This is a genomic window from Streptomyces lothianensis, assembly GCF_047779955.1.
In the GTDB taxonomy this organism is placed as follows: Bacteria; Actinomycetota; Actinomycetes; order Streptomycetales; family Streptomycetaceae; genus Streptomyces.
This window is the reverse complement of record NZ_JBLMKT010000072.1, coordinates 1-56,992: the sequence shown is the minus strand read 5'-3', so window position 1 is coordinate 56,992 and position 56,992 is coordinate 1. Positions and strand designations below refer to the sequence as shown.

General features: G+C 71.6%; 46 protein-coding genes (1 of these 46 cut by a window edge). 23 read left to right on the top strand and 23 right to left on the bottom strand.

Annotated features, from left to right (window positions below; translation table 11 throughout):
• The 3 genes from ACLF6P_RS24965 to ACLF6P_RS24955 all read left to right on the top strand — a co-directional run.
• Positions 1-192, top strand: partial view of an HAD family hydrolase gene (locus ACLF6P_RS24965; RefSeq protein ID WP_415953306.1) — the 3' end only. Its footprint begins 543 nt before the window's first position; 192 of the gene's 735 nt are visible here — the last part of the coding sequence; its start codon lies beyond the left edge, outside the window; it ends in the stop codon at positions 190-192.
• Positions 189-2,600 (top strand): glycoside hydrolase family 65 protein, encoded by a 2,412-nt coding sequence (locus ACLF6P_RS24960; protein ID WP_415953123.1) that lies wholly within the window; start codon positions 189-191, stop codon positions 2,598-2,600. Before ACLF6P_RS24965 ends, ACLF6P_RS24960 begins: the two co-directional genes overlap by 4 nt.
• A 193-nt stretch (positions 2,601-2,793) precedes the next feature.
• Positions 2,794-4,530, top strand: a complete 1,737-nt coding sequence (locus ACLF6P_RS24955; RefSeq protein ID WP_415953121.1) for a sensor histidine kinase — start codon at positions 2,794-2,796, stop codon at positions 4,528-4,530.
• A 153-nt stretch (positions 4,531-4,683) separates the two neighbouring features.
• Here ACLF6P_RS24955 and ACLF6P_RS24950 read toward each other — a convergent pair whose 3' ends face one another.
• On the bottom strand, positions 4,684-5,424 hold the full coding sequence (locus tag ACLF6P_RS24950; RefSeq protein WP_415953120.1) for a helix-turn-helix domain-containing protein: 741 nt from the start codon (positions 5,422-5,424) through the stop codon (positions 4,684-4,686).
• Positions 5,425-5,447: 23 nt separating this feature from the next.
• A complete protein-coding gene (locus tag ACLF6P_RS24945) occupies positions 5,448-6,524 on the bottom strand; it encodes a zinc-dependent alcohol dehydrogenase family protein (RefSeq protein WP_415953118.1) in 1,077 nt (358 codons plus the stop codon).
• Positions 6,525-6,749: 225 nt separating this feature from the next.
• Between ACLF6P_RS24945 and ACLF6P_RS24940 the strand changes: the two genes are divergently transcribed.
• The 3 genes from ACLF6P_RS24940 (at position 6,750) to ACLF6P_RS24930 (ending at position 9,270) form a co-directional block, all read left to right on the top strand.
• Entirely contained in the window at positions 6,750-7,214 is a 465-nt protein-coding gene (locus tag ACLF6P_RS24940; protein ID WP_415953116.1) for a Crp/Fnr family transcriptional regulator, read from the top strand.
• Between the two features lie 977 nt (positions 7,215-8,191).
• The gene (locus tag ACLF6P_RS24935; RefSeq protein ID WP_415953114.1) at positions 8,192-8,380 is read left to right on the top strand and encodes a universal stress protein; all 189 of its coding nucleotides are present in this window, start codon (positions 8,192-8,194) and stop codon (positions 8,378-8,380) included.
• Complete coding sequence (locus ACLF6P_RS24930; protein WP_415953112.1) at positions 8,377-9,270, top strand: CBS domain-containing protein; 894 nt, start codon at positions 8,377-8,379, stop codon at positions 9,268-9,270. Before ACLF6P_RS24935 ends, ACLF6P_RS24930 begins: the two co-directional genes overlap by 4 nt.
• Positions 9,271-9,345: 75 nt before the next feature.
• On the opposite strand, the gene thpR is transcribed toward ACLF6P_RS24930, so the two are convergent.
• The 6 genes from thpR to xylB all read right to left on the bottom strand — a co-directional run bounded on the left by thpR (position 9,346) and on the right by xylB (position 16,655).
• Positions 9,346-10,023 (bottom strand): RNA 2',3'-cyclic phosphodiesterase, encoded by a 678-nt coding sequence (gene thpR, locus ACLF6P_RS24925; protein ID WP_415953110.1) that lies wholly within the window; start codon positions 10,021-10,023, stop codon positions 9,346-9,348.
• A 169-nt stretch (positions 10,024-10,192) separates the two neighbouring features.
• Positions 10,193-11,716 (bottom strand): acetaldehyde dehydrogenase ExaC, encoded by a 1,524-nt coding sequence (gene exaC / locus ACLF6P_RS24920; RefSeq protein ID WP_415953108.1) that lies wholly within the window; start codon positions 11,714-11,716, stop codon positions 10,193-10,195.
• Positions 11,717-11,771: 55 nt separating this feature from the next.
• Positions 11,772-13,052, bottom strand: a complete 1,281-nt coding sequence (locus ACLF6P_RS24915; protein ID WP_415953106.1) for a GAF domain-containing protein — start codon at positions 13,050-13,052, stop codon at positions 11,772-11,774.
• A gap of 93 nt (positions 13,053-13,145) precedes the next feature.
• Positions 13,146-13,769: an N-acetylmuramoyl-L-alanine amidase gene (locus tag ACLF6P_RS24910; protein WP_415953105.1), complete on the bottom strand. Its 624-nt coding sequence runs from the start codon at positions 13,767-13,769 to the stop codon at positions 13,146-13,148.
• Between the two features lie 40 nt (positions 13,770-13,809).
• Positions 13,810-15,036, bottom strand: a complete 1,227-nt coding sequence (locus ACLF6P_RS24905; RefSeq protein WP_415953103.1) for an ROK family transcriptional regulator — start codon at positions 15,034-15,036, stop codon at positions 13,810-13,812.
• 11 nt (positions 15,037-15,047) lie between these two features.
• Positions 15,048-16,655 (bottom strand): xylulokinase, encoded by a 1,608-nt coding sequence (gene xylB / locus ACLF6P_RS24900; RefSeq protein WP_415953101.1) that lies wholly within the window; start codon positions 16,653-16,655, stop codon positions 15,048-15,050.
• Between the two features lie 216 nt (positions 16,656-16,871).
• Between xylB and xylA the strand changes: the two genes are divergently transcribed.
• Positions 16,872-18,038, top strand: a complete 1,167-nt coding sequence (gene xylA / locus ACLF6P_RS24895; RefSeq protein ID WP_415953099.1) for a xylose isomerase — start codon at positions 16,872-16,874, stop codon at positions 18,036-18,038.
• A 108-nt stretch (positions 18,039-18,146) separates the two neighbouring features.
• Here xylA and ACLF6P_RS24890 read toward each other — a convergent pair whose 3' ends face one another.
• Together ACLF6P_RS24890 and ACLF6P_RS24885 are read right to left on the bottom strand one after the other, a co-directional pair.
• The gene (locus ACLF6P_RS24890; RefSeq protein ID WP_415953304.1) at positions 18,147-19,439 is read right to left on the bottom strand and encodes an SWIM zinc finger family protein; all 1,293 of its coding nucleotides are present in this window, start codon (positions 19,437-19,439) and stop codon (positions 18,147-18,149) included.
• A gap of 23 nt (positions 19,440-19,462) precedes the next feature.
• Positions 19,463-22,282, bottom strand: a complete 2,820-nt coding sequence (locus ACLF6P_RS24885) for a DEAD/DEAH box helicase (protein ID WP_415953097.1) — start codon at positions 22,280-22,282, stop codon at positions 19,463-19,465.
• 351 nt (positions 22,283-22,633) lie between these two features.
• On the opposite strand from ACLF6P_RS24885, the gene ACLF6P_RS24880 reads away from it, so the two are divergent.
• Together ACLF6P_RS24880 and ACLF6P_RS24875 are read left to right on the top strand one after the other, a co-directional pair.
• Positions 22,634-23,782 (top strand): fatty acid desaturase family protein, encoded by a 1,149-nt coding sequence (locus ACLF6P_RS24880; protein ID WP_415953095.1) that lies wholly within the window; start codon positions 22,634-22,636, stop codon positions 23,780-23,782.
• Between the two features lie 116 nt (positions 23,783-23,898).
• Positions 23,899-24,081: a hypothetical protein gene (locus ACLF6P_RS24875; protein WP_415953093.1), complete on the top strand. Its 183-nt coding sequence runs from the start codon at positions 23,899-23,901 to the stop codon at positions 24,079-24,081.
• A 139-nt stretch (positions 24,082-24,220) separates the two neighbouring features.
• Here ACLF6P_RS24875 and ACLF6P_RS24870 read toward each other — a convergent pair whose 3' ends face one another.
• Both ACLF6P_RS24870 and ACLF6P_RS24865 read right to left on the bottom strand, forming a co-directional pair.
• Positions 24,221-25,357: a hypothetical protein gene (locus ACLF6P_RS24870; protein ID WP_415953091.1), complete on the bottom strand. Its 1,137-nt coding sequence runs from the start codon at positions 25,355-25,357 to the stop codon at positions 24,221-24,223.
• 183 nt (positions 25,358-25,540) lie between these two features.
• Complete coding sequence (locus ACLF6P_RS24865) at positions 25,541-26,140, bottom strand: class I SAM-dependent methyltransferase (RefSeq protein WP_415953089.1); 600 nt, start codon at positions 26,138-26,140, stop codon at positions 25,541-25,543.
• Between the two features lie 237 nt (positions 26,141-26,377).
• On the opposite strand from ACLF6P_RS24865, the gene ACLF6P_RS24860 reads away from it, so the two are divergent.
• The 5 genes from ACLF6P_RS24860 (at position 26,378) to ACLF6P_RS24840 (ending at position 31,577) form a co-directional block, all read left to right on the top strand.
• Positions 26,378-27,151 carry an MHYT domain-containing protein gene (locus tag ACLF6P_RS24860; protein WP_415953087.1) on the top strand — a complete coding sequence of 258 codons (774 nt, stop codon included), beginning with the start codon at positions 26,378-26,380 and terminating at the stop codon, positions 27,149-27,151.
• A 70-nt stretch (positions 27,152-27,221) separates the two neighbouring features.
• A complete protein-coding gene (locus ACLF6P_RS24855; RefSeq protein WP_415953085.1) occupies positions 27,222-30,059 on the top strand; it encodes a sensor histidine kinase in 2,838 nt (945 codons plus the stop codon).
• Positions 30,056-30,499 (top strand): roadblock/LC7 domain-containing protein, encoded by a 444-nt coding sequence (locus tag ACLF6P_RS24850; RefSeq protein ID WP_415953083.1) that lies wholly within the window; start codon positions 30,056-30,058, stop codon positions 30,497-30,499. Before ACLF6P_RS24855 ends, ACLF6P_RS24850 begins: the two co-directional genes overlap by 4 nt.
• 15 nt (positions 30,500-30,514) lie before the next feature.
• On the top strand, positions 30,515-30,931 hold the full coding sequence (locus tag ACLF6P_RS24845; protein WP_415953081.1) for a DUF742 domain-containing protein: 417 nt from the start codon (positions 30,515-30,517) through the stop codon (positions 30,929-30,931).
• The gene (locus ACLF6P_RS24840; RefSeq protein WP_415953080.1) at positions 30,912-31,577 is read left to right on the top strand and encodes a GTP-binding protein; all 666 of its coding nucleotides are present in this window, start codon (positions 30,912-30,914) and stop codon (positions 31,575-31,577) included. The genes ACLF6P_RS24845 and ACLF6P_RS24840 overlap by 20 nt, the downstream gene beginning before the upstream one ends.
• Positions 31,578-31,636: 59 nt before the next feature.
• On the opposite strand, the gene ACLF6P_RS24835 is transcribed toward ACLF6P_RS24840, so the two are convergent.
• A complete protein-coding gene (locus ACLF6P_RS24835; protein WP_415953078.1) occupies positions 31,637-32,065 on the bottom strand; it encodes a PPOX class F420-dependent oxidoreductase in 429 nt (142 codons plus the stop codon).
• 76 nt (positions 32,066-32,141) lie between these two features.
• Here ACLF6P_RS24835 and ACLF6P_RS24830 point away from each other — a divergent pair, with 76 nt between their 5' ends.
• Together ACLF6P_RS24830 and ACLF6P_RS24825 are read left to right on the top strand one after the other, a co-directional pair.
• Positions 32,142-32,534 carry a roadblock/LC7 domain-containing protein gene (locus ACLF6P_RS24830; RefSeq protein ID WP_415953302.1) on the top strand — a complete coding sequence of 131 codons (393 nt, stop codon included), beginning with the start codon at positions 32,142-32,144 and terminating at the stop codon, positions 32,532-32,534.
• 97 nt (positions 32,535-32,631) lie between these two features.
• Positions 32,632-33,573 (top strand): DUF6397 family protein, encoded by a 942-nt coding sequence (locus ACLF6P_RS24825; RefSeq protein ID WP_415953076.1) that lies wholly within the window; start codon positions 32,632-32,634, stop codon positions 33,571-33,573.
• Here ACLF6P_RS24825 and ACLF6P_RS24820 read toward each other — a convergent pair.
• Together ACLF6P_RS24820 and ACLF6P_RS24815 are read right to left on the bottom strand one after the other, a co-directional pair.
• A complete protein-coding gene (locus ACLF6P_RS24820) occupies positions 33,492-34,376 on the bottom strand; it encodes an acyl-CoA thioesterase (protein ID WP_415953074.1) in 885 nt (294 codons plus the stop codon). The two genes, ACLF6P_RS24825 and ACLF6P_RS24820, sit on opposite strands and share 82 nt — an antisense overlap.
• 40 nt (positions 34,377-34,416) lie before the next feature.
• Entirely contained in the window at positions 34,417-36,990 is a 2,574-nt protein-coding gene (locus tag ACLF6P_RS24815; protein WP_415953073.1) for a DEAD/DEAH box helicase, read from the bottom strand.
• A gap of 106 nt (positions 36,991-37,096) precedes the next feature.
• Between ACLF6P_RS24815 and ACLF6P_RS24810 the strand changes: the two genes are divergently transcribed.
• Positions 37,097-37,888: a metal-dependent hydrolase gene (locus tag ACLF6P_RS24810; protein ID WP_415953072.1), complete on the top strand. Its 792-nt coding sequence runs from the start codon at positions 37,097-37,099 to the stop codon at positions 37,886-37,888.
• Positions 37,889-38,055: 167 nt separating this feature from the next.
• Here the strand turns inward: ACLF6P_RS24810 and ACLF6P_RS24805 are convergent, their stop codons facing one another.
• From ACLF6P_RS24805 to ACLF6P_RS24785, 5 genes are all read right to left on the bottom strand, one after another.
• Positions 38,056-39,837 carry an ABC transporter ATP-binding protein gene (locus tag ACLF6P_RS24805; protein WP_415953070.1) on the bottom strand — a complete coding sequence of 594 codons (1,782 nt, stop codon included), beginning with the start codon at positions 39,835-39,837 and terminating at the stop codon, positions 38,056-38,058.
• A complete protein-coding gene (locus ACLF6P_RS24800) occupies positions 39,834-41,639 on the bottom strand; it encodes an ABC transporter transmembrane domain-containing protein (protein WP_415953068.1) in 1,806 nt (601 codons plus the stop codon). Before ACLF6P_RS24800 ends, ACLF6P_RS24805 begins: the two co-directional genes overlap by 4 nt.
• Positions 41,640-41,896: 257 nt before the next feature.
• On the bottom strand, positions 41,897-43,354 hold the full coding sequence (locus ACLF6P_RS24795; RefSeq protein WP_415953066.1) for a Gfo/Idh/MocA family protein: 1,458 nt from the start codon (positions 43,352-43,354) through the stop codon (positions 41,897-41,899).
• Positions 43,355-43,700: 346 nt separating this feature from the next.
• A complete protein-coding gene (locus ACLF6P_RS24790; RefSeq protein ID WP_415953064.1) occupies positions 43,701-46,634 on the bottom strand; it encodes an FAD-binding and (Fe-S)-binding domain-containing protein in 2,934 nt (977 codons plus the stop codon).
• Between the two features lie 152 nt (positions 46,635-46,786).
• Positions 46,787-47,236: a MarR family winged helix-turn-helix transcriptional regulator gene (locus ACLF6P_RS24785; protein WP_415953062.1), complete on the bottom strand. Its 450-nt coding sequence runs from the start codon at positions 47,234-47,236 to the stop codon at positions 46,787-46,789.
• 95 nt (positions 47,237-47,331) lie between these two features.
• On the opposite strand from ACLF6P_RS24785, the gene ACLF6P_RS24780 reads away from it, so the two are divergent.
• Both ACLF6P_RS24780 and mltG read left to right on the top strand, forming a co-directional pair.
• Entirely contained in the window at positions 47,332-49,191 is a 1,860-nt protein-coding gene (locus ACLF6P_RS24780) for an ABC transporter ATP-binding protein (RefSeq protein WP_415953060.1), read from the top strand.
• A 93-nt stretch (positions 49,192-49,284) separates the two neighbouring features.
• Positions 49,285-50,196 (top strand): endolytic transglycosylase MltG, encoded by a 912-nt coding sequence (gene mltG / locus ACLF6P_RS24775; protein ID WP_415953059.1) that lies wholly within the window; start codon positions 49,285-49,287, stop codon positions 50,194-50,196.
• A 13-nt stretch (positions 50,197-50,209) separates the two neighbouring features.
• On the opposite strand, the gene ACLF6P_RS24770 is transcribed toward mltG, so the two are convergent.
• Positions 50,210-51,301 (bottom strand): NAD(P)-binding domain-containing protein, encoded by a 1,092-nt coding sequence (locus ACLF6P_RS24770; RefSeq protein ID WP_415953057.1) that lies wholly within the window; start codon positions 51,299-51,301, stop codon positions 50,210-50,212.
• A gap of 99 nt (positions 51,302-51,400) precedes the next feature.
• Here ACLF6P_RS24770 and ACLF6P_RS24765 point away from each other — a divergent pair, with 99 nt between their 5' ends.
• Positions 51,401-51,553, top strand: a complete 153-nt coding sequence (locus ACLF6P_RS24765) for a hypothetical protein (protein WP_415953055.1) — start codon at positions 51,401-51,403, stop codon at positions 51,551-51,553.
• Between the two features lie 243 nt (positions 51,554-51,796).
• On the opposite strand, the gene ACLF6P_RS24760 is transcribed toward ACLF6P_RS24765, so the two are convergent.
• A complete protein-coding gene (locus ACLF6P_RS24760) occupies positions 51,797-52,252 on the bottom strand; it encodes a nucleoside deaminase (RefSeq protein ID WP_415953053.1) in 456 nt (151 codons plus the stop codon).
• Positions 52,253-52,344: 92 nt separating this feature from the next.
• Positions 52,345-52,770 (bottom strand): secondary thiamine-phosphate synthase enzyme YjbQ, encoded by a 426-nt coding sequence (locus ACLF6P_RS24755; RefSeq protein WP_415953052.1) that lies wholly within the window; start codon positions 52,768-52,770, stop codon positions 52,345-52,347.
• A 251-nt stretch (positions 52,771-53,021) separates the two neighbouring features.
• Here ACLF6P_RS24755 and ACLF6P_RS24750 point away from each other — a divergent pair, with 251 nt between their 5' ends.
• Genes ACLF6P_RS24750 through ACLF6P_RS24740 form a run of 3 tightly spaced genes read left to right on the top strand, consistent with a single transcriptional unit; the run spans position 53,022 to position 56,941 of the window.
• Positions 53,022-53,882, top strand: coding sequence for an ABC transporter ATP-binding protein (locus ACLF6P_RS24750; RefSeq protein WP_415953050.1), 861 nt, complete (start codon positions 53,022-53,024; stop codon positions 53,880-53,882).
• Complete coding sequence (locus ACLF6P_RS24745; RefSeq protein WP_415953048.1) at positions 53,879-54,871, top strand: ABC transporter substrate-binding protein; 993 nt, start codon at positions 53,879-53,881, stop codon at positions 54,869-54,871. Before ACLF6P_RS24750 ends, ACLF6P_RS24745 begins: the two co-directional genes overlap by 4 nt.
• A 3-nt stretch (positions 54,872-54,874) precedes the next feature.
• A complete protein-coding gene (locus ACLF6P_RS24740; protein ID WP_415953046.1) occupies positions 54,875-56,941 on the top strand; it encodes an iron ABC transporter permease in 2,067 nt (688 codons plus the stop codon).
• Positions 56,942-56,992 lie beyond the last annotated feature (51 nt).

The window sequence follows — 56,992 nt, the reverse complement described above, 5'->3', positions numbered from 1 at the left end:
GACGACACCGCCGTCGTCGAGGACGCCGAGGCAGGCGTCCGTGCCGCACGCCGCGGTGGCTTCGCCCTCGTCCTGGGCCTCGACCGCACACCGGACGGCCGCGCCGCGCCCCGCCTCCGCGAACAAGGCGCCGACCTGGTCCTCTCCGACCTGATCACCGTGGTCCGCCGGGTCTGGGGGGTGCGTGTATGAGGTCGGGCCCGAGCTGGAGCTGGCGGTACGACGGGTACGTCCCCGGGCGCGAGCGGCTGCTCGAATCGCTCTGCACGCTCGGCAACGGCCGCTTCGCCACCCGCGGCAGCGCCCCCGAGTGCACGGCCGACGCCACTCACTATCCGGGCACCTATCTCGCCGGCTGCTACGACCGGCGCACCTCCGCCGTGGCGGGCGTCCAGGTGACCAACGAGGACCTCGTCAACCTGCCGAACTGGACGCTGCTGCGCTACCGCTGCCTGCCCGACGACCGCCCGCCCGGCGACTGGCTCACCCCCGACTCCACCGAGTTGCACCACCATGACGTGCACCTCGACCTGCGTACGGGAGTGCTCACCCGGACCCTGTACTTCCGGCTCGGCGAAGGGCGCAGTCTGCGGGTGAGCCACGTCCGGCTGGTGCACATGGCCGACCCGCGCCTCGCCGCCCAGTGCACCACCCTGCGTGTCTACGGCTGGACCGGGGCCGTCGAAGTGCGGTCCGTCCTCGACGGCGCGGTGACCAACGCCGGTGTCGAGCGTTACCGCAACCTGGAGGGACACCACCTGACCCGGCACCGGACCGGGTTCGCCCCCGGCGGTGTCGCCTGGCTCTCCTGCCGTACGGCCGAATCGGACATCCGGATCGCACTGGCTGTCCGTACGGCCACCGAACCGGCGTTCGCCGCCGACGAGAGCTCCACGCAGTCCACGACCGCACAGTCCACGATCGTTCAGACCTACCGCCTTCCGGTCGAACCGCGCCGCTCCGTCCGCATCGTGAAGACGCTGGCCCTGCACGCCTCCACCGACAGGCCCGAAGCCGATCCGCTGACCACCGCCCTGGACTCCATCGCGCAGGCGGGACCGTTCCCGGTGCTGCGGGCGGCACACGAGGCGGCCTGGCAACGCCTGTGGCAGCAGGGTGAGTTGTACGTGCCGGGGGCCGTCGGCAACATCCTGCGGCTGCACCTCTTCCATGTGCTGCAGACGCTGTCCCCGCACACTGCCGCGCTCGACGTGGGCGTACCGGCCCGTGGGCTGCACGGCGAGGCGTACCGGGGCCATGTCTTCTGGGACGAGTTGTTCGTCCTGCCCTACCTCGGTCTCCACTTCCCCGAGGTGGCCAAATCCCTGCTCCTGTACCGGAGCCGACGTCTGCCCGCCGCCCGCGAGGCGGCCCGGCGCAGCGGTCACAGCGGCGCCATGTACCCGTGGCAGAGCGCGAGTTCGGGCCGGGAGGAGACCCAGGAGCGGCACCTCAACCCCCGCTCCGGTCGCTGGCTGCCCGACCATTCACGGCTCCAGCACCATGTGGGCACCGCGGTCGCGTACAACGTATGGAAGTACGCGCAGGCTTCCGGCGACCGGGAGTTCCTGCACTCCGCGGGAGCCGAGATGCTCCTCGAGATCGCCCGCTTCTGGGCCGGAGCCGCTGTCTTCGACCGCACCCTCGGCCGCTACCGGATCCGCGGAGTCGTCGGACCGGACGAGTACCACGACGCCTATCCGGACGCCGCGGAGCCCGGCATCGACGACAACGCCTACACCAACGTGTCCGCTGCCTGGGTCCTGGCCCGCGGCCTCGACCTGCTCGGCGACCTGCCCGCGGCCCGGCGGGCCGAACTGGGTGAGCGCCTTTCGCTGACCGACCGGGAACTCTCCCGGTGGGAGGAGGTCTCCAGACGCCTCCACGTGCCGTTCCACCGGGGCGTGGTGAGCCAGTTCGAGGGCTACGGAGACCTCCAGGAGCTCGACTGGGAGGCGTACCGGGCGCGATACGACGACATCCGGCGCCTCGACCGGATCCTGGAGGCCGAGGGCGACACGGTCAACCGGTACCAGGCGTCCAAGCAGGCCGACGTCCTGATGCTCGGCTACCTCTTCCGGCCTGCCGAACTGCGCGACCTGTTCGGCAGGCTCGGCTACCGCCTCGACGACGAGATCTGGCGCGCCACCGTCTCGTACCATCTGCGGCGCACCAGCCACGGCTCCACCCTCAGCAGCCTCGTCCACGGCTGGGTACTGGCCCGGTTGCAAGGCCCCGAGGCCTGGCACCACTGCGAGCAGGCGCTGCTCTCCGACGTCGCCGACATCCAGGGCGGAACGACCGGTGAGGGGATCCACCTGGGCGCCATGGCAGGCACCGTCGACCTGGTAGAGCGCGGGATCACGGGCCTGGAGGCCGGTCCCGACGGACTGTGGGTCACCCCGGTGCCGCTGACGGAGATCCCCCGCTCCACCTTCACCCTGCGCCTCCTCGGCCACCGCGGAGTCCGCGTCCGCATGCTGCCGGGCCGCCTGTCCGTGCGCGTGCCCGCGTCCGCGAGGGACGCCCTGACCGTCGTGCTGCCGGAGGAACGGCGGTATGCGGTGGAGCCGGGGCAGGAGCGCTGGTTCCGGCTGTGAGCCGGGCGGCGGGCTCCGCGCCCGCCTGCTCCATCGCGGGATTCGGCACCGCACGGCTCATCCGTACGGCCTTCAGAGGACCGGTTCACAAGGAGCGGACCATGCTTCGGCGCTATCGTTGAAGCGGGCGACCGGACGCGGTGGGCGCGGCCGAACCCGCCGGAGGTCTCGATTGAACCCGCCGGAGAATGCGATGGGGCAAGCCGACATCGGCGGCCCCGGTGACGGGCGGCTGCCGAAGCTGAAGCTCGACGAGCTGCTCGAGGAACTCCAGATCCGCATCGCTGAAGTCCGCGGCACGCGCGACCGGCTCAACGGGCTCCTCGAAGCCGTCATGTCCGTCGGCCGGGCGCTCGACCTTCCACAGGTGCTGCGGGAGGTCGTGGAGGCGGCGGTCGCTCTCGTCGACGCCGAGTACGGTGCCCTGGGGGTCGTCGGTGAGGACGGGAAGCTCTCCGAGTTCGTCCCGATCGGCATCGACGACGATGTACGAGCGCGGATCGGCGATCTGCCCTCGGGCCGCGGCCTGCTGGGCGAACTGATCCGCAATCCGCGGCCGCTGCGGCTGGAAGAGCTGTCGGAGCACCCCGCGTCACACGGTTTCCCGCCCCATCACCCGCCGATGCACTCCTTCCTCGGAGTACCGATCCGGGTCCGGGACGAGGTGTTCGGCAACCTCTACCTCACCGAGAAGCGGGGTGGAGCGGCTTTCGACGCCGAGGACGAGGCCATGGTGACGACGCTGGCCGTCGCGGCCGGCATCGCCGTGGAGAACGCGCGGCTGTACGAGGAGAGCCGACGCCGTCAGCTGTGGCTGACCGCCAGCTCCGACCTCACCAGCGCCCTGCTGTCCGGCACACCCGAGGCCGAGGTGCTCGACGGCCTCCTCGAGAGGGCCGTGGACATCCTGGACGCGGACCTGGGCGCCTTCTACCTGGTCGGAGCGCAGCAGGAGCTGCGCGGTTCGCTGGCACGCGGTGTCGGTGCCGAGCGGCATCGCGGTGTCGTACTGCCGAGTACCGAGGGCACTCTGGCAGCGGAGGCGCTCCGTGAGGACGGTCTGGTGGCCGTGGTCGATGTGGAAGGGGACGAGCGGTTCACGGTCCAGCCCGAGCGATGGCGGGGCTTCGGTCCGGCGGTGGCCGTCACGGTCGGTACCAAGGAGCGTCTGACCGGTGTACTGACCCTCGCCAGAACCCGCGGACGCGCTCCGTTCACCCGCGTCGAGAGCGACGAGCTGCCCGCCTTCGCGGCCCAGGCCGCCCTGGCCCTCGAACTGGCCGAGCGAAGGCGGGACGCCGAGCAGGTCAGCCAGCTGGAGGACCGGGACCGGATCGCCCGGGACCTGCACGACCTGGCGATCCAGCGCCTGTTCGCCACCGGCATGACGTTGCAGAGCGCCCGGCGGTTCGTCGAGCATCCGGAGGCGACGGCCCGCCTGACCCGTGCCATCGACGAACTGGACGCCACGATCAAGATCATTCGCTCGACCATCTTCGGCCTGCGGGAGCACGCGTCCCCCGCGGAGGCGGCGAAGCTGCGGAGCCGGATCGTCAAGGCGGTGGACGCTGTCGCGCCGACGCTCGGATTCGCGCCCTCGCTCCGGATGGAGGGTCTGCTCGACACGGATGTGCCGGCCGACGTGCGCGAGGAGGTCACCGCGGTCGTCGGCGAGGCGCTCAGCAACGTCGCCCGGCACGCCCGCGCCCACCGGGCGGACGTGGCGGTCGTCGCCGACGACGGAGTCCTGACGGTGACGGTCGGCGACGACGGAGTGGGCATCGCGGCGGAAGGCACTCGGAGCGGACTGCGGAACCTGACCGAGCGCGCCGAACGCCTGGGAGGATCCCTGTCGGTCGGCGGCCTGGCGGCACCGGCCCATGGCACGGTGCTGGAGTGGCGTGTTCCGCTGCGGCCCGATGTGACGTGAAGACCTGTCCGGCCGACGGGCGCCGTGGCCCGCGTGGCCCGCGTGGCCCGCGTGGCCCGTCGGTCCGCCGGTCTGTCGGTCCGCCGGACTCGTCGCGTCCCGTCGGTCCGCCGGACTCGGCAGCGGCCCGCTACGCGACTCGGCAGCCGGACGCTACGCGTCGGGTGCCACTCGCCGCCCGCTGATGCGGACCGGAGTAAGCGTCATCCAATGGGTGCGCGGGCCGCCGGCCCAAGGCTCGGAGCGGGCCGCGGAGCGTAGGTGACGGATCCGGTCCGGGTCGGTGACCGCCTGCAGCGCGCCGACGACCAGCACACTCCAGCCCGTGGCGGTCACGTCGTCGATGCTGTCGATCTCGAACGCCACCTCCGTGCCCACGGCCTTCGTGGCGACCGTGTCCGCGCCGGTGCGGAAGGCGATGTCGCCGCCCGCCACGAAATAGTTCACGGGAAACACCGCGGGCCCCTCCGCGGTGAAGGTGGCCAGGCGCCCCACGCCGTACGTGTCGAGCAGCCGTCGGCATTCGGCTTCGCTCAGCGGTACGAGCGCGCTGTCGCGCCGGGCCGGGGCCCGGCCGGGGACGCGGTCGGTGCCGGCGCCGGACAGGGCGTCGACCGTGATGCCGAGAGCGTCGGACAGCCGCACGAGCGTTCCGATGGCAGGGCGCGCCGCATGCTCCTCGACGTAGGCGATGTAGTTGCTGTCGGCGCCGCAGCGCCGGGCCAGCTCCTCACGGCTCAGCCCGAGCGCTTCACGGCGGGCGGCCACCCGGCGGCCGAGGTCGGTGCGTCCGGCATTCCCGCCGGTCGTGGTCCCGCCGCCGGTCGTGGTCCCGTCGCCGTCCACGGCCGTCTCGCCGGACGGGTGTGGTGCGGAAGACGGCGTCCTCTTCATGGCGCTCACTCCCTTCACAGTGCTCACTGCCCCTGCGGCGGCACGGCCAGGGTGTCGTGCGGCGGACTGCCGAGCACGACCTTGAGCGCGCCGGTGTCGCCGGCTCGGGAGAAGACGTCGTAGGCCTCCTCCATCTGGTCCAGTTCGAAGCTGTGCGTGACCAGCTCGGCTCCGGGCAGGCGGCCCGCGGCCAGCTGGCGCAGCAGCATGGGTGTGGAGTACGTGTCGACGAGTCCTGTCGTGATGGTGACATCCTTGATCCACAGGTCCTCGAGGTGGAGGAGGGAGGGCTTGCCGTGCACGCCGACGTTCGCCACCCGGCCGCCCGGCCGGACCACGCGCGTGCACATCTCGAACGCCTCGGGCACACCGACGGCCTCGATGACCACGTCCGCCCCGAGCCCGTCGGTGAGGTCCGCGACCAGGTTCTCGGGCTCCTCCCGCGCACCGACGGTGGCGTCGGCGCCGAGCTCACGTGCGGCGGCCAGACGGGTCTCGGCGAGGTCGACGGCGATGATCCGTGAGGGGCTGTAGAGCCGCGCCGTGGCGACGGTGGCGAGGCCGATGGGTCCCGCGCCGACCACGACGACCGTGTCGCCCGGGCGCACGTTGCCGTTCAGCACGCCGACCTCGTACGCGGTCGGGAAGATGTCGGCCAGCAGCACGGCGGCGTGGTCGGACAGGGAGTTGGGCAGCGGGTGGACGGACAGGTCGGCGAAGGGAACGCGGACGTATTCGGCCTGGGTCCCGTCGATGGTGTGGCCCAGCACCCAGCCACCGCCACCGCGGCACTGGCCGTAGTGCCCCTCTCGGCAGAAGCGGCAGCGGCCGCAGGCGGAGATACAGGAGATCAGGGCGCGGTCGCCGGGTCGGACGGTGCGGACATCGCCACCTGTCTCGACGACGGTGCCGAGGGCCTCGTGGCCGAGCACCCGGCCGGGGGAGACATCGGGTACGTCACCCCTGACGATGTGCAGATCGGTGCCGCAGACGGTGACGGCGTCGACGCGGACGATCACGTCGCCGGCGTCCTTGATCGATGGGTCCGGGACCTCCTGCCAGGAGATCTTCCCGGGCTCCTGGAAGACGAGTGCCTTCATGGCGCGTCCTTCTTTCCGGTCCTGGTGGTGCGGGACACCATCAGGCTCGGGCAGCGCGCCGCCGGCGCGCTTGGGCCGGTCGGTCCCCACCTGGTACCGGACAGCACCCCCCGGCAGCGGGCAGCGGGCGGCGGTGGGAACCTGGGACGAGACCACGTACCCGGCGGCGCATACCAACCGCCGAGTCCGGCGGCCGGCATCGACCGCCGTGTGAGGAGGGCCGTCATGATCACCACTCCGGCACCGCGGATGGCCCAGGTCCTCTCGGCCGGTCACCGGGACGAGCTGATGGCCGTCGCGCGGCAGGTGAGCTTCCCGAAGGGCACCCGCCTGTTCAACGAGGGCGGCAGAGCCGATCGCTTCTGGGTGCTCAGGTCCGGAACGGTCGCCCTCGACCAGAGCGTCCCCGGGCGCCGGGCGGCGGTGATCGAGACACTCGGCGTCGATGAACTCATCGGCTGGTCCTGGCTGTTGTCGCCCCATGTGTGGCACCTGGGCGCCACGGCGGCGAGCCCGGTGCACGCGTGGGAGTTCGATGCGGAGACGGTCCGGAAGATGTGCCGGGACGACACGGCGCTGGCGGAGGAGATCACCCGCTGGGTCGGACAGGTCCTCGCCCACCGACTGCACGCCACCCGCACCCGCCTGCTCGATCTGTACGCGCCCTACGGAAGCGGGACGTCCGTCTGAGACCAAGGGGCCGGACGGCCGTGGAACCGGGCGCATACGAGCGAGGAAGAACCCATCCGCTTCTCGCGGATCCTGATTGCGTGGTGCACGGGTTGTGATCCCGCTTCTCCGCGTCCTCACGGGCCCTTCCTCATATCCAGGAGAACACTTTCCGCCCTCCTGCACCAGTCCGGCCTGCCATGAGATTCGGTCGGGCAGACAGGTGGTGCCCGGACGGTCACGTCGGCGGGGTCGGCCGGTCCCCGACTCCGACGGGCCGACCGGCCCCGGGCGGTTGACCCTCTCGGCACTGGGAGCGGCGCGCCGGCGGCCGCACGGTGAAAGAACGAGACGGACCACCGGGCGAGGCCCGGCGTTCAGGGAAGGTGAGGACCATGCAGCAGACCCGGGTCAGCCCCCGCCCCAGGCCGCCGCGCCGGCCCCGCCCGCTTGACCTGCGCTCCCCGTCCGGCCGCCCCCTCCGCTCCTGAGCCGGCCGGCACCGCCATGAATCGTACGGGCGAGACCACGGGACGATGCCGGGTCCGCACATCCGAGGTGCGGCTGTGGACCGAGAACCGCAGCACGGCGGGCGATGCACTGCCCCGGCATCCGAGGACCGCCCTCGCGCCGGTGGCCGCCCTGCGTACCCGTCGCCCGGTGCGGACCGTTCAGGTTTCCGAGGCCTTCCTCTGACCGCGGAACCCGAGCCGAGCCCACGACCTGCGCATGCACCGTCCATGCGCAGCCATGGCAGGACCCGCGGGAGGAGAGCAGCTGGGGGAGATCCTGCACCACGCCCGGTCGGCTTGATCGGCGAGGCCGACCTCGCCCGGCATCTGCAGGAGACGACGGTGGGCCACATCGTCGAGGAGATCTGCGCCCGAGCACGCGACAGAGGAGGTTGAGCACGAGACAGAGGAGCTTGAGCACGAGACAGAGGGGAGCCAGCCGCATCCGACGGCCGGTTCCCACCTCGGCACACAACCGGAGGAGACATGACGCCCATCGGACAACGGCCGGTCGTCTTCGGTGTCGACAGTGCACAACAGGACGCGGCGCTGCATTGGGCGCTCGACGAGGCCGCACGGCGCGGCGCACCGCTCCACCTGGTCCACGCAGGACCAACCGATGCCCCCACAACACCATCCGATCCGATGCGAGGCGAGTCGAGGAGCAGACCATGAACGGGAGCGAGAGGTTCTCGGCAGGAGCAGAGCCGCGCCGCACGGCCCTGGGCCGGACGTCGAGGCCCGGTGAAACACAGGGCGACCAACTGACGCGCTACATCGCAGCGGTGGCCTCGGTGTCCGCGAAGCATGTTGCCGTTCCCCCGCCGCCCGCCCAGGCAGCCGAGCCCATGCAGGCCGCCCCGGCGGAATCCGCCGCGGCGCCCGCGGAGCCCGCCGCGGGCACCTCGGAGACCGGCGGGGGCCCGCAGCCTCTGCTGGTCCGCGAGGTCATGGACGTCCCGGCCGCGTCCGTGCCCGAAGACATGCCGTTCCTCGACATCGCCCGGACACTCGCCCGGGATCACATCGGCTGCCTGCCGGTGGTGGACGCAGAGGACCATGTGCTCGGCGTAGTGTCCGAGTCCGACCTGCTGGCCAAGGCGGCCATCGAGGCATCCGGCCACCACCCCGGAGTGCTCGCACGGTTGCGGGAGCGGCGGCTCCACGACAAGGCCCGAGGCGAGACCGCCGAAAGCCTGATGACGTCCCCTGCGGTCACGGTCTTCCCCCGGCAGACGGTCGCGCAAGCCGCATGGCTGGTGTGCCTCTCCCGGCTCAAGCGCCTTCCGGTCACGGACCACTTTGGGCGCCTGGTCGGAGTGGTGCACAGGAACGCGCTGCTCGCAGCCCTGATACGGGACGACGCCCAGATCCGCGAGGAGATCGTCACCAAGATCCTCACCGCGTACTTCCCGGCAGACCGCGACACCGTGAAGGTCACCGTGCGCAACGGTGTGGTCGAACTTGACGGAAAGATGCGGCAGTCCGACGTCCCGTTGCTCCTGGCACGTATCAAGGACATCGACGACGTGACCGAGGTGCGCTACCACCTCGCAGGAGCCTGAGGGCGCGCGGGACGAGCGCGAGCCGACGCCCTTCGTATGCGGCTGGTCGACCCGTGTGCGGCTGGTCGACCGGATTCAGGGCGCGTGCGGCCGAACCGGCGGCACGGCGGGACCCATACCGTCTGAATGCTCCCGCACTGCGGTCCGTGGCGGGCGGGGACCGGGTCGCCCCGGACCGGTGACGAGGGCCCATGCGTCGATGTCCTGATAGCGCCGCGGGCCCGAGTGGCCTCTTACCGTGCTGCCGACCAGATGGAGGCGTTCGGCCTGCCAAGGACGTCCGGTGAACCCGTCGAGGCGGGCGGCCGCCGCGGTGACGGAGGCCTTGTCGTTCCGGCGGGCACGGGCCAGCGTGAGGTGGGGACGCAGCGGACGTTCGGCGAAGGCTACGTCGCAGTCCCTGACCCTCACCCGTACCGCATCGGCCAGCGCGTGCAGCCGGTCGAGATCACCCTCGACGCCGCTCCACAGCACTCGCTCGTCGAAGTGCCCGCCCCCGAACAGTGCCAGTTCGGGAGCGGGGTGAGCGGCCGCCAGGTCGGCGAGGGGGGCACGGAGCCGCTGCACGGCCTGCACCGGCAGTTCGCCCAGGAAGGCCAGCGTGATGTGCCAGTCCTCGATGCGGTTCCAGCGCAGACCGGGATACGCGGAGCAGACCGGGCGCAGCGCATGCGCCAGCTCGTGCTTTGCGTCGTCGGGCGGCGCGAGGGCGATGAACACGTGCTGGGTGGCGGTCTGCGGCGCTTCGGTCACGGGTGTCTTCCTACCTCATGCGTCCGCAGGTTCCGCGCGTGCGTGGACACTGCCGCCACCGGTGATCACTCCCCGGTGCCCTCGTGCCCTCGTGCCCTCGTGCCCTCGTGCCCTCGTGCCCGCAGGCCCCGCGGACGCAGCGGAGCCGCCGGGCAGCCGATTCGAGACCCTAGAAGAACCCGAGCCTGTCCGGGCTGTACGACACCAGGACGTTCTTCGTCTGCTGGTAGTGGTCCAGCATCATCTTGTGGTTCTCCCGGCCGATCCCGGACTGCTTGTAGCCGCCGAAGGCCGCGTGCGCCGGGTACGCGTGGTAGTTGTTCACCCATACCCGGCCCGCCTGGATGGAACGGCCCGCGCGGTAGGCGGTGTTGCTGTCGCGGGTCCACACGCCCGCGCCGAGGCCGTACAGTGTGTCGTTGGCGATGCTGATGGCCTCGTCGTAGTCGCCGAAGGGCGTGACCGAGACGACCGGGCCGAAGATCTCCTCCTGGAAGATCCGCATCCGGTTGTCGCCCTCGAAGACGGTGGGCTGGACGTAGTAGCCGCCCGCCATGTCGCCGTCGTACTCGATGCGCTGACCGCCCGTCAGGACCTTCGCGCCCTCGCGCCGGCCGATGTCCAGATAGGAGAGGATCTTCTCCAGCTGATCGTTGGAGGCCTGGGCACCGATCATCGTGTCCGTGTCGAGCGGGTGCCCGGTCCTGATCTGCTCGGTGCGGGCGAGGGCCGCGTCCAGGAACTCGCTGTAGTGGCCGCGCTGGATGAGCGCGCGCGAGGGGCAGGTGCAGACCTCGCCCTGGTTGAGCGCGAACATCGTGAAACCTTCCAGTGCCTTGTCGCGGAAGGCGTCGTCGATCGCGAAGACATCGTCGAAGAAGATGTTCGGTGACTTCCCGCCCAGCTCCAGCGTGACCGGTTTGATGTTCTCGGAGGCGTACTGCATGATCAGCCGCCCCGTCGTGGTCTCGCCGGTGAAGGCGACCTTGGCGACGCGCGGGCTGGAGGCCAGGGGCTTTCCGGCCTCGGCGCCGAAGCCGTTGACGATGTTGAGGACACCCGGCGGCAGGAGATCGGCGATGAACGAGAGCCAGTAGTGGACGGAGGCCGGGGTCTGCTCGGCCGGCTTGAGGACGACCGCGTTGCCCGCCGCGAGCGCCGGGGCGAGCTTCCAGACGGCCATCAGGATCGGGAAGTTCCAGGGGATGATCTGCCCCACGACGCCCAGCGGCTCGTGGAAGTGGTAGGCGATGGTGTCGTCGTCGATCTCGCTGAGCGAGCCCTCCTGCGCACGGATCGCCCCGGCGAAGTAGCGCAGATGGTCGACGGCGAGGGGGATGTCGGCGGCCAGTGTCTCGCGTACCGGCTTGCCGTTCTCCCAGGACTCGGCGACGGCGAGCCTCTCCAGGTTCTGCTCGGTCCGGTCGGCGATCCTGCCCAGGAGGTTGGCGCGTTCGGTGGTGGAGGTGCGGCCCCACGCGGGTGCCGCGGCGTGCGCGGCGTCGAGGGCGCGCTCGACGTCCTCGGCGGTGCCCCGCGCAACCTCGGTGAAGGGTTGTCCGTTGACCGGGCTGGGGTTCTCGAAGTACTGGCCGCGGGCGGGTTTCACGTACTCCCCGCCGATGAAGTGCTCGTAGCGCGCTGCGTAGTCGACGATCGAGCCCTCGCTGCCCGGTGCGGCATAACGGGTCATCTCGGTGGCCTCCCGGTTGCCGGCCGCCCGCGGTCGGGCGGCACTGCCGGGGAGACTAGGGGCCGGGAGGTTGCAACCACGTTGCGGCGGACCGCTCCTGGCCGAGCGCCTGCACCTCGGCCCGGGCGCGCGCCCGCGCCGCCGCGGATCCCGTCCGCGCCAGCGCCTGCCAGATGTCGAGGTCCTCGCCGCCCCAGGGGCTGCGCACCCAGTCGGTCAGCAGCTGCGGATCCGCCCGCTCCACCAGCGCGGCGCGCAGCCCGCGATCGAGGCGTTCGCGCAGCCGTACGATCTCGGGGGCGCCGGACGCAGGCAGCAGCGGGCCGTCGTACGCGCCCATCGCACCGGACACGGCGCCCGCGGCGAGCCTGCGCTCCACCAGCAGGAAGTCCGCCTCGACCGGGGCGGCCAGGCGGTACGGCCTGGAGCGCAGCAGTTCGGGGCCCAGGACGCTGCGCAGCCGGGAGAGCTCCGCGCGCAGTGTGACGGGGGACATGCACTCCTCCTCGTACAGCGAGAGCAGTAGCTGGTCGCCGGTGCGGCCCTCCGGATGGCGGGCCAGGAGCACCAGGAGCTCGCTGTGCCGGCGGCTCAGCCGGATCTTGCGGCCGGAGGCCACCAGGAGTGCCTCGTCACGGCCGAGGGCGTGCAGGTGGAGTGCTTCGGCCTGCTGCCGTGCGTGTTCCAGGGCGAGCTGGGACTCGGCGGTGCGGGCGACCGCCTGCACGAAGGCGAGGCTGTGCGGATGGGCCAGCGGATCGCCGCCGGTGATGTCGACGGCGCCGAGCAGCCGGCCGGTGCGCGGATCGTGGACGGGCGCGGCGGCACAGGTCCACGGCTGTACGGGCCGGCTGAAGTGCTCGGCCGCGAAGACCTGCACAGGACGGTCCACTGCGACCGCCGTGCCCGGCGCGTTGGTGCCCATCGAGGACTCGGCCCAGCGGGCGCCCGGCACGAAGTTCATCCGCCCGGCCCGCCGGCGGGTCAGGCTGTGGCCCTCGACCCAGAGCAGCCGGCCGCGTGCGTCGCAGACGGCCAGGAGGTGCTCACCGTCCGCGGCATACGTGGACACCAGCTCCCGCAGCAGCGGCATCACCCTGGCCAGCGGGTGCTCCGCCCGGTACGCCGCCAGGTCCCCTTCGCTCAGTTCCACTTCGGCCGTGCACTCGGGGCTCACTCGTGCGCGCAGCGAACGCCGCCAGGAGTCCGCCACCACCGGGCGCACCGGGTGCTGCACCGTCCCGGCGTTCGTGAACGCCGCATGCGCACGCCGTACGGCGCGTGTGCGCTCGGCCGGGTCGGCGCCCGGCTCCAGGGCCACCCAGGGATCGCTCAACTCGGCCTCCACGGTGTACCGGTCCGCCTGCCGCCATCCTCGCTCCGGGCGGGCGGTCCGACAACAGGCCGCGGGCGGCGGACCCGACGGGAATCAGCGGGGGCCGGGCGACGGCACCTTTCGCACCAGCCGCATGTACCGGTCCCAGTCCCACAGCGGACCGGGATCCGTGTGCGTGGCGCCCGGCACCTCGTTGTGCCCGATGATGTGCTCACGGTCGACCGGGATTTCGTGGACCGCGCACAGATGCGCGGTCAGCGCCGCGGAGGACTCGTACAGCGCGTCCGTGAACCACTCCGGCTCATCCACCCAGCCCTCGTGCTCGATGCCGATGCTGCGCTCGTTGTACGCCCAGCTGCCCGCGTGCCAGGCGATGTCCCGGTCCCGTACGGACTGCGCCACACGGCCGTCCGCGGAGCGCACCAGATAGTGCGCGGACACGTCCTGGAGCGGGTTCTGGAAGATCCCGAGCGTACCGAAGTACGTCGTCTGCGTGACATGGATGACCACATGCGTGACCGGGTGCGAGGCGGGGCGGTCGGCGCCCGTCCGGTTGGTTCTGCTCGCGGGCACCCAGTCCGCGCCCGGATAGTCGGCGCGCGGTATCGGGCGTGCCGAGGTGGTGCCGCCGGCGAGCAGCGCGGTGGGCAGGGCGAGCGCGGCGCCCTGAAGCAGGCGCCGCCGCCCGGGCAGGGCGCGGGCCGGGTCCGTGGTCACTCCTGGCTCCTGTCGTCGAACTCCGTTGCGCCGCACTATGTCAGCGCGCCGGAGCCGCGAGCGAGGCCGGGTCGTCGAGGACCGCCCGCACCACCGAATGCGCGGCACCGAGCAGCGGGCCCTGTGAGCCGAGCCGCGAGACCGTGACCGAGCCGCCCTGCGGGCGTGCGGGATCCGCCGTGCGGCGGGCGAGTTCGCGCTCCAGGGACGGCAGGAGCCACGGCGAGAGACGGGACAGGGCGCCGCCGAGGACCACGGTCTGCGGGTCGAGCAGATTGACCGCTCCGGAGAGCGCGATCCCGAGCGCCGAACCCGCCCCGCGCAGCGCCCGCCGGGCCTGTTTGTCACCGTCCTCGGCGCGGGCCGCGAGCAGGCCGATGCCCTGTTCGCCCGGGGGGATCCCGGCCGCGCGCAGCACCGCCTCCTCGCCCGCGTACTGCTCCAGGCAGCCCCGCCCCCCGCACGGGCAGACAGGCCCCTCCGGACGCACCGGCACATGGCCCAGCTCACCCGCGAACCCGTGCGTGCCGCGCAGCAACCGGCCGCCGACCACGACCGCGGCGCCGATGCCGATCTCCGCCGAGACGTGCACGAAGTCGAGCGGCGCGGGATCGCCGCCGATCCACAGCTCGGCGAGCGCACCGAGATTCGCCTCGTTGTCGACGCTCAGCGGCAGCCCGTCGAGCAGGAACGGGCCGAGATCCAGCTCGCTCCAGCCCAGGTTGGGGGCGCGCACCACGCTGTACGAATCACGGGCGACCAGACCCGGCACGGCCACCGCGAGACCCGCCGGGCGCAGGCCCGCGCCACGGCTGGTCGCGGTGACCTCCCGTACGAGACGGGCGAGTTCCTTGAGCACCGGCTCCGGCGGGCGGCCCCGGTTGTCGCTCTCCAGCGTGGCCCGGGCACGCACCTTGCCGTGCAGGTCGACCGCGCAGACCGCGAGATGGTCGACGCCGATCTCCGCGCCGATCCCTACCGGACCGCGCTCGCCCACGGTCAGCGCGCTTCCGGGGCGGCCCACGGTGCCGGGGCGTTCCGGCCCGAGTTCGACGAGGAGTTCCGCCCGTATCAGCTCGTCCACCAGCGTGGACACCGCGGCCCGGGTCAGCCCGACCCGGCTCGCGACGGCGGCGCGCGAGAGGGGGCCGTGCGCGGTGATGGCCTGGAGTACCAGGGAGAGATTGCGGCGGCGGATGCCCTGCTGCGTATGGGGCAGGAACGCCGGATCGCCGAAGCCGCCGCTGCCGGGGAGCTCAGGGGTCATGGTGGGGCTCCTCAGGAGGTGTGACGTGGGTCGGGGGACGTGGGTGCGGGGGAGCCGGGCGAGGTGGGGGAGGCCGGTCTGCCGGCCGAGGCAGAGGGGCGGGGCGAGGTGCGGGCGGCAGGTGCGCCGGGCAAGGCAGGCGTACGTGGTACAGGTCCCGGATCCGAACCGGCGCCCCGCGGCTCCACCGCCGTCAACAGTGGCCGCGCGGCGCCCAGCACGTCCGCGATCCGCGCGAGCGTCTCCTCGTCCCGTACGACCGGATCGAGCACCGGACCCGCGGACGTGCCCCAGCGCCGGGCCACCGCCGCCGGATCCTCGCCGGTCAGCAGTCCTGCGGCCTGGGCGGCGGCGCCCAGCGCCACGTGCTCGGCGGCCCGCGGGACCTGGACGGCCCGGCCGCTGAGCCGCCGCACCGTCTCCTGCCAGGCTCGGCCCCGCGCCCCGCCGCCGATCAGGAGCAGGGGATCGGCGGCGGGTTCGCCGTCCACGGCGAGCACCAGGTCGAGCGCCTGCAGCAGCGCGAACACCGCACCGTCGTACGCTGCCTGGAGCAGCTGGCCGCCTGTGGTCTCGTGCCGCAGTCCGTGCAACAGGCCGCAGGCGCCCGGCAGATCGGGTGTGCGCTCGCCGTCGAGGAAGGGCAGCACCGTGGCCGTACCTCCGGGCTCGACGGCCTCGCGGTCCAGGCCCAGGAGCGCGGCGATCCGGTCCACGGCGAGCGTGCAGTTGAGGGTGCAGGCGAGCGGCAGCCAGTCGCCGCGGGCATCCGCGAACCCCGCGACCGTACCGCTCGGATCGGCGGGCCTTCGGCGCGCGACCGCGTACACCGTGCCCGAGGTGCCCAGGCTCAGCACCGGCGCGCCGGGCCGCAGACCGAGCCCGAGCGCGGCAGCCGCGTTGTCACCGGTGCCCGCACCGACCAACACGCCCCGGGAGAAGGGGAGATCCCGCAGTTCCCGGGTCGTCCCGGCCACCTCGCCGGGCGCCACGACGCGGGGGAGGAGCGAGGGGTCGAGCCCAGCCAGGCCGAGGATCTCCGTGTCGTAGGCCTGCGTGGACGCCGCCCACCATCCGGTGCCGGAGGCGTCCCCGCGGTCGGTGGTGCCCTCGCCGGTGAGGCGGCCCGTGAGGTAGTCGTGCGGCAGTCGCACCGCCGCCGTCGCGGCCGCCGACTCCGGCTCGTGCTCGGCCAGCCATGCCCACTTGGCCACCGTGAACGCCGCGCCGGGGACGCTGCCGATCCGCTCCGCCCAGACCTTCGGGCCACCGAACGCCTCGACGAGCCGCCGTGCCTGTGGTGCCGAGCGCACGTCGTTCCACAGCAGCGCCGGGCGCACCGGCCGCCCCCGGGCGTCGAGCGTCACCAGGCCGTGCTGCTGACCGGCCACCGACACCGCGGCCGCTTCGCGCGCCGCGGGGCCGCAGGCGGCGACGGCGGTGCACAGGGCCTGCCACCACTGCTCCGGATCGCTCTCGCGGGCCGCGCCCTCGAAGACGCTGTGCGGCGCTTGGCCGCTCGCGACCACCGTGCCGGTGCCGGCATCGACGACCACGGCTTTCGTCGACTGCGTGGAACTGTCCACGCCGACGACCAGCGGACCTTCGGCTGCTGTCATGACGGTCTCCGTCCGGGAGGCGGGGTGGCGGTCCATGGTCCGGCGAATCCCCGGGGGTTTCCAGGAGCGCCCCCGGATACTAATTTGTCAATCGGCATGACGAAATAGCGGCGACGGCCGAAGTGACAAAGCCGTGACCCAAAGCTGTGGGGCTGCCGTCACCACGACAGCGCGACGGCCGTCACCACGACCGTGCGGACCGAAGGAGCAGAGGCGATGACGTATCAGCCGGTACGCGAGGACAGGTTCAGCTTCGGTCTGTGGACCGTGGGCTGGCAGGGAAAGGACCCCTTCGGCGATCCGACCAGGGCCGCGCTCGACCCGGTCGAGGCCGTGGAGCGCCTGGCCGGGCTCGGGGCGTACGGCATCACCTTCCACGACGACGACCTGATCCCGTTCGGCGCCGGCCGGGCCGAGCGCGAAGCGGCCGTGAAGCGCTTCCGGCGGGCGCTCGACGCCACCGGGCTCACCGTGCCGATGGCCACCACGAACCTGTTCACCCACCCGGTCTTCAAGGACGGCGGCTTCACCGCCAACGACCGCGACGTGCGCCGCTACGCGCTGCGCAAGACCCTCCGCAACATCGACCTCGCCGCCGAACTCGGCGCCGAGGTCTATGTCGCCTGGGGCGGCCGCGAAGGAGCCGAGTCCGGCGGTGCGAAGGACATCCGCGCCGCGCTCGACCGGATGAAGGAGGCCTTCGACCTGCTCGGCGAGTACGTCACCGAGCAGGGCTACGACCTGCGCTTCGCCATCGAACCCAAGCCCAACGAACCCCGCGGCGACATCCTGCTGCCCACGGTCGGCCACGCCCTCGCGTTCATCGAACGCCTGGAGCGGCCCGAGCTGTACGGAGTCAACCCGGAGGTCGGCCATGAACAGATGGCCGGGCTCAACTATCCGCACGCCATCGCCCAGGCCATCTGGTCCGGCAAGCTGTTCCATCTCGACCTCAACGGCCAGAGCGGCATCAAGTACGACCAGGACCTGCGCTTCGGTGCCGGTGACGTGCGCCAGGCGTTCTGGCTCGTCGACCTCCTCGAGACCGCCGGCTACGAGGGCCCGCGGCACTTCGATTTCAAACCGCCGCGCACCGAGGACTACGCGGGCGTCTGGGCCTCCGCACAGGGCTGTATGCGCAACTACCTGATCCTGCGCGAGCGCACGGCTGCCTTCCGCGCCGACCCCGACGTACAGCAGGCCCTCCTCGACGCCCGCCTCGACCAGCTCGCCGTGCCCACCGCCGGGGACGGCCTGGCCGCTCTGCTCGCGGACCGCACCGCCTTCGAGGACTTCGACGTGGACGCCGCCGCGGCGCGGGGCATGGCCTTCGAACGCCTCGACCAGCTGGCCATGGACCATCTGCTGGGGGTACGGGCCTGACCTCCTCCGGGCGGCCGGGACGGGCGCCCGGAGATCAGGCGCCGATGTCCCGGCCGCCCGGCGCGAGGAGCGTGCCCGACTCCTCGCCGGACGCCCTCGGGGCAGCCCCTAGCCGCCCCGCTCCCCACCCAGCAGCCCCGCCAGTGCGGCCGTCGGATCCTGCGCCGCCCCACCTGCCGGGACCCAACGGCCCCGCTCCTCGCGGTAGGGCCACCAGCGGCCGTCGCGCCCGTACCGGAGCTGGAGGGGAGCCCCGGCCAGGGTCCAGCGGTTGCGCGAGTGCCTGAGGTCCGGGCGCTCGTCCGCCTCCCAGGCCGCGTCGAGCGCCGCGCGGGCGCGCACGGCCTCATCCCCGGACAGGGTCCACTCCTCCTCAAGGGCAGTGAGGGCGGCCGCACCACCGAACTCCCAGGCCCGTACGGCAAGTTCGAGTCCGTCCTTGCTCCGGCCCGTCCCCGCGGCGAGGCGGGCCCGGACCTCGGCAGGAGCGTCCACAGCCATACGCACCGCGTCCTCGCCCACCGTCGGCGGGGCGGGAAACGCCTGCCCGGCCAGTGCGGCGGCGAGCAGCTGACGCGCGCCGCGCGCGGCCTGTTCCGCCAGGAACTCCACGGAGGCGGTCTCCACACCGGGCGCGGGTTCCTCCTCGGTGTCGATCAGGGGCGCCAGGCCCGGCGTGTCCGGCAGACCGGGAAGCGCGGGCAGCGGCGGCAGGATCGCCCCCATCGCGTACGCCTCGTCGGCCCGCACACCGTGCACGGGCTCCGCCGCCGGTTCCTCCTCGCCCGGTCCGAGGTCCGCGGCACGCGCGGCACTGCGCACCTGCAGCTCGTCCAGGAGCGCCCGCTCCCCGCGTCCCCGCATCAGCAGCAGCACGAACGGATCCTGGTCGAGCAGCCGCGCCATCTGATAGCTCAGCGCGGCCGTATGACCGCAGTGGTCCCAGGCCTCGCAGCTGCACTCGGGCTCCAGATCGCCGATGCCGGGGAGGAGTTCGATCCCGACGGCGGCCGCGTCCTCGACCAGATGCGGGGGCATCTCGCGGTCGAGGAGCGCCGCGATGTGCCCGGCGCTGTCGACCGCCATGTCGAGGAACCGATCCCACTGGTCCTCGGACAGCTGCTGCAGGAGCACGTCACTGCGGTAGGCCGCGCGCCCCTTCTCCTGGACGACGGCCGTGATCCGCCCCGGCCGCACCGATACGGCGCCGACCGCACCCGCCCGTGCGAGCCGGCGGCCCGCCTTGGTCTGCTGGTTGTCGAGGGCCGTGTCCTCCAGGGCCTTCAGCCAGGCCTGCCCCCACCATGTCGTGGCGAAGCCGCGGCCGTGGGCGGGCGGCAGCGGTTCGAAGGTCCGCTCCTGCTTCGAGCCCCGCTCTTCCTGCGGGCTCCGGTCTGCCATGAAGCTCCGCTCTTCTCCGGTGTTCATCGGGCATCTCCTCGCAGCTGGACCAGTTCGGCAAGTTCGGCATCGGTGAGTTCGGTCAGCGCGGCCTCGCCGGAGCCGAGCACCGAGTCGGCGAGATCCTGCTTGCGCGCGAGGAGCGCGGCGATCCGGTCCTCGATCGTGCCCTCGGTGATCAGCCGGTGCACCTGGACGGGACGGGTCTGCCCGATCCGGTACGCACGGTCGGTGGCCTGGGCCTCCACCGCCGGATTCCACCAGCGGTCGTAGTGCACGACATGCTCGGCCCGGGTGAGGTTCAGACCGGTGCCCGCGGCCTTGAGCGAGAGCAGGAACACCGGCACCTCGCCGTCCTGGAAGCGGTTCACCATCGCCTCCCGCTCGCCCACCGGCGTGCCTCCGTGCAGGAACTGGGTGCGCACCCCACGGCCCGCCAGGTGCTGTTCGAGCAGCCGCGCCATCTGCACGTACTGCGTGAAGACCAGCACACTCGCGTCCTCTGCGAGGATCGTGTCGAGGAGTTCGTCGAGGAGCTCCAACTTCCCGGAGCGGCCCGGGATGGCGGGGAGTTCCTCCTTCAGGTACTGCGCCGGGTGATTGCAGATCTGCTTGAGGCCGGTCAGCAGCTTGACGATCATGCCCCGCCGCTCCATGCCGTCGGATGCCCCGATCGCGGCGAGCGTCTCGCGCACCACGGCCTCGTAGAGCCCGGTCTGTTCGGCGGTGAGCGCGACGGCGCGGTCGGTCTCGGTCTTGGGCGGCAGCTCGGGAGCGATCCCGGGGTCGGACTTGCGGCGGCGCAGCAGGAAGGGGCGCACAAGTTTCGCGAGCCGTTCGGCCGCCGCCGGGTCGCTGCCGCTCTCGACGGCCTGCGCGAAGCGGCTGCGGAAGCTGCCGAGGCGGCCGAGGAGCCCGGGGGTGGTCCAGTCGAGGATGGCCCACAGCTCCGAGAGATTGTTCTCGACGGGTGTACCGGTGAGCGCGACCCGGGCCTTGGCGGGCAGGGTGCGCAGCTGCCTGGCGGTCGCGGAGTACGGGTTCTTGACATGCTGCGCCTCGTCCGCCACGACCAGGCCCCAGGTGCGGTCGGCGAGCGTCGCGGCATCGAGGCGCATCGTGCCGTACGTGGTGAGCACGAACGAATCGTCGGTCAGGCCTTCGAGGCTGCGGGTCTGCCCGTGGAAGCGGCGTACGGGCGTGCCGGGCGCGAACTTCTCGATCTCGCGCTGCCAGTTGCCCATCAGAGAGGTCGGGCAGATGACGAGACTCGGGCCCCGGGTGCTCTCGGTCTGCTGCCGGTGCAGATGCAGGGAGATGAGGGTGATGGTCTTGCCGAGACCCATGTCGTCGGCGAGACAGCCGCCGAGGCCCAGCTCGGTCATCATCGCGAGCCAGCCGAGGCCGCGCAGCTGGTAGTCGCGCAGCGTCGCGGCGAGGGCGGCGGGCTGCGGCACCTCGGTGCCGGTGCCGGTCTCGGGGGAGGCGAGGCGGTCGCGCAGGTCCGCGAGCCAGCCGCTCGCGGCCACCTCGACGCGTCGGCCGTCCATCTCGGTGGACCCGGTGAGCACCGCGCCGAGCGCGTCCACGGGCGTGACCTTGCGGTCCTCGTGGGCGCGGACCCGGCGGGCCTCCTCGGGGTCGATGAGGACCCACTGGTCGCGCAGCCGGACCAGCGGCCGCCGGGACTCGGCGAGCTCGTCCAGCTCGGCCCGGGTGAGCTCCTGGTCGCCCACCGCGAAACGCCAGTTGAAGGCGAGCAGCGCGTCGGGCGAGAGCATCGACGGTGCTCCGTCCCCGCCCGTGTCCGCCCGCCCGGACCCTTCGCCTTCCTCGCCGGGCGGCCCGACCACCGCGCGCGCCGTCAGACTGCGGGCCAGTGCGCGCGGCCAGTGCACCTCGACACCGGCACCCGCCAGCAACCGCCCTGCCTCACCGAGGAGTTCGGCGATCTCCTCGTCCGCGAGCTCCACGGAATCCGGCACCGCGGCCGTGAGCAGCGGGGCGAGTGGCGCCCATGCGCGAGCCGCGCGCCGCAGCGCGAGCAGCGCGTCGAGTCGGCCGCGCGGCCCGAACGCCCCCGCCGCGGCGGCCGATCCGGCCCAGACATCGGCGGCATCGGCGATACGGGACGGATCGGCGGCGCTGTGCATCTGCAGCACGGCACGGAAACGCGCCGCACCCTCCTGCAGTCCCGGGACCTCGATGCGCAGCGAGAGCCGGACGCCCGCGTCATGGCCCGCCGCCACATCGGCCGCCCATGCGCGCTGTTCGGGCAGCTGCTGCGGTTCCAGGGCGGCGAACCCCGGGTGGCCCGCGGCGAGGGGAGCGGCGGGGGTGCGGGGGAGGGCGTCGGCCACCGCGTCGAGGAACTGCCGTAGCAGCGCCTCGGGTTCGGGCAGGAGCAGCTCGTCGCCGGTGACCGGCAGCGGTACGGCGTGGGCCTGGGGCGGCGTCGCCGCGGCCAGCTCACGCAGCAGCTCCAGGTCCTCGGCCGCGAGCGGTCCTGCCCGCCAGGCGTCCTCGTCCTGCGGCGTCAGCCCGGGCAGCAGCAGCCCCCGCGCGGTCAGCCGGAGCGCGAAGAGAGCCGCGGCACCCCAGAACGCTGCGGCGGGATGAGCCGCATCGTCACCGGGGTCCGCGCTCCCGCCGACGCGGGCACGGGCCAGGACGGGCAGTGCATCCCGTACGGGAAGCAGGCGGGCGGGGACCCGTACCACCTCCGCGCCGTCCTCGCAGGGCACCGCCACCGTCACCTCCTCGGCGGGGCCGTCCGGCGGCGTGCCGTCCTCGTTCCAGAAGGCGAAACGGCTGGTGCGCGCGGGCGTGGAGGGCAGGAACACGACAGCGCAACGGGTGAGTCGAAGGATCTCTGCAGCGGTGAGCGGGACGGGCCTGGGCACAGGAATAGCTGATTCCTCAAGTTTGACTAGTCGAACCGGGGTGGCCGAGGGTACACGGCCGATACCCGCCGTCGGCGCTCTTGTGCGGTGACGCTTGTCACATTTGCTTGCGGGGTGGTGTCGGCCGCACCCGGGGTGGTGCTGGCCGCACCTCGGCCCGGGGGCAGGCCACAGGAGCACAGGGGGCCAGCACCCCTGCGTACCCGGGTGGTGGCGCCATGGTCGACCCAGGTCGCCGAAACCTACGTTTACGCAGGTCAAACCGATCGCCACAGAGGCCGGAGACCGCCCATGACGACCGCAGCCCCCAGAATCGAGCGCCCCGCCGACTTCCGCACCGCTCACCCGCGCACGGCGGGTGAGCGCCCCGCAGCTGGGGGCGGCCGCCCAGGCGCCCGCGGCAGCGAGTTCGCGCCGCTGCTGCGCACCGTCAAAGGGCAGCGGCTCCTGGCACGGCGGATCGGCTGGTACGCGAGGAGCATCGCCCTGAACGCCCTCGCTCTGGTCGCCGTGGTCACCGCCATGGTCCTGCTGGGGGACTCCTGGTGGACGCTGCTGCTCGCCGTACCGCTCGCGGTGTTCTCGGCGCGCACCTCCTTCATCGGGCACGACGCCGGACACTTCCAGATCGCCGGAGGCCGCTCGGTCAACCGTGTACTCGGCCTCATCCACGCCAACCTCCTGGTCGGCACCAGCGCGGCCTGGTGGAACGACAAGCACAACCGACACCACGCCAACCCCAACCACGTCGACAAGGACCCCGATGTCGCTCCCGACGTCCTCGTCTTCGCCGGCGAGCACGCGGCGGGCCGTACCGGGATCAAGGCGTGGCTCACCCGCCACCAGTCCCGGCTGTTCTTCCCCCTCTGCCTGCTGGAAGGCCTCAACCTCAAACTGCAGGGCTTCAAGGACCTGCGCAGGCAGTCCCCGCGCGAGCGCGCCGTCGAAGGACTGCTCCTGCTCGTGCACGCTGCCGCGTACCCGACGCTGCTCCTGAGCGTTCTTTCGCCGGGCAAGAGCCTCCTGTTCGCGCTCCTGCACCAGGCGCTGTTCGGACTGCACCTCGGCCTGGCCTTCGCCCCCAACCACAAGGGCATGCCGATGCCCGACGGCGGCAGTGAGCGCTGGGGGCATCTGCGCCGCCAGGTCCTCACCTCACGCAACATCCGCGGCGGCCCGGTCACCGACTGGCTGCTCGGCGGCCTCAACTACCAGATCGAGCACCACCTTTTCCCCAGCATGCCCCGCCCCCACCTGCGGCTCGCCCGGCCGCTGGTGCGCGCACACTGCCGGGATCTGGGTATCCCGTACACGGAGACCGGTGCGATGGACTCGTACCGGCAGGCACTCGGCCACCTGCGCGAGGTGGGCGAGCCGCTGCGGGCCGAACAGCACCCGAATCCGGGCTCCCCGGACCCCCGAGCGGTGCAGGGGACGTAGGGGATGTGTCAGGGACGGACCTCAGGGTCGAGTCAGGGTCCAGACTGGAACCAGGGCGGCGGCGAAACCCGTTCTCCCTGCAGAGAGCGGCGGCAGCCGCGAAGGAGGCGACACTGATGACCAGGAACGCGAAAATCGCCGCGGGTGGTGTGGCGGCCGGGATCATCCTGCTGATCTGGCTGCCCTGGTGGGCAGCACTGCTCATCGTCCTCGGCGTGCCCACGGCGGCCTATCTGACCCTCGACGAATCCCAGCGCCGCCGGCTGCGGCGCGTCTCCCGCAAGGAGCTGAGGCGCTGAGGCGATTCGCCGCCATCACCGGTCCCACTGCGCGGGCGGGATGCGGGGCAGGGGTGCGGGTGTGAGTTCCCGGTGCGGGCGCGGGCCGTCGAGGTCCGCGCCCGCACCGCCGCGCAGGAGTGGGGTGCTCAGGGGGTGCTCAGGACGGGCGTACGGCCATCCGGTCCAAGGCCTCAAGGAGCCCCGGGAGTTCGGGACCGCGGCCCACCGGAACCACCTCGCCCGGCTCCTCGTCGAGCAGCACGAAGGCGATGTCGTCCGTCCGCGCGACCAGCGACCAGCCCGGCCCGTCGGCACGCAGTGTCCGGGCCTCGCCGGAGGCGAAGGAGGAGCGGACGCGGCCCAGCGGCGGGGGAGTGTCGATATAGGCACGTGCCTCGGCCAGGACGCGGCGGACGGCGCTGGGCGAGCCCTCGGCGGGGGTGGTGTCCGCGGCGGCTGCACCGGACGGGCCGTCCGGGTCCGCGCCGCCGGTGCCGGACTCCGCCTCGGGCGCGGCCTCGGTGACGGCCTCGGTGACGGAACCTTCCTGCGCGGTGTCCGTACGCCCGGTGTCCGAGCCCTCGCCGCCTGGGTTCCCGGTGCCCGAGCTCCGGGCGTCCGAGCCCGGTGCGTCGGTCGTCTCACGCCCGCCGGATGCCTCGTCCGCGAGCTCGGCCGCTTCGGCCGCTTCGGGCTCGGGTTCCGTCACGGTTTCGTCGGCCGCCGAGGACTCGGCCCCGTCCCTGCCGTCCTCACCCGTGACGAACAAGGACTCGTCGACCTGTGCCCGCCAGCTCGCCCACTGCAGCGCGATCTCGTCCGCGCCGAGCCGCCGCTGGGCGGGCCCCCAGCTCGTCGTGTCCGGCGGGGTGAGGACCGGCTGGTCCGGGTCCTCGGGGTCGGGCTCCGGATCGTGCGGCGCCGGGACACCGGGTGCGGCGACGGCCACCGCCAGTGGCCAGCCGGCGAGCGCGCTGACCACCGTACGGTCGTCCGGCGACAGGTCGTACTCCATGCCGCAGTCCCAGGAGGCGATCGCCACCGCGACCAGCGACACGTCGTCGACCACCACGGTCCAGCGCGCGCCCTGCCCGTCCTGCCCGAGCACGAGCCCGTACCCGTCGACGATCGGCACCAGACCGAGCGCCGCACACGCCTCCGGATAGTCGTCGCCGAGCACGCTCGGGAACTTCGCAGGCGTCAGCAGCACCGCGGTCAGCACATACAGTGCGTCGTCATCGGCGACCGCGGCTTCGTCGACAGCCTCGTCGACGGCCTCATCACTCCCGGCCATGCCCGCGCCCTCCCCATTCACAACCTGTGTCGGCGCACCCTAACCAGTCGGTAATCGCCGCGTCGAGGTTTTCACGACCATGGAGACAAGGCCGCAACCCGACAGAGACCGGCCAGGTCAGGCGGCCGGGAGCGCGAGCAGCCCGCGGGGCGTCCCACCGGGCCCGTACCCTCCCCCGGGGGATCAGGCCGCCCGTACGGCGAGCGCGAGGAAGCGCGCGTCCTCGTCCACGTAGGAAACGAGCCGCCAGCCGCAGCCGGCGAGCAGGGGCCGCAGATTGGGCTCGGCGCGCAGGTCGTCCGGGGTGATCTCCCGGCCGTGCCGGGCGGCGAGTGCACGGCGGCCGATGGGGTGGAAGAGGGCGAGCCGGCCGCCGGTGCGTACGACGCGGGCCAACTCGCGCAGATTCGAAGCAGGTTCGGGCAGATGTGAGATCAGCCCCGCGGCGAAGACGGCATCGAGCGCTCCGTCACGCAGCGGCAGGCGGGACACATCGGCGAGCAGCAACGCGCCCTGGGCCCCGCGCCCCGCGCGGACCGCCGCCTGCAGCATGGCGGGGGTGAGGTCCGCGCCGAGCACCGTGCCCTCGGTGCCGACGGCGGCCCGCAGGGCGGGCAGGGCGCGGCCCGTTCCGCACCCGGCGTCCAGCACCCTGTCCCCGGGGCGCAGGGCGAGCGCGGCGACACCGGCCTCGTACGCGGGCCCGTCGTCGGGGAAGCGTGCGTCCCAGCCGTCCGCGCGGGCCGTGAAGAACTCCTGGACTTCCTTGGGGTCGTTGCTCATACGGAGCATGATTCCGCACATGGCGGTGGGGCGGTGGGGCGGTGGGCCGTGCCGTGCGCCGTGCAAGGTGAGCGGTGGCACGCCGTCATGCGGATGCGCGCCAGGGTGACGTACGCCCATGCGGTGCGCATGTTCGGGCCGGATGCGATCGTTCTTGCACATCTCTCTGTCATATTCGGGCAGCTTTCGAACTGTGCCCCCTCTTCACGTCTCCTTCACGACTAGCGTCCCGGAGGCATGGGACACCTGGACCACGCCGCCTTCGGCTGGCTTACCCCCGTACTGTCGTATGTGATGGCGTGCATCGGCGCCGCACTCGGTCTGCGCTGCATGGTGCGCGCACTCGCCGCCACCGGCAGGTCGCGGCGCAACTGGCTCATCACCGGCGCCTCGGCGATCGCCTCCGGCATCTGGACGATGCACTTCGTCGCGATGTTCGGCTTCCAGGTCACCGGCACGGAGATCCGCTACAACGTGCCGCTGACGGTGCTCAGCCTCCTCGTCGCGATGACCGTCGTCTTCGTGGGCGTCTTCGCCGTCGCGTACAGCAGGAACAAGGGCCTCGCCCTCATCCTCGGCGGCCTCACCACCGGCATCGGCGTGGCGAGCATGCACTACCTCGGCATGGCGGCGCTGCGGCTGCACGGCGAACTGAGCTACGACCCGGCCGTCGTCGGCCTCTCGGTGCTGATCTCCATCGCCGCCGCGACGGCCGCGCTGTGGGCGGCACTCAACATCAAGTCGCCCGTCGCCGTGGCCGTCGCCTCCCTCGTGATGGGCGCCGCGGTCACGAGCATGCACTACACGGGCATGATGGCCGTCAGTGTCGTCGTCACGCCGAGTACCGCGGCCCTTCCCGGGGCCACGACCATGCAGTTCATCTTCCCCCTTGCCGTGGGGCTCGGTTCGTATCTCTTCCTGACCTCGGCCTTCGTCGCGCTCTCCCCGACCGCCACCGAGCGCGCGGCCTTAGCCTCGGCCGAGCGGCCGCTGGAAGGCGCACTCAACTAGCGGTGCGCGCCTGGCCGCCCGCCGACCTGCCAGGCCGCACCGCACCGTCCCTGATCAGAGCGAGGAGGCCATGCGTATATCCCGCAACACCCCAGGCTCCACCGGCCCGGGCGGCCACGCGCCGGTCGCGCCACCGGTGCGCGGCCGTCGCGCCCATGCCGGCCCGCCCGCCGACGAACAGCCTGACGAAGGCCCCGCGGCAGGCACCACAGCGCCCGGCACCACCGCCACCACCGCGGGCGCCGACCCCGGGACCGGCACGACCGGGACCGGTGCGACGGGGCTCACCGCGCCATCCGAGCGCGGCCGCATCTGGCAGCTGCGCCCGCGGCGGGTCCGGGCCAAGATCGTCTGCCTGCTCATGGTCCCGGTCGTCTCGCTGATCGCCCTGTGGGCCTACGCCACGGTGACCACGGCCCAGGACGTCAGCGCCCTCAGCCAACTCCAGCGCGCCGACGAACAGGTCCGTACCCCCGTGGCCGCGGCCGTCGCCGAACTCCAGGCCGAACGTTTCGCCGCCGTCGCCTATGCGGCACGCCCCGACGACGAGCGCGGCAGCGAACTGCGCAGCCAGGCCGAACGGACCGACAAGGCGATCGGCACACTGCGGCTCGGCCGGAACCACACAGTCGCCGACGGCGCCGACTTCCCCGACGGCGTCGCCCAACGCCTCGGCGCCTTCGTCGAATCGGTTGACGGCCTCGAGGGCCTGCGCGCCGACGTCCTGGACCGACGTACGGGATGGGACGAGGCCTACGACGGCTACACCGACACCATCGGCAAGGCCTTCTCCGTAGGCGGCTCGCTCACCGGCATCCAGGACGCCGAACACAGCTCCGACGCGCGCGTGGTGCTCGAACTCTCCCGGGCCGGCGAGATGCTCGCCCGAGAGAACGCCCTGCTCTTTGCCGCACAGCTCACCAAGCGCCTCGAAGGCGCCCGGCTGCAGCGCTTCATCGGCGCCGTCGAGACCCGCCGTACCCTGCTCGCCCCGGCCGTCGAGGACCTGCGCGGCGAGGAACGCGCGGCATGGCGCGATGTGCAGAAGGGCAGCGCCTACGCGGATGTCCTCGCCGTCGAGGACAAGGTGCTGGCCGCGGCCCCGGGCAGGAAGGCGGCCGCCGCCGTCGACGCGGGTGTCTGGGACAAGGCGTACGCCGAGATCCACGACGAGCTGCGGAGCATCGAGACCGATGCCGCGCAGCGCGCCGCCGACCGCGCCGACCCCTTCACCCGTGGCCTCCTCACCCCGGCAGGCGCGGCCGTTCTCCTCGGTCTGCTCGCCGTCTCGGCCTCCCTGGTGATCTCGGTACGCATCGGCCGCGCCCTCGTCGTCGAGCTGGTGAGCCTGCGCAACACCGCCCTGGAGATCGCCCGCCGTAAACTCCCCGGCGCCATGCGGCGCCTGCGGGCCGGTCAGGAGATCGACATCCACGCCGAGGCGCCGCCGGGACCGCGCGCGGAGGACGAGATCGGCCAGGTCGCCGAATCCCTGACGACCGTGCACCGCGCGGCGCTCAGCGCAGCCGTCGAACGTGCCGAGCTCGCCAGCGGCATCTCCGGCGTCTTCGTCAACCTCGCGCGCCGCAGCCAGGTCCTGGTGCACCGTCAGCTCAACCTGCTCGACTCCATGGAACGCAGGGCCGAGGACCCGAACGAACTCGGCGACCTGTTCCGCCTCGACCACCTGACCACCCGGATGCGCCGTCACGCGGAGAGCCTGATCATCCTCTCCGGAGCCGCCCCCGGCCGCGCCTGGCGGATGCCCGTCTCGCTCACCAACGTCGTACGGGCCGCCGTGTCCGAGGTCGAGGACTACGCGCGCATCGAGGTGCGGCAACTGCCCGAGAGCGCCGTCGTCGGCGCCGCGGTCGCCGACCTCACCCACCTGCTGGCCGAAATCGTCGAGAACGCCGCACAGTTCAGCCCGCCGCACACCAAGGTGCGGGTCAGCGGCGAACCCGTCGGCAACGGTTACGCACTCGAGGTGGAGGACCGCGGGCTCGGCATGGGCAAGGAGCGCCTCGCCGAGGCGAACCGACGCATAGCCCAGTCCGAGGCACTCGACCTGTTCGACAGCGACCGGCTCGGCCTGTTCGTGGTCAGCCGGCTGGCCGCCCGGCACGGCATCAAGGTCCACCTCAGGACCTCCCCGTACGGCGGTACCACCGCGGTGATCCTGCTGCCCACGGCCTTGCTGCAGGAAGCGCTGCCCAAGGGGCCCGCACGTCCCGCGCCCGAGGAGATCGGGCCCGCCGCCGAACACGCCCGCGTACCCGGCCCCTCCCGCGGACCCGGCGCGGGCGAGATCCGCCCCGGCGAACTGCGCACGGGCGAACTGCGTACGGGCGGCCCCCTGCCGGGCCCGCGCCCCGCCCTCGCACCGATGCCCGAGAGCCCCGAGCCCACGCCCGAGACCCCCGCCCGCCGCGGAGTCACGGCGCTGCGGCTGCACACCCGCACCGGCGACGACCGACCGGCACCGACCCGCGAAACGGCGCCCACCCGCGACACGGCACCCACCCGCGACACGGCACCGCCACGCCCGGTGGCGCAGCCACGCGATACGGCACCGGCCCAGCATGCGCCACCAGCGCCCCCCGGCCCCGCCGAGCCGTCCGCGAACGGCGGTGGTCCGCCCCTCGACCTGCCCCGCCGCGTACGCCAGGCGAGCCTCGCACCCCAGCTCCGCGAGGAACCACCGGCCGACGGCGGCGAACCTGCCGCCCGGCCGCAGAGCGAGGAACGCAGCCCGGAACAGGTCAGGGAACGCATGACCGCCTACCGCGACGGCTGGACCAGGGGAGGCGGCCGGACGGCCGGCCGCAGGTCCACCGACACACCCGACTTCACACCGGGCGGCCGGCGCCGTACGCCGGGCAGCAACAACGAAGGAGACCCCGCATGATCCAGGACCCGGGCCACGGAATACGCACCGGCCACCGCTCCGGCGAACTCGACTGGCTCCTGGACGACCTCGTGCTGCGCGTCACCGAGGTGCGCCATGCCGTGGTGCTGTCCAACGACGGCCTCGCGGTGGGCGCGTCGAACGCGCTCGGCCGCGAGGACGCCGAGCATCTCGCGGCCGTCGCCTCCGGCTTCCACAGCCTCGCCAAGGGCGCGGGGCGGCACTTCGGCGTCGGCGGAGTGCGCCAGACCATGGTCGAGATGGACGACGGCTTCCTGTTCGTGGCCGCCGCGGGCGACGGCTCCTGCCTTGCCGTCATGTCCACGGCCACGGCCGACATCGGCCTCATCGCGTACGAGATGGCCCGTCTCGTCAAACGCGTGGGCGAGCACCTCTACACCCCGCCGCGGTTCGCCGAACAGCCGCCGGCGGCGGGCTGAGCGGGGGCGGTCGCCATGAGGAGACTGCGGGACGACGCCGAGCCCCCCGAACCGGGCGCCCAGTGGTACGACGCAGAGGCAGGACCACTGGTCCGCCCGTACGCGATGACGGGCGGGCGGACAAGCCCGGGACCCACAGGTGTCCGCTTCGACCTGATCGCCCTGGTCAGCCTGGACACAGCGGCGCCCGAGACCGGCGAGGACACCGCGCTCGGACCCGAACACCGTGCGCTCATCGAACTGTGCCGCACCGAGACCCAGTCGGTCGCCGAACTCGCCGCCGATGCCGATCTTCCGGTCGGTGTCGTACGGGTGCTCCTCGGCGACCTCCTCGAACTCGGCGTCGTCAGGGTGACCCGGCCGGTGCCGCCCGCACAGCTACCCGACGAAAAGATCCTGAGAGAAGTGATCGATGGCCTCCGAGCACTCTGAAGGCACCGGCACCGGCACCGGCACGGGCGCGGGCGCGGATACGGGCACGGGTGCGGACACCGGCACCGGCGTCGAGTCGGCCGCGCTGGCGCTGAAGATCCTGGTCGCGGGGGGATTCGGGGTGGGCAAGACCACCCTGGTCGGAACGGTGAGCGAGATCCGCCCGCTGCGCACGGAGGAACGGCTCAGCGAGCTGGGGGAGTCCGTCGACGACCTGGGTGCTCTCGCCCGCAAGACGACCACCACGGTGGCCATGGACTTCGGCCGCATCACCATCCGCAGCGGCCTGTCCCTGTACCTGTTCGGCACACCCGGCCAGGACCGCTTCTGGTTCCTCTGGGACGAGCTCTCACAGGGGTCGCTCGGCGCCGTGGTCCTCGCGGACACCCGCCGGCTCGAGGACTGCTTCCCCGCGGTGGACTACTTCGAGCACCGTCACATCCCCTTCGTCGTCGCCGTGAACTGCTTCGCGGGGGCGCGAACCTATGATGCCCGGGATGTCTCCCGCGCCCTCGACCTCGACCAGGGCACACCTGTCGTACTGTGCGACGCGCGCGAGCGGGATTCGGGGAAGGAGGTGCTGATCCGGCTCGTCGAGTACGCCGGGCGGATGCACGCCGCCCGGCTGCTCGACTCGGTGAGCTGAGGACTCGACCCGTCCGGCCGCGTCCTCGTGCCGTCCGGCCGTGTCCTCGTGACGGGGCCTCAGTCCGCGAGGTCCGCCTCGGCGATCACCTTCGTGATCTTCACCCGCACGAGAAGTTCGCCGGGCACCCCGTTACGGGCGCCGAACTCCTCGGCCCGCTCCTCGCCCATGTAGCGCGCGGCGATCCGCGTCGCCCAGTGCCGCACCTCGGGAAGGTCCTCGATGATCCGTGCCTCGCCCTGGAGCACGGCGTACGAGAACGGCGGACGGTCGTCGTCCACGCAGACGGCGACCCGTCCGTCACGGGCCAGATTGCGGCCCTTCACCGTGTTCTTGCCCGTGTTGAAGACCAGATCGTCCCCGTCGAGCACGAACCAGACCGGCGCCACATGCGGCGAGCCGTCGGCGCGGACGGTGGAGAGCTTGGCGGTGCGCGTGCCCTGCGAGACGAAGGCACGCCATTGTTCCTCGGTCATCTTCTCTGCCATACGGTCATCATCGCTTGCCCCTCGGACATTGGTGCGCAAGGCTTGCGGGCGAGTGCACCAGGGGGAGGGCATGACGATGGAAACGGACACGGGACTCGGCTGGCTGCTCGACGACCTGACCAAGCGGGTCGACCACGTACGGCACGCACTCGTGCTGTCGAACGACGGCCTGGTCACCGCCACCAGTTCACAACTGATGCGGGAGGATGCCGAGCACCTGGCGGCGGTCTCTTCCGGACTGCACAGCCTTGCCAAGGGATCGGGCCGCCACTTCGGCAGCGGGAAGGTCCGTCAGACGCTCATCGAGTTCGACGAGGCCGTTCTCTACGTGATGGCCGCGGGTGACGGCAGCTGCCTGTGCGTCCTGAGCTCCGCCGAGGCGGACATCGGGCAGGTCGCCTACGAGATGACCCTGCTGGTGAGCCGGGTCGGCGAGCACCTCGGGGTGGAGGCGCGGCAACCGCGCTGACCTGGGCGTCCGTGAGTTATCCACAGGCTTGGGCGGAATCTGCTCCAACGGTCTACGGTGGTCACCGAGAGTAATCGGACTCACGGGGGAGACCGCCATGACCGTCATCGACACCCGCACCCTGCCGCACCCGCGGAAGGGCGTCGCGCCGCCGAACATGGCCGCGGAACCAGCGGACGTGGGTCACTCGGCCCACTGGGCCGCGAAAGAACTCCTGCTCACGCGCTCGGAGTTCGAGCACGCCGTGCTGCGCGGACTCATCGCGACCGTTCCGGGCCGAGCGGCCGGAGGGCGCCTCGTCACGCGCGGCGAGCTGGACCGGGTGCAGGCCACCAAAGGCTTCCCGGGCGCGCTGCGTGAGCGGGTCCGTGTCGTCGGGACCGCCCAGGCCGGATCCCTGCTCGGCATCGCGAACGCCAGATTCACGCGGCTCGCCCGGGCAGGCCTGGTGGCACCGGCAGGTTTCCGGCTCAACCGCTACCGCAGTCTCGTCTGGCACTACTTCGCCGAAGAGGTAAGGGGCTTCGGCGCCGCCCACCCGGAGCTGCTCACCGGCCGGGCACCCGCGGAGATGAGCCGCCGACTGCGTGCCGGCGAGGACCTGCGGGCCGCGCGCTGGCGCGACCGCCTGCATCAGCATCGCCTCGGACTTGCCACGACACACTGGGAGCGGGCGGCAGTCACCGCATCCTTCCTCGCCCCTGCCGAGGTCGCCGATGTCCTCACCGACCCGCATGAGCGGGCGCTCCTGAACAGCCTGCGGCAGATGGCGCAGACGACCGGGACGACCGGACCCGGCGCCCCACCCTCACCGGCCGACCTCCTGACGGAGCATCTGATGGAGGCGCGCGAGCCGGAGGAGGTCCGTGGCTACCGGGTCCTGCTGGCCCTCTCGGCCGCCGTGGCCAGAACCGACGTCACGGCGCGTGCCTCGCGCCGGGACGGCCGTGCCGACGATCAGGCCTCCGGCTCGGGCGCCCACGGCCGGAACAGGCCCTCCTGCACCACGGAGACGAGCAGGCGTCCCTCGCGGTCGTAGATCCGCCCGCGGGCAAGCCCGCGCCCGCCCGTGGCGATGGGGGACTCCTGGTCGTACAGGAACCACTCGTCGGTACGGAACGGCCGGTGGAACCACATCGCATGGTCGAGCGAGGCCATGTCGAACCCGCGCCGCCCCCACAGCGGCTCGACCGGAATACGCACAGCATCGAGGAGAGTCATGTCCGTCGCATACGTCAACGCACAGGTGTGCACCAGCGGATCATCGCCGAGCGGTCCGACGGCCCGCATCCACACGGCGCTGCGCGGCTCCGCGTCCTTCACCTCCTCGGGTGTCCAGCGCAGCCGCTCGACATACCGGATGTCGAAGGGCTGGCGCCGAGCCATCCGCTCCAGCTGCTCCGGCAGCGCACCCAGATGCTCCCGGATCTCGTCGGCGACCCCGGGCAGCGTCTCGGGGTCCGGCGCGTCCAGGCGGGGCGGCAGCTGGTGCTCGAAGGCACCCTCCTCCGGCAGGTGGAAGGAGGCCGTCAGATTGAAGATCGTGCGCCCCTGCTGCACCGCGGTCACCCGGCGGGTGGTGAAGGAGCGTCCGTCGCGCACCCGCTCGACCTGGTACACGATCGGCACACCGGGCCGGCCGGGACGCAGGAAGTACGAGTGCAGCGAGTGCACCGGACGGCCCGGGTCGGTGGTGCGGCCCGCGGCGACCAGGGCCTGGCCCGCCACCTGCCCGCCGAAGACGCGCTGCAGCGACTCGTCGGGGCTCGCGCCACGGAAGATGTTGACCTCGATCTGCTCCAGGTCGAGCAGATCGACGAGGCGTTCGGCGGGATTGGTCATCTCTCGTCTTCTCCGGTCGTCGCGCAGGAGTCGGGCAGGGTCACAGCTGGCCGACGTCGGTGACCCGGATGACCGCAAGACCCTCCGCGTCGGACGCCGTGAGGTCGACCTCGGCGCTGATCCCCCAGTCATGGTCGCCGTTCGGATCGGCGAACGTCTGCCGGACGCGCCAGAGCCCGTCCTCGGGACGCTCCTCGATCTGCAGCAGCTTCGGCCCGCGGGCATCGGGGCCGGTGCCGAGATCGTCGTACTCGTCCCAGTACCTGTCCATGGCCTCACCCCAGGCATCGGCGTCCCAGCCCGCGTCGCCGTCGAGCTCGCCCAGCTCGCGGACGTGGTCGAGCGCGGCGAGTTCCACCCGCCGGAACATGGCGTTGCGGACGAGGACGCGGAAGGCCCGCGCGTTGGAGGTGACCGGCTTGACCTGGTCGGCCTTCTCCTGGGCCTCCTCGGCGGTCATCTCCTCCGGATTGGCCAGCTGCTCCCACTCGTCGAGCAGGCTGGAGTCGACCTGGCGGACCATCTCACCGAGCCATGCAATCAGGTCCTGCAGGTCCTCGGACTTGAGGTCGTCCGGGATCGTGTGCTCCAGGGCCTTGTAGGCACTGGCGAGGTAGCGAAGCACAATGCCCTCGGTGCGGGCCAGCTCGTACCAGGAGGTGAACTCCGTGAAGGTCAGCGCCCGTTCGTACATGTCACGGATGACCGACTTGGGGGAGACCGGGTGGTCCGCCACCCACGGGTGCGAGGTCCGATAGAGGCCGTAGGCGTGCCACAGCAGGTCTTCCAGGGGCTTCGGGTACGAGATGTCCTGGAGCCGCTCCATCCGCTCCTCGTACTCCACACCGTCCGCCTTCATCTGCCCCACGGCCTCGCCGCGTGCCTTGTTCGTCATCGCGGCGAGAATCTGCCGCGGATCGTCCAGGGTGGACTCGACGACCGAGACCATGTCGAGCGCGTAGGAAGGCGACTCCGGCTCGAGCAGATCGAAGGCCGCGAGCGCGAACGTCGACAGGGGCTGGTTGAGGGCGAAGTCCTGCTGCAGGTCGACCGTGAGGCGGATCCTGCGGCCCTCGGCGTCCGGGGTGTCGAGCTGCTCCACCACACCGCCGTCGAGGAGGGAACGGTAGATCGCGATGGCCCGGCGGATGTGCCGCAACTGGGCCTTGCGCGGCTCGTGATTGTCCTCCAGGAGATGGCGCATCGCCTGGAAGGCATCGCCCGGCCGGGCGATCACCGAGAGCAGCATGACGTTGGTGACCCGGAACCGGGACGTCAGCGGCTCCGGCTCGGAGGCGATCAGCTTCTCGAAGGTGTTCTCCGACCAGGCGACGAAACCCTCGGGCGCCTTCTTGCGCACCACCTTGCGGCGCTTCTTCGGATCGTCCCCCGCCTTGGCGAGCGCCTTCTCGTTCTCGATGACATGCTCGGGCGCCTGCGCGACCACGAGCCCCGCCGTGTCGAAGCCCGCACGCCCGGCACGCCCCGCGATCTGGTGGAACTCACGAGCCCGCAGCGTGCGCACCCGGTTGCCGTCGTACTTGGTGAGGGCCGTGAACAGCACCGTGCGAATGGGCACGTTGACCCCGACGCCCAGGGTGTCCGTGCCGCAGATCACCTTCAGCAGGCCCGCCTGAGCGAGCTTCTCCACCAGCCGCCGGTACTTGGGGAGCATGCCGGCGTGATGCACACCGATGCCGTGCCGCACATAACGCGAGAGATTGCGGCCGAACTTGGTGGTGAAGCGGAAGTTGCCGATCAGCTCGGCGATCTGCTGTTTCTCCTCGCGGGTGCACATGTTGATGCTCATCAGCGACTGCGCACGCTCCACGGCCTGGGCCTGCGTGAAGTGCACGATGTAGACCGGGGCCTGCTTCGTCTCGAGCAACTCGGTGAGCGTCTCGGTGATCGGCGTCAGCCGGTAGTCGTACGAGAGCGGCACCGGACGTGTCGCCGAGCGCACCACCGAGGTGGACCGGCCGGTGCGGCGTGTGAGGTCCTTCTCGAACATGGAGACATCGCCGAGCGTCGCCGACATCAGGACGAACTGCGCCTGCGGCAGTTCGAGCAGCGGGATCTGCCAGGCCCAGCCACGGTCGGCCTCGGCGTAGAAGTGGAACTCGTCCATCACGACCTGGCCGACATCCGCGTCCTTGCCGTCGCGCAGCGCGATCGAGGCGAGCACCTCGGCGGTGCAGCAGATGACCGGGGCATCGGCGTTGACGGAGGCATCGCCGGTCAGCATGCCGACGTTCTCGGTCCCGAAGATCTTGCACAGCTCGAAGAACTTCTCCGAGACCAGCGCCTTGATCGGAGCCGTGTAGAAGGTGACCTCGTCGCGGGCGAGCGCGGCGAAGTGCGCCGCCGCGGCGATCATGGACTTTCCGGAACCGGTCGGGGTCGAAACGATCACGTTCGCCCCGGATACGACCTCGATCAGCGCCTCCTCCTGATGCGGATAGAGGGTGATCCCACGCTCCGTCGCCCAGCCTTCGAAGGCTTCGTAGAGGGCGTCGGGGTCGGCTTCCGGCGGCAGCTGATCGATAAGGGTCACGCCCCCATCTTGCCTGCCGTGCCCCGTCCAAGGGGAATCGGCCGTCCGTACGAAGATCACGACCGCTACGCTGTGCAGCCGGCCCGGGCTGCGAGACGCGAGAGCGCGGGCGTTCGACCGGCGTCAACCGGACGCTGGTACACCACAGATGGGGCGGGTAGCGACAATGATGGGTCCGGCACACTCACTGTCCGGGGCGGCGGCCTGGCTGGGGGTGGGTGCGGCGGCGGCAGCCATGGACCATCCGATGCCGTGGCCGGTCGTCCTGGTCGGCGCGCTGATCTGCGCGGGCGCCGCCCTCGCTCCCGACCTCGACCACAAGTCGGCGACCATCTCGCGCGCCTTCGGGCCGCTGTCGCGTGCGCTGTGCGGCATCGTCGACAAGATCTCGTACGGCGTGTACAAGGCCACGAGGTCCAGTGGCGACTCCCGCCGCTCCGGCGGTCACCGCACCCTCACCCACACCTGGATCTGGGCGGCCCTGATCGGCGCGGGCTTCTCGGTCCTCGCCGTCCTCGGCGGACGCTGGGCGGTGCTCGCGATCCTCTTCATCCACCTGGTGCTCGCCGTGGAGGGGCTGCTCTGGCGGGCCGCCCGGGTCTCGAGCGATGTCCTCGTCTGGCTGCTCGGCGCGACCAGCGCATGGATCCTCGCGGGCATCCTGGACCAGCCGGGCAACGGCGCGGACTGGCTGTTCACCGGCGACGGCCAGGAGTACCTGTGGCTGGGCCTGCCGATCCTTCTCGGTGCCGTCGTCCACGACATCGGGGACTCCCTGACGGTCTCCGGCTGCCCGATGTTCTGGCCGCTGCCGATAGCCGGCAAGCGCTGGTACCCGGTGGGCCCGCCGAAGCCGATGCGCTTTCGCGCAGGCAGCTGGATCGAACTGAAGGTCCTGATGCCGGCCTTCATGCTCCTGGGCGGAGCAGGTGGAATAGCCGCCCTCAACGTCCTCTGAGAACCTCTCCGCCCCCGTGCCGTGGGCAGGCGTGCCGCAGGGCGAGTGGGGTCTCCCCTGCTCGAACGAAGTTGAGAGTTTGGGGAAGGGCGGGCACGGTCCCCCCAGCGGACGCGCACACGACGGCGCATCCGCACCCGCACCCGCCCCGGCCGCACACCGCACCCTCACCCGTGCCAGGAGCGCCACAACGCCGCGTACGCCCCACCCGCCGCGACCAGCTCATCGTGGCTCCCGAGCTCGCTGATCCGCCCGCTTTCGACCACGGCGATCACATCCGCATCATGCGCCGTGTGCAACCGGTGCGCGATGGCGACAACAGTCCGCCCGTCCAGCACCCGCGCAAGCGACCGCTCCAGATGCCGCGCAGCCCGCGGATCGAGCAACGAGGTCGCCTCGTCCAGCACGAGCGTGTGCGGATCGGCCAGCACAAGCCGGGCCAGCGCAATCTGCTGTGCCTGCGCCGGAGTGAGCACGAACCCGCCCGAGCCCACCTCGGTGTCGAGCCCGTCGCTCAGCGCCCGCGCCCAGCCGCCGGCATCCACCGCCCCGAGCGCCGCCCACAGCTCGGCATCCTCGGCCCCCGAGCGCGCGAGACGCAGATTGTCCCGGAGCGAGCCGACGAAGACATGGTGTTCCTGGTTGACCAGGGCCACATGCTCCCGCACCCGCTCCGCCGTCATCCGCGACAGCTCGGCCGCCCCGAGCGTCACCTGCCCGCTGCGCGGCGCGTAGATCCCGGCGAGCAGCCGCCCGAGCGTGGACTTGCCCGCACCGGAGGGCCCGACGAGGGCCAGGCGCGTCCCCGGCCGTACGCCGAGCGTCACCTCACGCAGGACATCCACGCCGGGCCGGTAACCGAAGTGCACGTCCGCTGCCTCGACATGACGGTCGGAGGGGCATACGGACGGGTCACCCGCCCCCGGCTCGATCTCCCGCACCCCCACGAGGCGGGCCAGCGAGACTTGTGCGACCTGCAGCTCGTCGTACCAGCGCAGGATCAGCCCGACCGGCTCGACCATCATCTGCGCGATGAGCGCACCGGTGGTGAGCTGCCCGACGTCGATCCAGCCCCGCAGCACGAAGACACCGCCGACGAGCAGCGTCGAGGCGAGCACCGTCGTATGCGTCAGGTTGACGACCGGGAATAGCACCGAGCGCAGGAAGAGCGTGTACCGCTCCCAAGCCGTCCACTCCCGCACCCGGCGGTCGGAGAGCGCGATCCGCTCCGCACCGAGCCGGTGCGCCTCGACGGTACGGCCCGCGTCCACGGTCTCCGCGAGCACCGCGGCCACGGCCGCATAGCCCGCGGCCTCCGAGCGGTAGGCGGAGGGCGCCCGCCGGAAGTACCAGCGGCAGCCCACCACGAGCAGCGGCACGGCGATCAGCACCGCAGGCAGCAGCGGCGGTGCAGTGACTGTCAGGCCGCCGAGCAGCAGCACCACCCACACCACACCGATGGTCAGCTGCGGCACGGCCTCCCGCATCGCGTTGGCGAGCCGGTCGATGTCCGTGGTGATCCGGGACAGCAGATCCCCGGTTCCTGCACGCTCCAGCACACCGGGCGGCAGACCGACGGACCGTACGAGGAAGTCCTCGCGCAGATCGGCCAGCATCCGCTCACCGAGCATCGCCCCACGCAGCCGTACCAGACGGACGAAGCAGGCCTGCACGAGCAGCGCCACCACGAACACCGCGATGGTGCGCTCCAGATGCAGCTCGGCCGCACCCCTCGAGGCGCGCTCGACCAGAGAGCCGAGCAGCGACGGACCGACGAGGGAGGCGACGACCGCCACCGTGTTCACGCCGATCAGCACCGAGAAGGCGCCGCGGTGCCGGCGCAGCAGCTCGCGGACATACCCACGCACCGTCGCGGGCGTACCCACGGGCAGGGTGCCGGCGCTGCGAGGGGCCGCCGGATCGTAGGCCGGGGGCGCTACGCCGATCATGCCGACTCCTCCGTTTCGTCGTGCTCGTCTTCGTGCTGTTCGCTGTTCTTGTCCCGCACGGCCTGCTCGTCCTCCGTCTCGCGCGTGACGACCGCGCGGTACCGCGGCTCGCTCCGCACCAGTTCGCGGTGGAGCCCGACCGCGGCGACCGCTCCCTCGTGCACGAGGACGACGCGTTCCGCGCGGTCGAGGAGCAGCGGCGAGGAGCTGAGGACCACGGTCGTACGGCCCTGGCGCAGGTCCCGCAGCCCTTCGGAGATCCGTGCCTCGGTGTGCGAGTCGACCGCGGAGGTGGGTTCGTCGAGTACCAGGACCTCAGGGTCGGTGACCAGCGAGCGGGCCAGGGCGAGCCGCTGGCGCTGCCCGCCGGACAGCGAACGGCCGCGCTCGGTGATCGGTGCACTCATCGGGTCGTCGTCCAGGGCCGCCTGGGTGAGGGCGTCGAGGACGTCCGCGCACTCGGCCGCCTTCAGGGCCTCCTCGGCGGTGACCTTCCCGGAGGAGGGCACATCGAGCAGTTCGCTCAGCGTGCCCGAGAGCAGCACCGGGTCCTTGTCCTGGACGAGAACGGCCGCGCGCGCCGCCGCGAGCGGCAGCTCGTCGAGGGGAGTACCGCCGACCTGCACCGATGCGAGCGGTGCGTCCGGCGCGGGGTGGCCGCCGAGCCGCTCGGCGAGCCGCCCGGCCTCGTCCGGGTCCCCGCACACCACGGCGGTGAGCCGCCCGGCGGGGGCGACCAGCCCCGTCACCGGGTCGTACAGATCGCCCCGGGGCGTCTCGTCGGCCCATGCGCCGCTGCCCTGCGTGGCCCGCTCGATCGAGAGGACGCGTGCGGCGCGCCGGGCCGAAGGCCGCGAGAAGGAGTAGGCCATGGCGATCTCCTCGAAATGCCGCAGCGGATACGACAGGAGCATCACCGCGCTGTAGACGGTGACGAGCTCACCGACCTGGATCCGCCCGTCGCGCACGAGCCCGATGCCGTACCAGACCACGCCCACGAGCAGCAGCCCCGGCAGGAGCACCTGCACGGCGCTGATCCACGCCCACATGCGCGCGCTGCGCACAGCCGCGTGCCGTACGTCCTGAGAGGCCTCGCGGTAGCGGGTGAGGAAGAGTTCCTCGCCGCCGATGCCGCGCAGCACCCGCAGTCCGGCGACCGTGTCCGCCGCGAGCTCGGTGGCGCGTCCGGCCTTCTCACGCTGGATGTCCGCCAGCTTGGTGGCCCTCGGCAGCAGCGGCAGCACCCCGAGCGCGAGCACCGGCACCCCGATCACGACGACCAGCGCGAGCGCAGGCTGGTACACGGCGAGCGCGACGCACACCACGGCGACGGTCATGGCGGCCGCGAGGAATCGCGAGAGCGCCTCCACGAACCAGCCGATCTTCTCGACATCGCCCGTCGAGACAGCGACCACTTCCCCGGCCGCGACCCGACGGGTCAGCGCGGAGCCGAGCTCGGCGGTCTTGCGGGCCAGGAGCTGCTGGACACGGGCGGCCGCGGTGATCCAGTTGGTCACGGCGGTGCGGTGCAGCATCGTGTCGCCGAGCGCGATCGCCAGGCCGGCCAGCGCCAGGAACCCGCCGGCCACGGCGAGCCCGCCACCGGAGTCGTCCACCACGGCCTGCACGGCCGCACCCACGGCGAACGGCAGCGCCATCACGGACGTGAAGTGCAGCAGCCCCCAGAGGAACGACCGCAGTTGGCCGCCGAGCTGGTTCCGTCCCAGCCACAGCAGGAAGCGGGAACCGGAGCGCGCGTCGGGCACACCCGGATCGGGATACGGAAGATCGCTGATCTGCATGATGTCCAGAGCTCGGCATGAAGGGGAAACCGTGCAAGGTTCGCCGTGAACCGGCGGCCAGGGCAAACGGTTTTCCGGCCGGGCGTCCCGATATGCGGATGCCGCCCTGTGCGGACAGGGCGGCATCATGAGTGCGGCGATGTGCGGCCCCGGTCCATGCGGAGGCTTCTCCGACCATGCGGAGTGCTTCTCCGACTACGCGGAGCGCTTATCCGGCTAAGTGGAGTGCTTATCCGGCTACGCGGAGGCTCCTCCGACTACGCGGAGGGCTTCTCCGAGTCGACGCCCGAACGCTTGTGCCGCCATTCACCGCGGGTGAAGTCCGGGATCTCCTGCGGCTCGCCCTTGGCCCTGATGGACAGATGGCTCAGCGGCACCGGCGCGGTCCAGGTGGCCGCGTCGTACACGTCGAAGTCGGGGACCAGGCCGAGCTGCATGCACTGCATCAGCCGGTAGACCATGATGTAGTCCATGCCGCCGTGGCCGCCGGGCGGGTCGGAGTGCTCCTTCCACAGCCAGTGGTCCCAGTCCGCGTAGTCGCCGAAGTCGTGCCAGGTGTGGTCGGTGTGCTCCGGCTCCAGGTAGATGCGTGAGGGGTAGTCCTCGAAGACCCCCTTCGTACCGCCGAGGCTGTTGATCCTGCTGTACGGGTGCGGGGTGGACACATCGTGTTCGAGGCGGATGACACGGCCCTTGGCCGTCTGCACCAAGCTGATCGTGCGGTCCGACTCGATGTAGGTCTCCTTCCAGCTCGGGTGCCCCGGCGGCATCCTGGCCTCGCGGTACTCGGCGAGGCCGAGCGCCGGGGTGCCGAAGCTGGAGATGTGTGTGACGCGGTCGCCGCGGTTGATGTCCATGTAGTTGGAGACCGGCCCGAAACCATGGTTCGGGTACAGGTCGCCGAGCAGCCGCGTGTGCCACAGCCGCCGCCAGGGGCCTTCGTAGTACGTGGGATGGAACATCAGGCCGCGCAGATCGTGGTTGTAGGCGCCCGCGCCGTGCAGCAGTTCACCGAAGAGCCCGGCGTGTGCCATGCGCAGGACCCGCATCTCGTTCTTGCCGTAGCAGCAGTTCTCCAGCTGCATGCAGTGCCGGCGGGTGCGTTCGGAGAGTTTCACCAGCTCCCACAGCTGCCCGAGCTCCATGGCGATCGGGCATTCCACGCCCACGTGCTTGCCGTTCAGCATGGCAGTCTTCGCCATCTCGAAGTGCCAGTCCCAGGGCGTCGCCACATAGACGAAGTCCAGATCCGAGCGCCGGCACAGGTTCTCGAAGTCGTGATCACCCTTGGCGTACATCCCGGGTGCCGGCTGCCCCGCGTCCGTGACCTTCTTCGCGGCCCGCTCGATTTTGTCCTTGACGGGGTCGCAGATCGCCACAACCCGCACCCCTGGTATCGCCAGGAACAGGTTGATCATGCTGCCGCCGCGGTTGCCGAGGCCGATGATGCCGACCCGGACGGTGCTGCGCTCCTCGAACGGCACGTTGACCATCGTGCTGCCGTGTCCTCCCTGCGCCATGCCGTCCGACGCGGCCGCCGCGCCGGACGGCATGGTCGCCGCACCGTCCGCGTGCGCGGAGGCGCTGCCCAGTGCGCTCAGGCCGATACCCGCGGCGCCCGCGATCCCCGCGGCACGCAGTGCCGAACGGCGGGACAGCCCCTCCTCGGAAACATCGGACTTGTCGGGGGTGGGGATGGCGTTCTCGTCGTTCATCGGACCTCCGTCGTCAGGCGGGGATGGGTGAAGCAACGGCGCCAGCCACCCTCGCCGCGCGGGCTGTGGGGCGCAAGGGTCCCAAGCGGACGGGGAGTTGGACTTCCTGCGCACCATCTTGGACTTGGCGTGAACATCTGTGGATGGCTTTGCCCCGTAATAGGCAGACAACAGACGGTTCCTGATGCCCAGTCAATTCACCGGCGAGCAGGCCCGGTGACGTGAGTTCGCGCAGGAGAGCGCGGGCAGCCACGCATGTACGAACATCGGCGTGCGCACAACAGCCGGAAAACGGACTGCCCCGGTCCACCGTGGCGGACCGGGGCAGCTTCGGCAGCCGACACCCTCAGCTCGTCGGACGTGTGGCCCGCTCGAGTTCCATCAGCACGGAGTGGTAGGAGCGGCCCGTGGCGTGGTCCATGCCGATCTCGCACATGCGGTTCGCCGAGAGATGCGCATCGAAGTGGCGTGAAGTCACCGCCGCCGCCTCGTGCGCCGTGGCGGATTCGGTCAGTTCCCTGAGGAGCATGCCGCGGTCGCCGGCGAAGCCGCAGCAGCCCGCGTCGTCCGGTACGAAGACCTCGTCGGCGCATGCCCCGGCCAGGGTCCGCAGCTGCTCCTCATCGCCCAGGTGCCGCATGGAACACGTGGGATGTACCACCGCGGAGCCCACCTTGCGGTGCACGGTGAGGCGGGGGAGCAGCTCATCGGCGGCCCAGACCAGGGAGTCGACGATGTCCAGCTCGGCGTGCAGCTCCCGGTTGTCCTCGGTCAGATACGGCACCACCTCGTGGGCGATGCCGAGGGTGCACGAGGAGGCGTCCACGACCAGCGGCAGCCTCCCGCCCGCCGTCCAGCCCCAGGCCGCCTCGACGATGCGGTTGGCCATGACGGCGTTGCCCGATTCGTACCCCTTGGAGTGCCAGATCGTGGCACAGCAGGTTCCGGCCACGTCCGAGGGGATCCAAACGGGCTTTCCGGCCCGTGCCGATACGGCGACGACGGACTGCGCGAGCGAGGGGCCCCGGCGCCCGTCGGGTCCGCCGAAGATCCGGTTCACGCAGGCCGGGTAGTAGACAGCACTCGCTTCCGTACGCGAGGTGGGCGGGAGCCCGCGGGCGGCCGCGCCCGGGATCTCCGGCAGCCACTCGGGCACGAGGTCGGGCCGTACCGCCTTGCGCGCGGCGCGCGTCACCGAGGTGAGCAGCCGGTCGCCGATCTTCTCGGCGGCCGCCACCGTGAGCCGGGCCGAGGCCTCGACCGCGCGGAAGTTGCTCGCCGCGAGCGCCGCGATCCGCTCCTCGCGCGGTGAGTGCCGGTGGTGGCGCAGGTGCTTCATCATCAGGCCGGTGTCGATTCCGACCGGACAGGCGAGCTTGCAGGTCGAGTCGCCCGCGCAGGTGTCCACGGCGTCATGGCCGTACGCCTCGACGAGGCCGCTCTCGACCGGTGAACCGGCCGGCTGCCGCATCATCTCGCGGCGCAGCACGATCCGCTGGCGTGGTGTGGTGGTCACGTCGTGGCTGGGGCAGACCGGTTCGCAGAAGCCGCACTCGATGCACGGATCCGCGATCGCCTCGATCCGAGGAATGGTTTTCAGGCCGCGCAGATGGGCTTTCGGATCGCGGTCGAGCACGATGCGCGGCGCGAGCACTCCGTCGGGGTCGATGACCTGTTTGATCCGCCACATCAGCCCGGTGGCCCGCTCGCCCCATTCGAGGGCGAGGTACGGAGCGATATTGCGGCCGGTGGCGTGCTCGGCCTTGAGCGAGCCGTCGAAGCGCTCGACGGTCAGCCGGCAGAAGTCGTCCATGAAGGCGGCGTAGCGCTCCACGTCCACCGGCTTCGCCGCGTCGAAGGCCAGCAGGAAGTGCAGATTGCCGTGCGCGGCGTGACCGGCGACCGCGGCGTCGAAGCCGTGGCGCGTCTGCAGTTCTCGCAGGGCAGTGCAGGCCTCGGCCAGCCGCTCGGGCGGAACCGCGAAGTCCTCGGTGATCAGCGTCGTACCGGAGGGGCGGGAGCCTCCGACCGCCGTCACGAAGGCCTTGCGCGCCTTCCAGTAGCCCGCGACGGTCCGGGCGTCCCGGGTGAACGCGTTCGTCACGGAGGAGACCGGCTGTACCAGTTCGAGCCGCTCCAGCAGCTGCTCGGCAGCCGTCTCGTACGCGGCCAGCCTCTTCTCGTCCGGTGCGCGGAACTCCACGAGGAGCGCCGTGGTCTCCTTCGGCAGGCCTGCCCAGTCCTGTGGCACGCCCCGGACGCTCACCGAGGCCCGCAGCGTGTTGCCGTCCATCAGCTCGACCGCGAGCGCGCCCGCCTGGTTGAACAGCGGCACCGCGGCCGCCGCGTCGCTGAGCGTGGGGAAGAACAGCAATGCCGAGGACACCTGCCGGTCGAGCGGCAGCGTGTCGAAGACGACCTCCGAGATGAAGCCGAAGGTGCCTTCCGAGCCCACCATCAGACCGCGCAGGATCTCCACCGGGGTGGCGCCGTCGAGGAAGGCGTCGAGCCGGTAGCCGTTGGTGTTCTTGATCGCGTACTTGGCGCGGATCCGCCGCACGAGTTCCGGATCCGACTCGATCTCCCGTTTGATCGTGAGCAGGCCATCGCACAGCGCCGGTTCCGCCTGCGCCAGCCGCTCGTCGGCATCCGCCTCGCCGGTGTCCACGACCGTGCCGCTCGGCAGGACGAAAGTGAGCGAGGCAAGCGTGCGGTACGAGTTGCGGGTGGTGCCGGCCGTCATCCCTGAGGCGTTGTTGGCGACGACCCCGCCGAGCGTGCACGCGATCGCACTCGCCGGATCCGGACCGAGCACCCGCCCGTACCGCGTGAGCGTGGCATTGGCCCGCAGGACCGTCGTGCCGGGCCCGATGCGCGCCCGCGCACCCTCGTCGAGCACCTCGATCCCGGTCCAGTGCCTGCGTACGTCGACCAGGATGTCCTCGCCCTGCGCCTGCCCGTTCAGCGAGGTCCCGGCCGCGCGGAACACCACCTGACGGCCCTTGCCGCGGGCGTACGAGAGGACCGCGGACACATCGTCGATGTCCTCGGCGACCACCACGACCTGCGGCACGAACCGGTAGGGGCTCGCATCGGAGGCGTAGCGCACCAGATCGGAGATGCCGCAGAGCACCTTGTCCGCTCCGAGCAGCGCGGTCAGCTCGCCGCGCAGTGGCTCGGGGGTGCCACTCGCCGCGCCGTCCTGCACCCGGTCGGGTGAAGAGCTGCCGCGGGGCAGGCGCGGGCGCAGCGCGTCGGGGTTCGGCTCCAGCAGGGGCATGGCGCGCTCCTCGGCGTAGGTCGGCTGCCTCTCCTGCGGCCGCGTCCGGGGGCGGCGAGTCCGGGGCGGCCGCCTGCCGGCTGCTCCCGGCCCGCCTCCGGCCCGATACCCGGCCGTTTCCGGACCGCGGCGTTGCGGGCCGCGGGGTGCGGTCAGTGCGGCCCGGGCTCGTCCACCAGGGCGGAGAGGAGACCGCCGAACACCTCGCGCTGTTCGGCGGTCAATGGAGCCAGGATGTCCTGTGCCGCCTGCCGGCGCGCGTCGCGCAGACTGGCCAGGGCCGCACGGCCGGCGTCGGTCAGCTCGATCCGGATGACGCGGCGGTTGTCAGGGTCGGGCGCGCGCCGCACGCGGCCGCTCTCTTCCAGGCCGTCCACCAGGGTGGTGACGGCCCGCGGTACGACCTCCATCCGGGCCGCGAGATCGGCCATCCGCGGCGGCCTGTCGTAGTGCGCGAGGGCGCGCAGGAGCCGGGACTGGGCCGGGGTGATCCCGAGCCCCGAGTCCTTGAGGCAGCGTTTGTTGACGCGGTGCATCCGGCGGGTGAGGCGGAGCAGCTGTTCCGCGAGGTGGCCGTCGCGGTCCGTGGCCTGGTCGGTCATGGGGTGAGGGTATCAGGACAACGCTCATTGTGAATATAGGTAACAATGAGCTATGCTCCTCGCGTGTTCTCATCGCCCCATGCCTTAGGAGGCTTATGAAGCCCGCCCATACCGACCTCGAAGGCGCCTGGTCCGCCCCGGCCCGCGATCCGGGCAAACCGCACGAGCTGCGCCGCATCGCCCGGCTCTTCCGCCCCTACCGCGGTCGCCTCGCCGTGGTCGCCCTGCTGGTCGCCGCGTCCTCCCTGGTCTCCGTCGCGACCCCGTTCCTGCTCAAGGAGATCCTTGACACCGCGCTGCCCCAGGGGCGCACCGGGCTGCTCAGCCTGCTCGCCCTCGGCATGATCCTCGCCGCCGTCGTCGGCGGGGTCTTCGGTGTCCTGCAGACCCTGATCTCCACCAAGGTCGGCCAGCGCGTCATGCACGATCTGCGCACCGCGGTCTACGGCCGCCTCCAGCAGATGTCCCTGGCCTTCTTCACCCGCACCCGCACCGGCGAGGTGCAGTCCCGCATCGCCAACGACATCGGCGGCATGCAGGCCACCGTCACCTCCACGGCGACCTCCCTCGTGCAGAACCTCACCGGGGTCGTCGCCACCGTCGCCGCCATGCTCGCCCTCGACTGGCGGCTCACCCTCGTCTCCCTGTTCCTGTTGCCGGTGTTCGTGATGATCAGCCGCAAGGTCGGCAACGAGCGCAAGAAGATCACCACCAGACGTCAGAAGCAGATGGCCGCGATGGCAGCCACCGTCACCGAATCGCTCTCCGTCAGCGGCATCCTGCTGGGCCGCACCATGGGCCGCTCCGACTCGCTGACCCGCAACTTCCGTGACGAGTCCGAGGAACTGATCGACCTCGAGGTCAAGGCCAGCATGGCCGGCCGCTGGCGGATGTCCACGATCGGCATCGTCATGGCCGCCCTGCCCGCGCTCCTGTACTGGGCCGCGGGCCTCGCCCAGCACATGGGCGGTCCGGCGGTCTCGCTCGGCACCCTCGTCGCTTTCGTCTCGCTCCAGCAGGGCCTGTTCCGGCCCACGGTCAGCCTCCTGTCGACCGGCGTCCAGATCCAGACCTCGCTCGCGCTCTTCCAGCGCATCTTCGAGTACCTCGATCTGCCCGTCGACATCCGCGAGCCCGCCGAACCCGTACGCCTGCGGCAGGCCAAGGGCGAGGTCCGCTTCGAGGACGTCGAGTTCCGCTACGAGCCCGGATCGGCCCCCGTCCTGGACGGCATCGACGTCACCGTGCCCGCGGGCGCCACCCTCGCCGTGGTCGGCCCGACCGGTTCGGGCAAGTCCACGCTCGGCTCGCTCGTGCCCCGCCTGTACGACGTCACCGGCGGCCGGGTCACCATCGAAGGCGTGGACGTGCGCGAACTTGCCTTCGACAGCCTCGCGGACACCGTCGGTCTCGTCTCCCAGGAGACGTACCTCTTCCACGCCTCCGTCGCCGACAACCTCCGCTTCGCCAAACCGGACGCGAGCGACGAGGAACTGTACGAGGCGGCGAAGGCGGCACAGATCCACGAGCACATCGCCTCGCTGCCCGAGGGCTACGACACCGTGGTCGGCGAGCGTGGCCACCGCTTCTCCGGCGGCGAGAAGCAGCGCCTGGCCATCGCGCGGACGATCCTGCGCGACCCGCCGGTGCTCATCCTCGACGAGGCCACCAGCGCGCTCGACACGCGGACCGAACGCGCCGTGCAGGAGGCGATCGACGCCCTGTCCGCCGACCGCACCACGATCACCATCGCCCACCGGCTCTCCACGATCCGCGCCGCCGACGAGATCCTCGTGCTCGACGCGGGCCGGGTCGCCGAACGCGGCACGCATGCCGAGCTCATGGAGCGAAACGGCCGGTACGCGGCCCTCGTGCACCGCGACGCACAGGGCGAGTCCGCCACGGGCCCCGAACCGGGCGCGTCCGGTGGCCGGGAGCTGACACCGGTGGCGTAGCGGTCCGTGACACCCGTGGCGTAGGGGGCCATCCAGGGCACGCGACCGCCGCGAATGTCGGATTTACGCACCGCCCGGGGTTAGCGTGCCCGCATGCGCAACGAAAGCCGGGGCAGGATCCGCCTCACCCGCAGAGGCAAGACCGCACTCTCCGTGACCGGCGCCCTGTTCGCCGGCGCCGCGGCCAGTGGCGTCGTCCTGCTCGACCACGGCCTCGCCGACCGCGAGGAAGCCGCGCCGCGGCAGGAGGCGAAGACCCTGCTCGTGCCCGAGGGCTGGCGCACCTCCGAGGTGTACGCGGCCATCGACAAGGCGCTGGAGGCGAAGCCCGGGACCGCCAGGAAGTCCGCGCACGCGATCGGATTCAAACTGCCCGGCGAGGCGGCCGGGCACCCCGAGGGCTACCTGTTCCCCGCCACGTACCCGATCGACGAGGCGACGACTCCGGCCTCGCTGCTCACGTACATGGTCGACACGGCCAACAAGCGCTTCGGCGCGCAGAAGGTGCGCAGCGCGGCCCGCGAGTACGAGGTCTCCGTCTACCAGGCCGTGACGATCGCCAGCATCGCGCAGGCCGAGGCGGACAACGCCGAGGACATGGGCAGGGTGGCCCGGGTCGTCTACAACCGGATGCAGCGCGGGATGCCGCTGCAGATGGACTCGACCATCAACTACGCCCTGAAACGCTCGACGGTGGACACCACGACCGCGGACACCAACCTCGACAGCCCCTACAACACGTATGCGCAGACCGGTCTGCCGCCCACACCCATCGCCAACCCGGGCGACGAGGCCCTCGCGGCCGCGCTCGACCCGCCGCAGGGCGACTGGCTGTATTTCGTCACGGTCAAGCCGGGAGACACCCGCTTCACCGCCGACTACGCCGAACACCTCCGCAACGTGGAGGAGTTCAACGCGCATCGGCGGGCACAGAAGGTGGCCGAGCAGCAGGCCGAGGCGGAAGGCGAGAAGCAGGCGCAGGCCAAGAACGGCTCGACCGGCTGACCGAGCGGGGTCACTACACGGGCGCGGGCACCGGCTCGAGAAGCTGCCGGACCCGGGTGACAGCCGCCCGTCCCGCACGGTTCGCGCCGATGGTGCTGGCCGAAGGCCCGTACCCCACGAGGTGGATCCGCGGGTCGCGCACGACCAAGGTGCCGTCGAGCCGGATCCCGCCGCCGCTCTCGCGCAGCCGCAGCGGTGCGAGATGGTCGACGACCGGGCGGAAGCCGGTGGCCCACAGGATCACATCGGCCCGTACCTCCCGGCCGTCCGCCCAGGCCACACCGTCAGGCGTGATCCGCGCGAACATCGGCTGCCGGTCGAGCACACCGTCCGCCAGTCCCTGCCGAATTGCGTCGTTCACGGGCAGCCCCGTCACCGACACCACGCTGTGCGGCGGCAGGCCCTGACGCACCCGGTCCTCGACGAGCGCCACGGCCGCCCGCCCCTGCTCGGCGCCGAACGGCCCCTCGCGGAAGACGGGTTCGCGGCGGGTGACCCAGGTGGTGGACGCCGCGTACGGCGCGATCTCCAGCAGATGCTGGGTCCCCGAAGCGCCTCCGCCGACGACCACGACCCGCAGCCCGGCGAACTCCTCGGGCCCGGGGTACTGCGCGGTGTGCAACTGCCGCCCGCGGAAGGTCTCCTGGCCCGGGTAGCGCGGCCAGAACGGGCGGTCCCAGGTGCCCGTCGCGCTGATCAGCGCCCGAGTCGCATACGTGCCCTCGGAACTCTCGACCAGCAGTCGCCCGCCTTCTCCCTCACGTACGGCGGTCACGTGCACGGGGCGGTGCACGCGCAGCCCGAAGGTCACCTCATAGGCGGCGAAGTACTCGCCGATCACCTCGGAGGAGGGGCGCGAGCCGTCCGCACCGGCGAGCTCCATGCCCGGGAGTGCATGCATCCCGTGCACTCGGCCGTACGTCAGGCTGGGCCACCGGAACTGCCAGGCGCCTCCCGGCCGCGGCGCGTGGTCGAGCACCACGAAGTCACGCTCCGGCTCGAGGCCGGTGCGTCGCAGGTGGTACGCGGCCGAGAGACCGGCCTGGCCAGCGCCGATCACCACGACGTCGACCTGCCGCGCATCTGCTGCACCGATGTAGTTCACAGTTCTACTAACTCCTGGCGGGGTCCGATTCTTCCCGGCTTCGGATAGACCTTGCAGCGGTGGCATCCGACGGTCCGCGGGCTCAGGGGCGGGATGGGCGTGATCTCGCGACCGGGCGGTTCGGCGGTGGTCGGCCGTACGCCCTGGAACGAGCTGCAGGCCGCCGTCGGCGCCTCCGACGCCTTCCGGGCGGCCAAGCGTGAGACCGGCCTGCTGCGCCTGCACCACAACGGCGTCGTCTTCAGCCACTGATCCGCACGCGGTGGCGTCCTCGCCGGCAACGCGGACCGGATCGTCGGCGGGTCTGCGGTGCGCTGGACATGCCGTTCGCCACGCTCGTGGGACAGTTGGCGGCGGTGCTCAGGCCTGCGACGACACCTGAGCACGTCTGACGGATTGCATGCCGGCAGCTTCGAGCACCGAGGTCCTCCATGCCTGAGTTGATGTTCATCCACGCCTTCGGCTCCGGCCGACGGGCTCTGCCCCGATGCCTGCTCAGCCGCCGTCGTTCCCGATGTCCTCGTTCCAGAGGTCGGGGTGCGCGGTGATGAACTCCTGCATCAGCTCGGTGCATGCGTCGAGGTCGAGGACCACGACTTGCACCCCATGGCTGCTGAGCAGTTCTTCGCTGGTCGAGAACGTGCGGTTCTCGCCGATGACCACGCGGGGGATCCCGTAGAGGAGCACCGCTCCCGCGCACAGGAAGCACGGTGACAGTGTGGTGAAGAGGGTCGTCCGTCGGTAGACGGCGGCCGGCTGCCGGCCGGCCCGCTCCAGACAGTCGATTTCCGCGTGCAGGATCGGACTCGCCTTCTGGACGCGCCTGTTGCGTCCCACGGCGAGCAGGCGGTCGCCCGAGACGAGTGCCGCGCCGATCGGGATCCCGCCCTCCGCGGCTCCCAGGCGTGCCTGCCTGATCGCGTGCCGCATCAGCTCCTCGAATCCGGACACTGTCGCCTCCCGGGGAACCGTTCGTCGCCATCCGGCGAGCCGGTGCGCCTGTGCACCGGCCTGTTCATCCGTCAAGGACAGTCAACCGCCGCTCACCCGCCGAGGAAGCTCAGCCGGACGCGGCGGGTCACGTTGTCCACGTTCGTGTCCACCAGGCACACCGATTGCCACGTGCCCAGTTCCAGGCTTCCCTCGATGACCGGCAGCGTGGCGTGCGGGGCCACCAGGGCCGGCAGGACGTGGTCGCGGCCGTGGCCGGGGGAGCCGTGGGCGTGCTGCCAGCGGTCGTCGGCCGGGAGCAGGGTGTGCAGTGTGTGGAGCAGGTCGTCATCGCTGCCCGCGCCCGTCTCGATGACCGCGATCCCGGCCGTGGCGTGCGGGACGAAGATGTTGAGGAGTCCGTCGCGCCCGGCGGCGACCTCGCGCAGGAAGTTCTCGCAGTCGCGGGTCAGGTCGACCACCCGCTCCGAGGTGCCGGTGGACAATTGGAGGACACGGCTCGTGAATGCATCGGACATGCGGTCATTGTCCCGGTAACGGCCGCCGAGGTCGCCCCCGCGTTCGAAGAATCGGCCGCCCGGGTCGCCCCCGCGTTCGAAGGAGGGGTTCGGAGGGGGGTTCGAAGGAGGGGGAAGCGTCACGCCTCAGGGGAGGGTTAAGGCTCAACGTCAGGGTGAGGCCTCCTGGGAGTGCCGCGGATGCCTGACTCCGGGATGGCCGAGACACCCCCCTGATTGGCCGAATCCTAAGGTTAGGCTAACCTTCCGGCGTGCGTGTTGTTGAAGAGAGCTCCGCGGCCGGGCGTCCCCGCGGACATGAGCTGTCGGCCACGGGTGTCACCGTGGCCTATGACGGCGTCGATGTCGTCCATGACGCCTCGATGACGCTGCGCCCCGGCGAGGTCACGGTGCTCGTCGGCCCCAACGGCAGCGGCAAGTCGACGCTGCTGCGCACCATCGCGCGGCTGCAGCGGCCCCGTACCGCGCGCCTCACGCTCGACAAGGACACCGACGGACTGGCCCTGAGCCCCCGGGAGTTCGCCCGCAGCGTCGCCCTGCTCACCCAGGGCAGGCCCACGCCCAGCGGTCTGACGGTGCGCGATGTCGTCGAGTTCGGCCGCTACCCGTACCGCGGCCGCTGGGGCGGAACCGATCCGGGCGGCAAGGACGCGGTCGACCGCGCGCTCGGCATGACGGACATGACCTCCCTCGCCGAACGCGGCGTCGAACACCTCTCCGGCGGTCAGTTGCAGCGCGTGTGGCTCGCCGGCTGCCTCGCCCAGGAGACGGGCGTACTGCTGCTCGACGAGCCGACGAACCACCTCGACCTGCGCTACCAGGTCGAACTCCTCGATCTCATGCGCGATCTCGCCGACGGCCACGGCATCGCCGTCGGCGCCGTCCTGCACGACCTCGACCAGGCCGCGTCCGTTGGCGACCGGATCGTGCTGCTGTGCGACGGCCGGGTCATCGCCGACGGCGAACCCGAGGACGTACTGACCGCCGAGCGGCTCACCGACACGTACGGCATCCGCATCGAGGTCGACACCGACCCCCTCACCGGCCGGCTGCGCACCCGCGCGATAGGCCGCCACCACTCGCGAAGCGAAAGGCTCACCACCCAGTCATGAGGCGCATCCTCCTTGCCGCGGCCGCCACCACGGCAGCTGCTCTCACCCTGTCCGCCTGCGGAACCACCGAGCCCGCCGCCGACAAGAAGGACGACAAGAAGTCCTCCGCCGGCCAGGCCATCACCCTGACCGACGGCACCGGCGCCAAGGTGAAGCTCGACGCCCCGGCGAAGAAGGTCGTCGCCACCGAGTGGAACGTCGTCGAGACGCTGATCACGCTCGGCGTCGACCCGGCCGGCGTCTCCGACGTCAAGGGCTACAAGCAGTGGGACCAGGCCGTCCCGCTGACGAACGACGCCAAGGACGTCGGCACCCGCGGTGAGCCCAGCATGGACTCCATCGCCGCGCTCGCCCCCGACCTCATCGTCGCCACCACCGACCTGCCCGAGGCCGCGATCAAGCAGCTCAAGGGCATCGGCAAGGTCATCACGATCAAGCCCGCCGACGCCAAGGACCCGGTCGGCCAGATGACGAAGAACCTCGACCTCATCGCCGAGGCCACCGGCACCACCGACAAGGCCGCCGAGGTAAAGAAGGACTTCCAGGCGAAGATCGACGAGGGGAAGAAGGCGCTCGCCGACGCCGGCCTCGAAGGCGCGAACATCGCCTTCGCCGACGGCTACGTCGTCTCCAACCAGGCCGCCATCCGCCCGTTCACCAGCGGCTCCCTGCTCGGCGGCATCAACGAACAGCTCGGCCTCAAGAACGCCTGGACCGTCGAGGGTGACCCGGCGTACGGCCTCGGCCAGACCGACGTCGAAGGCCTGACCAAGCTGCCCGAGGACGTCCACTTCGCCTACATCGGCAACGAGGGCGACAAGGCCAGCACCCCGTTCACCGGCATCCTCGCCGACGACAAGGTGTGGACCTCCCTGTCCTTCGTCGAGGAGGGCAATGTGCACCGCCTCGACGACGGCATCTGGATGTTCGGCGGCCCCGGCTCCATGAGCGCGTACATCGACGGCCTCGTGAAGGCGCTGACGAAGTAACCGATGGCCGTCACCGCAACCACCCCCGCCACCCGTCCGCAGACGGCACCGTCCCGTACGGGCGCGGCCGCGGTGACGGCCCTCCTCGTCCTCGTCGTGGCCGCCCTCGCGGCCGTCGACATCACCCAGGGCACCGCCGACGTGGGCGCCGCCGAGGTCTGGAAGGCGCTCACCGGGCAGGCCGACGCGGGCGACTCCTCCGTGGTCGTCGCCTCCCGGCTGCCCCGCATGATCGCCGGACTGCTCGTCGGCGCGGTACTCGGCATGGCCGGTCACACCCTGCAGTCCGTGACCCGCAATGTGATCGCCTCGCCCGACACCCTCGCGGTCAACGCCGGTTCGTACTTCGCGCTCGGCCTCGTCACGGCCACCGGCATCTCGCTGCCGATGCTCGCCTCGTCCGGCGTCGCCTTCTTCGGCGGTCTCGCGGCGGGTGCGCTGGTCCTCGCCCTGTCCGGGCTGGGTGCCGGTACGGTACGGCTCGTACTCGCGGGCACCGCCCTCACTCTCGGCCTTCTGAACCTGACCGAGGGCCTGCAACTGCTCTTCCCGCTGGAGACCGAGGGCCTGCGCCAGTGGAACCAGGGCAGCATCGCGCAGAGCGGCTACGACGGCATCCTGCAGGTGCTCCCCGTCGCGCTCGTGGCGCTCGCCGGACTGATGCTGCTCGCCCGCCGCGTCGACGCCCTCGCGCTCGGCGACGACGCCGCCAAGGGAGTCGGCGTCCCGGTGCGCTCCACCCGGATCACGGCCGTGACCCTGGCGGCGCTGCTCTCGACCGCCGCCGTCACCCTCGCCGGTCCGGTCGGATTCGTCGGCCTCTGCGCCCCCGCGCTCGTACGCTTCCTCGCCCGCCGTCTGCGCGCCTTCAACAAGTCGCGGGCGAGCCTGCCCTTCGCCGCGCTGAGCGGAGCCGCCCTCGTGCTCGGCTCCGATGTCGTACTGCGCCTGCTCGTACCCGACGACACCGCGGTCGCCGTGCCGACCGGCATCGTCACCAGCCTCTTCGGTGCCCTGTTCCTGGTCGCGCTCGCCTCCCGGGTCAAGGACGCGGGCGACTCGGTCGGGGCCGACCGGCTGCGCATCCGCAGCCGCGCCGTGTTCCTGACCACCACCGCGGTCCTCATCGCCGCCCTGGTGGGCGTGACCCTCGCCTCCGTCCTGCTCGGCGATGCGAAACTGCTGCTCGGCGACGTCCTCAACTGGGCGCAGGGCCAGGCCGGCCGGACGGTGTCGTTCGTCCTCGACACCCGCATCCCGCGGGTCACCGCGGCGCTCCTGGCGGGCGGCGCGCTGGCGCTCGCCGGCACCCTCATCCAGGCCGTGACCCGCAATCCGCTCGCCGAACCCGGCACCCTCGGTGTCACCAACGGTGCGGCGGTCGGCGCGGTGCTGCTCGTCACCACCGTTCCGCTGGCCAGTGCCTGGGCGGTGGCCGTCGCGGCGCTCGCCGGTGCGGCGGTCACCTCCGCGGTCGTCTTCGGACTCTCGGCCAAGGGCGGATTCCAGCAGAACCGCGTGGTGCTCGTCGGCTTCGGCATGGCGACCGCCGGGTACGCACTGACCACCCTGATGATCATCCTCACCGATCCGTTCAACGCGACCAAGGCCCTCACCTGGCTCTCCGGCTCCACCTATGGCCGCACCTTCGTCGACACGCTGCCGCTCGCGGTCGTCCTCGCGGCCGGCGTGGCCATCGCCGTGGCCCGCCGCACCGAGCTGGACCTGGTCTCGCTGGACGAGGACACCCCGCGCCTGCTCGGCCTGGGACTCAGCAAGGGACGGCTCGGCTTCCTCGTCCTCGCCGTGCTGCTCACCGCGACCGCGGTGGCCGCCGCCGGCACCATCGCCTTCGTCGGCCTGGTCGCCCCGCACGCGGCCCGCGCCCTGGTCGGGCGGCAGCACGCCCGCGTCGTCCCGGTCTCGGTGCTGCTCGGTGCGCTCCTTGTGTGCGCGGCCGATGTGGTGGGCCGTACGGTCATCGCGCCCGCGCAATTGGGCGCGGGCCTGATGACCGCGATCATCGGCACGCCGTACTTCCTCTTCCTCCTGGTACGAACCCGCCGCTAGTGACCTGAGTCGGAGATTCGTCGTTAGTTGGGTATGAGTCGTCCGGGTCCG

Excerpts from the sequence above, each read along its gene's own strand:
- ACLF6P_RS24795 (WP_415953066.1), bottom strand. The coding sequence starts at position 43,354 with ATGAACGACGAGAACGCCATCCCCACCCCCGACAAGTCCGATGTTTCC.
- ACLF6P_RS24890 (WP_415953304.1), bottom strand. The coding sequence starts at position 19,439 with ATGGCAGACCGGAGCCCGCAGGAAGAGCGGGGCTCGAAGCAGGAGCGG.
- ACLF6P_RS24745 (WP_415953048.1), top strand. The coding sequence starts at position 53,879 with ATGAGGCGCATCCTCCTTGCCGCGGCCGCCACCACGGCAGCTGCTCTC.
- ACLF6P_RS24790 (WP_415953064.1), bottom strand. The coding sequence starts at position 46,634 with ATGCCCCTGCTGGAGCCGAACCCCGACGCGCTGCGCCCGCGCCTGCCC.
- ACLF6P_RS24840 (WP_415953080.1), top strand. The coding sequence starts at position 30,912 with ATGGCCTCCGAGCACTCTGAAGGCACCGGCACCGGCACCGGCACGGGC.
- ACLF6P_RS24945 (WP_415953118.1), bottom strand. The coding sequence starts at position 6,524 with ATGAAGGCACTCGTCTTCCAGGAGCCCGGGAAGATCTCCTGGCAGGAG.
- ACLF6P_RS24800 (WP_415953068.1), bottom strand. The coding sequence starts at position 41,639 with ATGCAGATCAGCGATCTTCCGTATCCCGATCCGGGTGTGCCCGACGCG.
- ACLF6P_RS24940 (WP_415953116.1), top strand. The coding sequence starts at position 6,750 with ATGATCACCACTCCGGCACCGCGGATGGCCCAGGTCCTCTCGGCCGGT.
- ACLF6P_RS24740 (WP_415953046.1), top strand. The coding sequence starts at position 54,875 with ATGGCCGTCACCGCAACCACCCCCGCCACCCGTCCGCAGACGGCACCG.
- ACLF6P_RS24875 (WP_415953093.1), top strand. The coding sequence starts at position 23,899 with ATGACCAGGAACGCGAAAATCGCCGCGGGTGGTGTGGCGGCCGGGATC.
- ACLF6P_RS24805 (WP_415953070.1), bottom strand. The coding sequence starts at position 39,837 with ATGATCGGCGTAGCGCCCCCGGCCTACGATCCGGCGGCCCCTCGCAGC.
- ACLF6P_RS24870 (WP_415953091.1), bottom strand. The coding sequence starts at position 25,357 with ATGGCCGGGAGTGATGAGGCCGTCGACGAGGCTGTCGACGAAGCCGCG.
- xylA (WP_415953099.1), top strand. The coding sequence starts at position 16,872 with ATGACGTATCAGCCGGTACGCGAGGACAGGTTCAGCTTCGGTCTGTGG.
- ACLF6P_RS24955 (WP_415953121.1), top strand. The coding sequence starts at position 2,794 with ATGGGGCAAGCCGACATCGGCGGCCCCGGTGACGGGCGGCTGCCGAAG.
- xylB (WP_415953101.1), bottom strand. The coding sequence starts at position 16,655 with ATGACAGCAGCCGAAGGTCCGCTGGTCGTCGGCGTGGACAGTTCCACG.
- ACLF6P_RS24755 (WP_415953052.1), bottom strand. The coding sequence starts at position 52,770 with ATGTCCGATGCATTCACGAGCCGTGTCCTCCAATTGTCCACCGGCACC.
- ACLF6P_RS24785 (WP_415953062.1), bottom strand. The coding sequence starts at position 47,236 with ATGACCGACCAGGCCACGGACCGCGACGGCCACCTCGCGGAACAGCTG.
- ACLF6P_RS24850 (WP_415953083.1), top strand. The coding sequence starts at position 30,056 with ATGATCCAGGACCCGGGCCACGGAATACGCACCGGCCACCGCTCCGGC.
- ACLF6P_RS24905 (WP_415953103.1), bottom strand. The coding sequence starts at position 15,036 with ATGACCCCTGAGCTCCCCGGCAGCGGCGGCTTCGGCGATCCGGCGTTC.
- ACLF6P_RS24845 (WP_415953081.1), top strand. The coding sequence starts at position 30,515 with ATGAGGAGACTGCGGGACGACGCCGAGCCCCCCGAACCGGGCGCCCAG.
- ACLF6P_RS24880 (WP_415953095.1), top strand. The coding sequence starts at position 22,634 with ATGACGACCGCAGCCCCCAGAATCGAGCGCCCCGCCGACTTCCGCACC.
- ACLF6P_RS24950 (WP_415953120.1), bottom strand. The coding sequence starts at position 5,424 with ATGAAGAGGACGCCGTCTTCCGCACCACACCCGTCCGGCGAGACGGCC.
- ACLF6P_RS24855 (WP_415953085.1), top strand. The coding sequence starts at position 27,222 with ATGCGTATATCCCGCAACACCCCAGGCTCCACCGGCCCGGGCGGCCAC.
- ACLF6P_RS24860 (WP_415953087.1), top strand. The coding sequence starts at position 26,378 with ATGGGACACCTGGACCACGCCGCCTTCGGCTGGCTTACCCCCGTACTG.
- ACLF6P_RS24935 (WP_415953114.1), top strand. The coding sequence starts at position 8,192 with ATGACGCCCATCGGACAACGGCCGGTCGTCTTCGGTGTCGACAGTGCA.
- ACLF6P_RS24960 (WP_415953123.1), top strand. The coding sequence starts at position 189 with ATGAGGTCGGGCCCGAGCTGGAGCTGGCGGTACGACGGGTACGTCCCC.
- exaC (WP_415953108.1), bottom strand. The coding sequence starts at position 11,716 with ATGACCCGTTATGCCGCACCGGGCAGCGAGGGCTCGATCGTCGACTAC.
- ACLF6P_RS24930 (WP_415953112.1), top strand. The coding sequence starts at position 8,377 with ATGAACGGGAGCGAGAGGTTCTCGGCAGGAGCAGAGCCGCGCCGCACG.
- ACLF6P_RS24865 (WP_415953089.1), bottom strand. The coding sequence starts at position 26,140 with ATGAGCAACGACCCCAAGGAAGTCCAGGAGTTCTTCACGGCCCGCGCG.
- ACLF6P_RS24830 (WP_415953302.1), top strand. The coding sequence starts at position 32,142 with ATGGAAACGGACACGGGACTCGGCTGGCTGCTCGACGACCTGACCAAG.
- ACLF6P_RS24835 (WP_415953078.1), bottom strand. The coding sequence starts at position 32,065 with ATGGCAGAGAAGATGACCGAGGAACAATGGCGTGCCTTCGTCTCGCAG.
- mltG (WP_415953059.1), top strand. The coding sequence starts at position 49,285 with ATGCGCAACGAAAGCCGGGGCAGGATCCGCCTCACCCGCAGAGGCAAG.
- ACLF6P_RS24825 (WP_415953076.1), top strand. The coding sequence starts at position 32,632 with ATGACCGTCATCGACACCCGCACCCTGCCGCACCCGCGGAAGGGCGTC.
- ACLF6P_RS24820 (WP_415953074.1), bottom strand. The coding sequence starts at position 34,376 with ATGACCAATCCCGCCGAACGCCTCGTCGATCTGCTCGACCTGGAGCAG.
- ACLF6P_RS24780 (WP_415953060.1), top strand. The coding sequence starts at position 47,332 with ATGAAGCCCGCCCATACCGACCTCGAAGGCGCCTGGTCCGCCCCGGCC.
- ACLF6P_RS24810 (WP_415953072.1), top strand. The coding sequence starts at position 37,097 with ATGATGGGTCCGGCACACTCACTGTCCGGGGCGGCGGCCTGGCTGGGG.